Raw genomic sequence first — 57,671 nt, forward strand, 5'->3', positions numbered from 1 at the left:
ACAGAAAACTAAGGCAGGAAAAAACAAAGGTAGAAAAATTCCAAAAAAAAAAGCCTATCATGGGCTGACAGGCAAAGACTACACACAGCAATATATGTATTACTTGGTACACACAGCCTATGGCGTTATAGGCTGTGATAGCAATTCACTGGGAAACATTCGTTTCGATGAAAGGAATATTAATTTAATAAGAGAGTTTATTCTTTAAGAATCCTCTTAATAAATAGAGTCAGGAAAAAGAAATTTTAAGAAAACGACTTTTTTGCAGCAATTTTCAAGAGCGAGTTATTTTTGAGAAGAAATGAATTTATTTTTCCAATAAGAAACAAGAAATGCATTCACTTATTTTATAATTGCGCAAGAAAATAATATTCTCGCGCAGCTATTTGGTTATTTTACATTCTTTTTACTAAAATGTTTTTCGGGGGTGAGTGTAATTTTCTCAGGCTTGGGAACTTCATTCATCCATGCCAGCAGTAAGCTGTAGGAAACTGCCAGAACAACTGGGCCAATAAATAATCCGATAACGCCCAGTGAAAGTATGCCACCGATAACACCTGTGAGAATCAGAATCATGGGCAGGTCAGCACCGAGACGGATCAGGAAAGGCCGCAGCACACCATCCATTGTGGTCAGAATTACACTCCAGACAACCAAAATGGTTCCCCAAGTTGTATCCCCTGTCCAGTAAAGCCAAGCGATAGAGGGAATGAGAACCAACAGAGGCCCAAGTTGGGCAACACAGCAAACAAACATCAGTACTGTCAGTAGCATTGGGTAAGGAATGCCGGCGATGGCCAACCCGACACCGCCAGCAATGGCCTGTACCAGTGCCGTGACAACAATGCCAAGGGCCACAGCACGGATGGATTTCGCTGCCAGCAATACTACGGCATCACCACGTTTATCAGCCAATCGGACAGCAAAATGGCGGATGCTCAACATAACCTGTTCGCCTTTCCAATAGAGCAAGACACTGAATACGACCATCAGTGCTAAATGGAAAAGGAAACGACCTGCATTGACGGCTTGAGTAAGAAACCATGTCGTCGCTTTGCCAATATAAGGCGGGATTTTATTGAGGAGTATGTTACTGCCATCAGCAATCAGGGCTTGCCATTTAAGATATAGATCTTCACCAACGACAGGAACACGGTTTAACCATTCCAGGTGTGGTAATTGAATTGCAGAAGGGGACTTTGCCCATGCAATCAAAGGAGCACTGTTTTCTACCAAACTACCGACCAATAACGCTATAGGAATAACAAATAGTAAGACTAATAATAAAGTCATAATGGTGACAGCTATCCACCGTCTTCCCCATAAGCGTTGCTGTAATTTTTCTAATAGTGGCCAAGTGGCAATGACAACCATTCCTGCCCAAATAAAGCCAAAAATAAAGGGGCTTAAGACCCAAAAACTGGTCGTGATGAGCAATAAAATGAAAAATAATGCAAATAATAGTTTGGGCAAGTCTAGGTGTGATTGCGATTTTTCCATGAAATAATTTCTCGTTTAAATTAAATACACTGTTGGCAGTACCAATGGTAATTAACTATACGTTATTTCCCCAATGGCTCAAAATTGATAAATATGTGATATGGTTTAAAGCCTGCCTGCTCGGAAAGTTGTCTGAGTAACATTATCGAAGATAGTATATAAATAAAGCAATGTGGATACTAATTACAAAAGGGGCAACCTGCCAATGATCCCACGTATATCCCAAGCCCCCCATGTCAGTGAACTGACGCAGGATTATTTGACTGCACTGAAAGAAGCTGGTTTTACTGGAGACACCGCCAGCAGCTATGCCGATAGGCTGACGATGTCAACAGATAACAGTATTTATCAACTATTGCCACAGGCGATTGTGTTTCCTCGTTCCAGCGCTGATGTCGCACTGCTGGCAAGGGTTGCCGGAGAAACGCGTTTCCATGCCTTGAATTTTACTCCACGTGGTGGGGGAACAGGTACAAATGGGCAATCACTCAATAATGGCATTGTGGTGGATATGTCCCGCTACATGAAGCGTATTCTGGAGATCAACCCAGAACAGGGATGGGTTAAGGTTGAAGCGGGTGTTATCAAAGATCAACTCAATCAATATCTAAAACCTTATGGTTATTTCTTCTCTCCTGAACTCTCGACCAGCAATCGTGCCACTCTGGGAGGGATGATCAATACAGATGCTTCCGGTCAGGGTTCTCTGGTTTATGGTAAAACCTCCGATCATGTACTGGGTGTGCGGGCTGTTTTATTGGGCGGGGAAATGTTTGATACCCGCTCGATGGACACAGCATTAGCGGAATCGATTGCCAAAGAAGATACAACGATAGGGCGTGTCTATAAAACGGTATTGGAACGATGCCGTGAACAACGAAAATTAATTATTGAGAAATTCCCTAAGCTCAATCGATTCCTGACCGGGTACGATTTGCGTCATGTGTTTAGCGATGATATGCAATCATTCGATCTGACCAGGATTTTAACCGGCTCTGAAGGCACTTTGGCTTTTATTACGGAAGCGACTTTGGATATTACGCCGCTGCCAAAAGTCAGGAGGCTGGTGAATGTCAAATATGATTCCTTTGATTCAGCTTTACGCAATGCCTCTTTTATGGTGGAAGCCAAGGCACTTTCGGTAGAGACGGTGGATTCTAAGGTTCTCAATCTGGCACGCGAAGATATTATTTGGCATTCAGTGAAAGAATTAATTACGGATGTGCCCGATAAGGATATGCAAGGGTTGAATATTGTCGAATTCAGCGGCAATGATGTACAGCAAATTGATCAGCAGGTACAGCATCTTTGTTTGCGTCTTGATGAATTGATGGAAAAAAATGAAGCGGGGATCATTGGCTATCAAACATGCCATGATTTGGCGGACATTGAACGCATTTATGCCATGCGGAAAAAATCTGTTGGATTACTTGGCAACAGTAAAGGAGCCGCCAAACCTATCCCGTTTGTTGAAGATACCTGTGTTCCGCCACAACACCTTGCCGATTATATAGCGGAGTTCCGCCAGCTCTTGGATAGCTATCAACTTGATTACGGTATGTTTGGGCATGTTGATGCGGGTGTTTTGCATGTACGTCCGGCACTGGATATGTGCGATCCTCAGCAAGAAATTCTGATGAAACAGATTTCTGATGAAATTGTCCGTCTAACAGCCAAATATGGTGGTTTGTTATGGGGTGAACATGGCAAGGGTTTCAGGGCGGAATACAGTTCGGCGTTTTTTGGCGATATTCTCTATAATGAGTTGCGTCGAATAAAAACAGCATTTGATCCCCTTAATCGGTTGAATCCGGGGAAAATCTGTCCACCCATTGGAATTGATGCCCCGATGATGAGAGTCGATGACATCAAGCGTGGAACTTACGATCGCACAATTCCTGTGAATGTAAGAAAAACATTTCGCGGCGCGATGGAATGCAACGGGAATGGCTTGTGCTTCAATTTTGATGTCAAAAGCCCAATGTGCCCATCCATGAAAATCAGCCAACACCGTATTCATTCACCCAAAGGGCGGGCAACTCTTGTCCGGGAATGGCTGCGGCTTCTAACAGAGCAGGGGGTTGAGCCAAAATTATTGGAGTCAGGGCTGGAACAGGAACGCCCCAGCTTGCGAGGGTTGATTGAAAAAACACGCTATAGCTGGCGGGCATGGAAAGGAGAATATGATTTTTCACATGAAGTGAAAGAAGCCATGTCGGGTTGTTTGGCTTGTAAGGCTTGTTCAACCCAATGTCCAATCAAGATTGACGTACCTTCATTCCGTGCACGTTTTCTGGCACTTTATCACAGCCGTTATATGCGTCCATTGCACGATCATATAGTTGCAAATGTTGAACACAGCACACCATTAATGGCAAAGGCTCCGCGGGTATTTAACTTTTTCCTAAAACAGCCGTGGGTGCAAAAAATTAGCCAGGGCACGATTGGCATGGTTGATTTGCCATTGCTTTCTTATCCAACATTGCAACAACAGCTTGTAGGCCACTATGCCGCAAGGACAACGCTGGAGCAGTTGGAAACTTTGCCATCATCCCAGCGCGATCAGCATGTCTTGATTGTGCAAGATCCTTTCACAAGTTACCACGACGCGAAGGTAGTCAGTGATTTTGTGCAGTTAGCTGAAAAATTGGGATATAAGCCGGTTTTACTGCCATTTTCGCCCAATGGGAAAGCCCAGCATGTTAAAGGTTTCCTGAATCGGTTTGCCAAAACAGCCAATAAAACGGCTGAGTTTCTCAATCGGGTTTCGCGGCTGGATATTCCGATGGTCGGTGTTGATCCTGCTTTGGTGCTGTGCTACCGAGATGAATATAAAGAGGCGCTTGGCGAACGGAGGGGGAATTTTAACGTTCAGTTGGTACACGAGTGGCTAATGGATATTTTGCAGGACAAATTTCCCCAAGGAAAACATGCTGATTCAACATCCAGCCATGATTGGTATTTATTGGGGCACTGTACTGAAGTAACGTCACTGCCTAACAGTGGCAAACAATGGGCTGATATTTTTCGTTATTTCGGCCATCAGTTAAACAATATTAATGTGGGATGCTGCGGCATGGCCGGTACATATGGTCATGAAAAGAAAAATCTGAAAAATTCACTCGGCATCTACAAACTTTCATGGGCTCCGGCGTTAGACAATCTCTCTGTGGATAATTGTCTGAGTACGGGATATTCATGCCGCAGTCAGGTGAAACGCATAGAAGGAAAATCAATTAAACACCCATTGCAAGCCTTATTGGAGATAGTGCCGTGATTTGGAAACGTAAGATAGATGTGGATTCACTTAATGGAATGAATCGTAAAAGTATGGTAACGCATGTAGGGATAGAGTTTACCCAGATTGGCGATGATTTTATTGAAGCAACAATGCCTGTTGATGAGCGGACTAAACAACCGTTTGGCATTTTGCATGGTGGGGCATCTGTAGTCTTGGCTGAAACACTTGGTTCGTTTGCTGGGTATCTTTGTTCCGAAGGTGAGCAGAAAGTGGTAGGGGTTGAAATCAATGCTAACCATCTGAAATCTGTCCGTGAAGGTACGGTTAGAGGCCTCTGTAAGCCTATTCATCTTGGCCGCTCACATCAGGTTTGGCAGATTGATATCTATAATGAACAACAACAATTATGCTGCACATCCCGTCTGACAACGGCTATATTATCTTAGTGTTATCCGATTAAGCCGTCTCATTATGTTTTTGTTCCTGCCTTTGGATGGCAGGAACAAACTGGCACCGTTTCCCGCGAATAAGATAGAATAGTCCCGCAAAATAGTCTATTAGTTAACCACAGACATTCAAGTATAATTTCAGGAAGCATGTATGAAGCGATTTTTAACTATTGTCGGCATGTGCTTGATTGGCATGTTATCTTTAAGTGGATTGGCTAATATCGCCCATGCTATCGAGTATCCATTACCACCTGCCAATAGCCGTCTTGTTGGTGAAAACAGTACCTATACTGTGTCCGATGACAACGTCCCGTTGGAATTTATAGCAGCGAAGCACCAGATAGGCTTATTGGCAATGTTGGAAGCCAACCCTGGGGTGGATCCCTATTTACCGAAAACTGGCACTGAGCTGATTATTCCATCACAAATGTTACTTCCAGATGCACCGCGTCAGGGAATTGTCATCAATCTGGCTGAACTTAGGCTCTATTATTATCCTAAAGAGACAAACCATGTCATCGTATATCCTATTGGCATAGGGCAACTTGGGCGTAATACGCCAACGATGACAACATCGGTCAGTCAGTTAATCAAGCATCCAACATGGACTCCGACTGCCAATATTCGCAAAGATTATGCCAGTCGGGGAATTACTCTGCCTACGGTTGTACCCGCTGGGCCAGATAACCCAATGGGAGACTTTGCGTTACGTTTGGCTGCCGGACATGGCGAATATCTGATCCACGGTACAAATGCAAATTTCGGCATTGGCATGCGTGTCAGTTCAGGTTGTATTCGTTTGCGGCCTGATGACATTGAAGATTTGTTCCGTACAGTGCCAAAAGGAACGCGTGTGCAGATCATCAATGAACCGGTAAAATATGCCGTGGAGCCGGATGGCAAACGTTATGTGGAAGTGCATCAGCCACTGTCGAAGACTGAGTCAGATGATCCACAGTTGATGCCAATTACGCGTTCTACGGGGTTGGTTGAGTTTATTGATAACCCTGCCACAGACGAATTTATCGTCGATCAGGCGATTAATCGTCGCTCAGGCATGCCAGTAGAGGTAAATAAAGGCCAAGCTCCAGCCAATCAGAAAGAATTGAACGCTTCAGCACCTGTTAAAACAGGATCTGCTGAAAATAGCGAAGAAGCCACTTCTGAGATTAAGCCAGCAGAAGTGCCGTCATTGCATCAGCCAGAGCCAATCTATCAACCGAACATTTAGCGGTTGTGAGGAAGAACGGGAAACAGTCATTTTTGCTGGAGAACCGGGAGAGATAAATAAAAATGGCGTACAGTGAGTACGCCATTTTTTTATTAGTACAAGCTTATTTCTTGTATGAACGGACTTGGTTATTAAGGCGTTGATTTGCACGAGCTGCTTCGTCTTTAGCTGATTGTACATCAGAACGGATAGAACTGAGGTCATTGCTCAGCTGGTCAACTTTAGAACCCAGAGTTTGAACCTGAGAAGCGAGCTGTTCAACTTTAGTCGCGCTCGAACAACCAGCTAACAGAGTAGAAGCCAGAATTACTGCACCAAATACAACTTTAGTACGATTCATTACAATACCCTCTAGATTAAGTTAATCTCCAAGTAGCTTTCTAAGTATTACACAAACTATTTTAGAAAGAGAATAAATTTTTGCTACAAAAAAAATTTTACCGTTCTATATCTCAGAATAATCCAATAAATTTTGGATAGTGATAATAAAATAGAGATTTTTAGTTTATTTAAAAATTGAGAAAACAATCTAATGTAATCGCCTATATCTCACCAAATTTATTGCAAAAATGACACATAATAGAAAATATAAGAACTTCAAATTTTCTTCTGTTTTATGGATGTTAATATTATGTCACGATTAACGTGCCGCCTAAGATTAGGCAGCACGTTATTTATGATTTCAAAAAATGAATAACAAAGAATTAAAGCACGTGAACAGAAGAGGTATTTGTTGTGCCGCTTGGTACCAGCGCACCGGATACCATTACGACGACTTCACCTTTATGCGCCATACCACTTGCCAGAGCGGCTTCTTTACCAATACGGTAAAAATCATCAGTAGAAGCAATTTCTTTGACGATCTGAGTAGAAACACCTTTAACCAACAACAATTGGCGAGCGGTGATTTCATTTGTGGTCAGAGCCAGAATTGGTGCGTTAGGGAAATATTTACGGATAGATCTTGCAGACTTGCCGCCATAGGTTGCCACAACAATCAATGGGGCTTCCAGTTTTTCTGCGATTTCAACAGCACCACGGCTGACCGCTTCGGTAACACGCAATTTCTGGGTTTTAGTACTTTCAATCCGGCTATTCATAACGCGATCTGTACGTTCACAGATAGTTGCCATGATAGAAACCGCTTCAATAGGATATTTCCCTTTAGCACTTTCACCAGAAAGCATAACCGCATCTGTGCCATCCAAAATGGCATTGGCAACATCGCCGGCTTCAGCGCGGGTAGGGCGTGGGTTTTTAATCATGGAATCCAGCATTTGAGTTGCAGTAATCACAACCTTACGTGCCGCATTACATTTTTCGATCATCATTTTCTGTGCGAAGATAACTTCTTCTACAGGAATTTCGACACCCAGATCACCACGGGCAACCATGATACCGTCTGATGATTCGAGAATTTCATCGAAGTTATTCAAACCTTCCTGGTTTTCAATTTTAGAGATAATTTGGATATGCTCGCCGCCGTGTGCTTTAAGGTGCTCACGGATTTCCAGTACATCGGCACGTTTACGGATGAAAGATGCAGCGATGAAGTCTACGCCTTGTTCGCAACCGAAAATCAGATCTTGTTTATCTTTCTCTGCCAGTGCAGGGAGGTTGATGGAAACATTTGGCAGGTTAACACCTTTATTTTCGCCCAAGTCTCCATTGTTCAATACTTCGCAGATGACTTCAGTTTCAGTGACTTGTTTAACTTTCATGGCGATCAGGCCATCATCAACAAGGACAGTGTTACCTGGAGTCAGATCAGCCGGTAATCCAGCATAAGTCACGGCCACACGTTCTTGATTGCCGATGACAGATTTATCTGTTGTAAAAGTGAAAGTCTGGCCTGCAGTAAGGGATACATCATTGCCGCCTTCCAGTTTCATGGTGCGGATTTCAGGGCCTTTAGTATCCAGTAGGATTGCTGCTTTTTTGCCAGTTTTCGCTGTGACTGCGCGAATATTTTTAATACGCTGACCATGCTCTTCGTAGTCACCGTGAGAAAAATTCAGGCGCATTACGTTCATGCCTGCATTGAGCAGCTCCGTCAATTTCTCTTCGGATTCTGTTTTTGGCCCGATAGTACAAACAATTTTGGTTTTTTTCATGACAATCTATCTACTGGTTTTAATGGATTAAAAGAGTGAATCGCCAACCATTGACATTTATGCCAACAATCGCCTGGTATTGTAAGTTGCGCAACATAATGGAAAAGGATGGCAGAACGCGTCAAATGGTTTTTTAGCGTACAGCCAAACATGCGCAGGTATGCGGACTGGAAGCAATTAATTATCTGTGGTTTTTTCTGAGTTCGGTAAATCAATTGGCTGAAACCATTCAACTTATGATAGGGACGTATTATAGAGACTAATTTCTGTGAAATGAATCAAAAAAATGGTTCTTGAAAAGATTTATACGAGGAAAAGGGACAATAGTTCAGTTCATGTTAAAGAAATCAGAGAGTTGTTGCGCAAACAGAAAGTAGTTGAATTTTTAGTAAAAAATTGGGTTAGAGAACATTTAGTTTAAGGAGATGAGCAGAGAATAGAAACAGTGGCAATGAGAAAACAAGTAAGCAGAAAAAAATAAGAATAAGAGCAGATGTGAATAATATATGGTGCGTCCGAGTGGACTCGAACCACCGACCCCCACCATGTCAAGGTGGTGCTCTAACCAACTGAGCTACGGACGCACATAAAAATTTTGGTTTCAGTCTGAAATTTGGTGCGTCCGAGTGGACTCGAACCACCGACCCCCACCATGTCAAGGTGGTGCTCTAACCAACTGAGCTACGGACGCAATCTAAATTTCTGTGGCTGACAACGGGGACGAATATTAACGGGCACTGCGCATTCTGGCAAGGGAAAAAGTGCAAATTCTTGTTCAACTGCTCGCATTTACATCTTTTAGAACGAATTTACAGCTTTTTCCCTTATTGTTGATAATTTGATGTACTAAATTAACAACAACTGAATTAATGAGAGGAACGATTCAAAACAAACTGAACAGGTTGTTTTTGCGTCCACATAATTCGATAACCCATCATAAATGCTGCTGAAGTTAGACCAATGATGAATCCAATCCAGAATCCCCGCGGCCCCATTGGTTCCGTGACATAATCAGTCAGCGCCAGAATATAGCCACTGGTCAGCCCGAAAAGCCAATAAGAAATCAAGGTGATAAAGAAAATAGAACGAGTATCTTTATAGCCGCGCAATACACCTGATCCGATAACCTGAATAGCATCAGAGAGCTGATAAATTGCTGCAAACAACATTAAGTGAGAGGCAAGAATGACAACTTCTGTATTGTCGTTGTACATAAATGCGATTTTTTCGCGGAACAATACCGTAAAAGTTGCAGTCATGCAGGCAATAATCAAGCCAACGATCAAGCTGGTATAAGCCGCAATTCTAGCACCTTCGGTTGACCCTTTACCCAGGTTATAGCCAACACGGATAGTTGCAGCTATTCCCAATGAAAGAGGGAACATAAACATCATTGAGCTGAAATTGAGGGCTATTTGATGACCCGCAACGGCAACGACGCCAAGCGGAGAAACTAATAATGAAACAACCGCAAACAGGGTAACTTCAAAGAACATCGCAAGGGCGATAGGTAAGCCAAGAAATATAATCCGTTTTTGGGTATACCACTTAGGCGCCGAAAAATTGTTGAATGTTTGGATGTCTTTTTGGCTGGGGGAACATTTGACATAAGCCAAAAGCAGCAAGAACATAACCCAATAAACAGTTGCTGTTGCAACACCACAACCGACGCCACCTAACTCCGGCGCACCGAATTTGCCATAAATGAAAATGTAGTTAACGGGAATATTAACCAATAACCCGGCAATACCGATGACCATTCCTGGTTTAGTTTTCGACAACCCTTCACATTGACTGCGCAACACTTGGAAAAACAAGTAGCCGGGCGCACCCCACATAATGGCGTGAATAAATTCTGTCGCCTTTTGGGCCAAAACAGGATCAATATTATGTTGTGCTTCGATAATGAATCGGCTGTTATACAATATCGCAATAACAAAGATAGAAAGGAAAGTTGCCAGCCAAAAACCTTGCTGAATTTGTCCGGAGACTTTTTTTCTTTGGCCGGAGCCATTCATATGCGCAACTATCGGAGTTAAGGCGAGCAATACACCTTGACCGAACAGGATAGTCGGTAGCCAGATCGATGTGCCTACGGCAACAGCTGACATTTCAATAGCACCGGCTTTACCGGCCATGACTGTATCGACGACCCCCATTGCAGTTTGTGAAAACTGAGCAATGATGACGGGGATCCCCAAAGCGAGCAAACTACGCGCTTCATTTAAATATTTCTGCACGTACTACACCTTTATTTAATTGATAATTAATTGAAAAAACAAGTAATACTTTTGCGAGCAAACGATAGTCGTCGAAATGTATCTCTTATGAGCAAAGGCATTGTATAGGACTCATTTTTATTAATCCAATTGTAGTACGATGCTTATACTCAATAATTGAGGCTTTAACTATTCCTATCCTCATCTACAGTGGTGTTCAAAAGTAATGTAGTGATTATGTGGCATAGTGTTAAAAGTAATGCTGTTTAAAATGATAGCGTTTAAAGTGATAGTGTTTAAAAAAAATGGGTGGGTTAAACTAACTTGCTATGTGAAATGATTAAAGAGGTTCGCATGTTTACAGGTATTGTTCAGGGAAAAGCGCCGATAGTTGCCATTGATGAAAAAACACACTTTCGGATCCATACTGTTAAATTTCCGGCTGAATTATTATCCGGAATTGAAACGGGGGCTTCTGTTTCCCATAATGGTTGCTGTCTGACAGTGACTAAAATTGATGGTGATTTAGTCAGTTTTGATCTCATGAAAGAAACACTGCGGTTAACTAACCTTGGTGAACTTGAAATTGGCGATCTCGTCAATTTGGAAAGGGCAGCCAAATTTGGTGACGAAATTGGCGGACATTTGATGTCTGGTCATATCATTACAACCGCTGAAATTGCAAAGATATTTACTTCTGAAAATAATCATGAAATTTGGTTTCGAGTTCACGATAAGCAGTTGATGAAGTATATCCTGCATAAAGGATTTATAGGCATTGATGGGATCAGCCTGACAATTGGCGATGTTGTAAACAATCGCTTTTGTGTGCATTTAATACCAGAAACGTTAGAACGTACAACGCTGGGTAAAAAGCGCCTTGAGGAAAAAGTCAATATTGAGATCGATCCACAAACTCAGGCAGTTGTAGATACCGTTGAACGAGTTATGGCACAAAAAGAACAAACAAAATTGTTGATTCAAGCGGAAGAACAATAAGAATTTTATTGAATTGCCGTGAATTCAAATCGTCTTGAATTGTAGTAATACAGAATTCAGTAATAAGGGTTGTAATAGCAGTGATGTTGTAGCTATATCATCCCAAAATATAAAAGCTACAGAAACTGTTCTTCTGTAGCTTTTGAGATTTATCCAAGCAAAGTTTCCTACCTAGGAACTCTTAACCCTTTCTCAATACCTCGCGGGCTGAAAATAATCTGCCACAGTTGAATATCTCTGGCACGAAATGCGCCTGCACAGGCATTCAGATAATAACTGAACATGCGTTTAAAACGTGGGCTGTAGTTATCTTCAATTTCATGCCAACTGGCAATAAATCGCTCATACCATGCCATGAGTGTCCGATCATAATCTGCGCCAAAGTTGTGCCAATCTTCCATCACAAATTTTCCAGTACTTGCCTTGGCTATCTTTGATATTGATGGCAAACAACCATTTGGGAAAATATATTTTGTGATCCAAGCATCAGCGCCTAATTTATCACGATTGGAACCAATGGTATGGAGAAGGAATATTCCATCAGGCTTCAGATTTTTTTTCACAATATCAAAATAGTTGGCATAATTTTTGGGGCCAACGTGCTCAAACATGCCGACGGAAACAATGCGATCGAACTGGAGATTTAAATTCCGGTAATCTTCAAGGATAATTTTTACATCCAGATCTTTACAACGCTCTTGGGCAAATTTCTGCTGTTCTGCGGAAATAGTTACACCAGTAACAGAGACGCCGTAGTTTTTCGCAGCATAAGCGGCCAAGCCACCCCATCCACAGCCAATATCCAATAATGTCATACCGGGGGAAAGTTGTAATTTTTCACAAATCAGACGAAGCTTGTGAGTTTGAGCCTCTTCGAGCGTGTCAGAATCTTTCCAGTAACCGCAGGAATATTGCATATAAGGATCAAGCATGCGAGTAAAAAGATCATTGCCTAAATCATAGTGTTCTTCACCTACAATCCAGGCTCTTTTAGGAGACTGTAAATTAAATATGCGAGAAGCAATTATCCTTAAAATATCTTTAGCATTTTTAGGAATACGATGCTCTAAACCAGCCCGCAATATTTTATGAAAGAAAATATCAAGGCGTTCACATTCCCACCAGCCATCCATATAACTTTCACCTAGCCCCAGAGAACCTTCTTTTAATACCCGCTTATAAAAATCAGGGTTTTTTATGCGTATATCGAAAGGGCGTTTGCCGTTGATTTCAATATCAGCTTCCTGAAGTAATTCCTGGGCAATTCGATGCCAAGAGTCAGTTGTTGTGTTTTTACCTTCAACGAAAGATGAACTCATATACTCTCCAACATTTGTGTGGTGGAATTTTGAGGTATCACTTTTTAGCTGATTTTTATTATGGTAAAGCTATGCAAATTTATTTGGAAATAATGAGAAAACTATAAAAAACCGCGTACGGCATTTTCGTCCTGAAATGAAAGGGAGCTTCACTGCCCTGAAAAACCTCAATTTCCAAGTTTTTTAGAATAATGAATCGGTATGAGTATATGAGTGAAACAACATTTAAACAATCGACAAAAGGTCACACATCAGTGTGACCTTTATATAATAATGTTCTTAGATATTATTTTTTAAAAAATAGCATTATTTGCTTAATAACTTTTTTTGGCTTTTCGCTTTTGTAACCAATAACCAAACGTCATCGGCACAATAGTGGAAACCATAACGGTGGTTGTCGATAAGAGAGGATTATTCATAAAAATAGAAACAACCATGCTGGCGAAAAAGCATAAACCCAGTTGCAGAGCATTTTGCAATGCGGCTGCTTTACCGCTGCTCTTTGGATAAACAGAAAGCGCGTTTGCTACAGCAATTGGATAGGATGCGCCGTTCATTGCCGCCATGACACAGAACGGGATCAAAATAGCCATAAATGAAGGTTCGTCTAAAACGGAAAGCAAATAAATAATGAACATGCTCACCGAATAACCGACCAATAGAATTGGAAATACCGTTTCGCTTTTCACTTTTTCCAGCAGGATGCGGCAACCATATCCACCAATCATAAATGCCAGAGTTTGGGGAATATAACTCAATCCGATGTCGGTAGGGTTATAGCCCATATTTTCCAGAATGATTGGCGACCCTGTCAGCCAGGCAAAAAAGCCAGCACTACAAGCAGCATAAATCAATACGTTACCGCTAAAAACAGGTGAACGAAGCAACGTGAAGAAAGAAATGGATTTCTGATTGACATTGGCTTCAGTGCTTTTATCTTCCTTTTTTAAGAAAAATGTTGGTATCAACAATAAAAGTGTCACAATCATTAAAACGAGAAAAATAATTTTCCAGCCAGCGTGCGACAATAACCAAGCGCCTAACAACGGTGCCAGAGCAGGGGAAAGGGCAACTAAAGGCATGATCATTGCAAAAACACGTTTAGCGCGCTCTGCATCGAATCTGTCAATAACCAGCGCCTGCCAAGAAACAGCAGCAGAACAGACACCTACCGCCTGAATAAATCTCAATACAAGTAATTGTGTCGCGTCAGTTATCCAAAGCATGCCTAAACAGCTAATGGAAAACAGAGATAATCCGATAATAAGTACAGGCTTTCTTCCTATGCGATCTGACAATTGCCCCCACAAGAGTTGGGCAAAGGCAAAACCTGCAAGAAAAATACTGAGGCTTGCACTAATGGCATTTTCTGAGGTATCCAAATCTACTTTCATTGCCCCAAAAGCAGGCAGATACATATCGATAGCCAAATAACCGAGCATGCTCAGGCCAGCGAGATAAAACATAAATGGAATTGAATTTTTATTTGTTGGCATGGTGTTCGTAACTTGATGTGGTAATTGATAAAAGAATACCTGACTTATTCTATATGGCATGATTTTTACTTGTGAAACGGTAATATTTGCACCATGCTGTGAAAAAAATTGAAAGGAAGATATATGTGGTCTGAATATTCTCTGGAAGTTATTGATGCTGTTGCCAGAACAGGAAGTTTCAGTGCGGCAGCATCAGAATTGCATCGCGTACCTTCTGCTGTAAGCTACACAGTGAAACAACTTGAAGAATGGCTGGCAGTGCCTCTATTTGAGCGACGTCATCGTGATGTGGACTTGACCGAAGCGGGAGCCATTTTTGTCAAAGAAGCCCGCTCTGTTATCAAAAAAATGCATCACACCCGGCATCAATGCCAGCAAGTCGCCAATGGCTGGCGGGGACAATTTAGCATCGCAGTTGACAGGGTAGTAAAACCTGAGAGAACCCTCCGGCTTATCCTTGATTTTTATCGACATTTTCCCGATATCGAGTTGTTTATTTATCCCGAGGTTTTCAATGGCGTGTGGGATGCACTGGTGAATGAGCGGGTGGATGTTGCGATTGGGGCAACGCGTGCTTCCCCCGTTGGTGAACGATATAACTTCAGAGACATGGGATTTATGCCTTGGTTGTGTGTCGTCAGCCCGGAGCATGAGCTGGCATCAATATCGGGGAAATTAAATGACGATCAACTGCGGCCTTATCCCAGTTTGTGCCTTGAGGATACTTCACGCAGTTTACCTAAAAGAGATACATGGGCGTTGGATAACCAACGGCGGCTGGTTGTTCCTGATTGGGATGCTGGGCTGAATTGCCTGATGGATGGTTTATGTGTTGGAATGGTGCCCAAACATCGTGCATTGCCTCTTATCCGTAAAGGGAAATTGACAGCGCTTGAACTTGAACAACCATTGCCTGATAGCCCATGTTGCTTAGTATGGTCGCAAAAAAGCCATTCACCAGCATTAAGTTGGTTATTTGATTATCTTGGCGATAGTGAAACACTTAATGCTGAATGGTTGCAAGAAAACTAATTGTCAGCGACGGTAATCGATAAACGGCCCATCCGCGACGGAGCGCCGTTCAACAAGGCGCGGGTGGACTTCAATAGTTTGTGCATCTTCACGCTTATTGACGATCCTATCCAGCAGCATAGAGAAAGCCATTTGCCCCAATCGCTCTTTGGGCTGGTGGATGGTTGTCAATGCCGGGGTAAAATAGCGGGCATTTCGGATATTGTCATAACCAATGATGGAAATGTCTTGTGGTACACGCAAGCCTAATTCATCAGCGGCGCAAATTGCCCCCATTGCCATAACATCGCCCCCGCAAAAAACGGCTGTTGGGCGATGTTTCTGGTTTAAAATCTTACACATGGCTTGATAACCGGATTCAGGTTCGAAATCACCTTGCACAATCCACTCATCGCGAATAACAATGTTGGCCTCTTTCAGAGCCTTGAGAAAGCCTTGGTGACGCCCGCCACCGGTATTTCTTGCCAATGGGCCAGGAATGGATGCAATGTCACGGTGCCCACGTTCAATAAGATAGCGTCCAGCCAAATAACCACCATGAAAAGCATTGTCAATGATTGCATCGGTGAAATCCCCTCTGGACTCACCCCAATCCATAACTACCATCGGAATATTGCGATAGTCTTCTAACATGCCTAAAAGCTGTTCAGGATATTCTGAACACATAACCAGCAAACCATCTACGCGCTTTTGTGCCAACATGGCAAGATAAGCTTTTTGTTTATCAAGGTTATTATGGGAATTACATAAAATCAGAGTGTAACCCTTGCTGTAGCAACTATTTTCAACAGATTCTATGATTTCAGCAAAATAAGGGGCTTCGCTGGATGTTGCCAATAGTCCAATGGATTTTGTGTGGTTAACTTTCAAACTACGGGCAACGGCACTGGGGGAATAATTCAGTTCTTTAATAGCAGCCCAAACTGCAGCCTTAGTATCTTCGGCGACGAAACGGGTTTTATTGATAACATGGGATACGGTTGTGGTAGAAACACCAGCGCGTTTGGCCACATCTTTAATCGTTGCCATGATAAAAAGGACTCCTGACCTTATGGTCTAAATTTATATATTCTAACTTTTCAAGTTGCTGATTGATTGGCCGTATCTGTTTGTCGATACGCTTTAACTTGAAATATAGATAATTGTTAATCGTTTACCAACATATTTATATATGAAGTGATGGTTGGCAACAATTTAGCGATAAACATTGAATTTTGTCTGATCTAGCTCAAAAGTGAAAGTGATAATCGATGTTATAAAGAGTACGGATTTAAGATCGAAGTATAATTTATAAACAATGCGGTAAATGACCATCTAAAATTTATGGTGTTGGGTATCTTGCTTTTCACATTGAGGATGTTCTATGGATACAGATTTGAAGTTGGGACTATTGGCTGCCGGTAGCGCATTAATCATGATTGTCTTTCTGGCAAGCCTTTGTCTTATCTAATTGAGAGCTAGGAAATTAATTGACGTATAACACCGTTTGCATTAAGGGTTGGCTTTCTGACATTCATAATCAGAGAATGAAAGAAAACCAACCCTTATTATTTCAAACTGGCATAAGAATCAATCTTATTAAGCCAGGTTTTCTTCAACAAATGCCCAGTTGACCAAAGCCCAGAAATGCTCCAGATATTGTGGGCGAGCATTACGGTAATCGATGTAGTATGCGTGTTCCCAAACATCAACGGTCAGTACTGGTTTATCTTCGCCAGTCAATGGGGTTGCAGCATTAGAAGTGCTAACGATAGCCAAACTTCCGTCAGCTTTTTTGACCAACCATGTCCAACCGGAACCAAAGTTTTTCAGTGCGGCATCAGTAAATTGTTGTTTGAACTCAGCAAAAGAACCGAAGGCATTATTGATGGCATCAGCAACTTTTCCGGTAGGTTCGCCGCCGCCATTTGGTGACAGGCTATGCCAGTAAAAAGTGTGGTTCCAAACCTGTGCAGCATTATTGAAAACACCGCCTTCAGATGTTTTGATGATTTCTTCCAGGGATTTTCCGGCAAATCCAGTATCTTTGATAAGATTGTTCAGGTTTACAACGTAGGCGTTGTGGTGTTTGCCGTAGTGATATTCCAAAGTTTCTGCAGAAATGTGTGGTTCCAGGGCATCTTTGGCATAAGGTAATGCTGGTAATTCAAAAGACATTGCATGCTCCTTTTTAATATCGGGTTTTCAGCTCTGTAGCCATGATTAGTAAGATTAATCATGGCCAGGGCAAATTTAGACTTATTATCTTGTTGCTATTTTGGTAATTATCTTAACAAGTTTTCAGTCAAATGACAGGGAAAAAGATGCTATTTGGCTGAAGTTGGCGTAGATCTAAACTATCCGATGTATTTGATGCAGTTAATGTGATCAGTTGGGATAGAAATATTGAATAATTATTTCCCCCAATTGCCGTTGAGGCACATCATGGCAAGAACTTACCTTAGCAAAAACGTACTGTACTATAGTAAAAATATACTTGGTAAAGCCGTGCCATGACGAAACTTCATGATGAAAATCGGCCCCTGAAAGTTCTCTGTGGAAAAATGAGAGTATAAAGTGGTATTCTAAATCAATCTTTTCTGATGCTGAAAATAGTGCTTGCAGTTTTAAGGAAGCAAAAATGACGACTATTAATACCAATACTAACACCGCTACTGATACAACAACTGAGGCGATCGTTGAGAAAATTGAGCGCCAAATTAAAGAAAACCCAATCCTTCTGTATATGAAAGGTTCTCCGAAATTGCCAAGCTGTGGTTTCTCGGCACAAGCAGTACAGGCTTTGTCTGCTTGTGGTGAACGCTTTGCGTATGTGGATATTTTGCAAAATCCTGACATCCGCGCTGAATTGCCTAAATATGCAAACTGGCCGACTTTTCCTCAACTTTGGGTTGACGGTGAACTGGTAGGTGGCTGCGACATTCTGATTGCAATGTATCAGAATGGTGAATTACAGACTCTGATCAAAGACACTGCTGATAAATATCGTGAGCAGGATGCAGAATAATCTGCTGAAATGATAAGCCAGACCCCATGCCTGTAATAAACATGGGGTCTGATTCTTCAGGAATTGTTTTCTGTGGACGCGTCGGACGGTAATGGCCAACCACCGAGTCGTTTCCAGCGATTAACGAGTTCGCAAAACAGCAGGGCAGTGCGATCAGTATCATAAAGTGCACTATGTGCTTGGGTACTATCAAACGGAATTTCCGCGGTGATACAGGCCTTGGCCAGAATTGTCTGACCAAGAACCAATCCACTGAGTGCAGCGGTATCAAAAGTCGCGAACGGATGGAATGGATTTCGTTTCAAACTAGAGCGTTCAGCGGCGGCCATAACAAAACCGTGATCAAAACTAGCATTATGGGCAACCATAATTGCACGGTTACAATTCGTATCTTTCATACCCTTGCGGATCATTTTGAATATAGCATGCAGAGCAGTGTATTCACTGACCGCACCCCGTAAGGGATTTGTGGGATCAATGCCGGTGAATGCCAGTGCAGCAGGATCAAGGTTGGCTCCTTCAAAAGGGTCAATATGAAAATGCAGCGTATCAGCAGGCATTAACCAACCTTCTTCATCCATCTTTAAAGTAATTGCAGCGATTTCAAGTAAAGCATCTGTACGTGCATTAAACCCGCCGGTTTCGACATCAATGATAACGGGGTAATAGCCACGAAAGCGTCCACTTAGCATGTTTTGATCGTTTTTATTAGACATCTGGTTTTCAGTTCTTAATAACTTCAGGATTTTGTTTTTGACTCTGGAATAGCAGGTATTATGACAAAATTTGCTGCATCTTGCAGGAGTAATGCTTACCTAATTAAAAAGGGCAAGAAAACATGCCCTTTTTAATCTCGTTTGTAGACGGCAAGTTACATGCTGAAATCGATTGGGGATTGAAGAGAATAAATAATCAATTTCCTAATGCGTTACTTGCACTGCTGTTCTCAATGAGTTCTATTTTATAGCCATCAGGATCTTCAACAAATGCAATGACAGTTGTTCCACCTTTGACTGGCCCAGCTTCACGAGTTACTTTTCCACCAGCAAGTTTGATGCGCTCACAAGTTGCTGCGACATCATCAACACCCAAGGCAATATGCCCAAATGCGGTTCCCATTTCGTAATCTTCAACACCCCAATTGTAAGTCAGCTCAATAACTGCGCCTTCACTTTCGTCGCTATAGCCAACAAACGCGAGAGAATATTTATACTCAGGGTTTTCACTGGTACGAAGTAAACGCATACCCATTACTTGAGTATAGAAATCAATCGAGCGTTGTAAGTTGCCAACACGGATCATAGTATGGAGTAAACGCATGATTACCTCTTGATCTTTATTAGTTTTATTGCAAAACATTGCTTATTGTACAGCATGGCTTTATTGCCAATGTAGTCTAAAATATGTACTAACTGCTAAAATTTTACACATTAAGCCTAGCTGCTTACGTCTGATTAACTATAACTTGTCTGGATAAAATAATTCAATTTGTCCTTCCGTTTATTTGATTTCGTTTCGTTATTATTTTGTTTTTAATTGTTATCATGTGGTCATATACTGACCATATAGTGTTTTCCATATGTAAAAGGTTGATGAATCTGGGTGCAGGAGGATCAAATGGCTGAACAATTAGAATTTTTTGCGATTCCAAATCCGTGCCGGGGAATTTGTGAATCTGATTCTCGTGGTTTTTGCCGAGGGTGTTATCGGAGCAGAGAAGAACGGTTTGCCTGGATGAAGTTATCGGATAGTGAAAAAAGAAGAATATTGCGGTTATGTCATCAGAGATATCTAAAAAAATTAAAAATAAAAAGAGAGAATGGAGATATTATTCCGACTCAGTCTGATTTATTTTAATTTTATTCTGAATTGATCAAAAAGTGTCAATTAGGTGAATAATAATTTAGGATTGCCTGAAAAATAAAAAATGTTACCAGTAATAAATGATGTAATACGTGTATTATATTTCTTTAATTTGACTTAAGTTAAGTTTAGATATCGCTATTGCTGACCTATTTCAGTATTTAAGTAAAAATTTCTTATTAAAGAATTATTTATTGTTCGATAAAAGAGCTGTTTTTTTATCTTATTGTTTTATATATTATTTATAATAAAATGGACGTTCTCTGTAAGAGAAAAATGATATTAATGTAAAAATATATAGATTAGTATTTGGATGGCGGTTATTCTTATAGAACTTTAACCGAGTGGAAATGTATATATTTTGAGGGTTTGTATTTTTTTTGTTGATATTTAAAATTAGAATAGTTTAGTTGGAGGATTATTTTATACAGTTTATATCGTTGGTGGATTAATGCGCGAATTTATTCGGTGCGCCATAGAACTTCGCTCTTTAGGGCGACGAAGATGTCAACTTTAAGTAACAAGCCAACGCGACACACTAATTAAGTAATTAGCGAAATATCTGACTCTGCTAAATGTATAAGCATGATATAGAGTGCGTATCCATTATTCATATGAATAAACTGATTGGATAATTCATTGATGTTATATGAGTCTCTAATTATAAGGAGGGGTAATTGGAATTGACATTGGGATCAGACCTAGCACGTTTAGTCCGTGTTTGGCGCGCTTTAATTGATCATCGTTTGAAACCGTTGAAATTAACTCAAACACATTGGGTTACTTTATACAATATTAGTCAGCTACCACCAGAGCAATCACAGATACAGCTCGCGAAAGCTATTGGTATTGAACAACCATCTCTGGTAAGAACTCTTGATCAATTAGAAGAAAAGAAACTGATTACACGTCATACATGTGCCAATGACCGACGAGCGAAAAGAATCAAATTAACCGGGGAATCGGAAACTTTTATCCAAGAAGTGGATAGTGTTATTGATTCGACAAGGAAAGAAATCTTGGAGGGAATTACTCACGATGAGTTAATCCTACTTGCTTCTGTAATAAAAAAAATTGAAAAAAACATCAGCCAATTACATAAACAGGTAATATAAAAATTAACCTATAATAAAATCGCGGTCCAGATCCTGGTCAGCCGCGATTTCTTGGTTTTGTATTCTCTGAATATTTCAGAGAGGTGATACAGTGAGAGAACCTCCGCTATCAGCAATTTTGACGCGTTGGCCTCTGCTAAATGGAACTCTATCTAATTTCTGTACCACAATGATATTTCTTCCGCTATCCGTACGAACCTCTAGTTCAACACCTTTCGTTTGGTCTATATATCCTTCAATCCCTTGACCTGCCATACCACCAGCAATGGCGCCGGCAGCTGTAGCGAGTCTTTGGCCTGAACCACCACCGACTGTATTACCTAATAGCCCGCCTAAAACAGCCCCACCAATGAGACCTAACATATTAGGATCTCCAGCTTGATTGCCTTTAATGGTGACGGGACGTACAGACAGAATAGTACCATAGGTTACTGCTTGAGCTTGTTTGGCTTGACCAATAGAATAAGTATCACTAGAAAGTGCTCCCATGTCTGCACAACCTGACAATGTTGTTACTACAACTGCACCAACCAGGAAACGTTTGAACATAGTCACTCCTAATTTTAATGCCCGATAGGGAAGCTTGATAATAAACTGACTATCAAGCATGCGCTACTGTTAGCAGAAAACTCTCAGTAGAGAACTTATTGTTAGCAGAAAATTAATAAATCTGCTAACCATTGATACGATATATTTGCATATAACCAATGCGTATAGCGTACTCCTAAAGGAATAATTCCTAACCAAAAGTTTAGCATGTTTTGTGAAGAGCTTTCCAAAACTCAGATTTTATCCCCGCTATTAATCAGTAAACATATATAGTCCAAATAGATGTGTTTTATAGTTTACTCGAGATTAGAAGTATCAATTTGCTAAATGTAATCCATTCTTTAAATAGGAGAGTATTCATGAAATCAGGACGTTATATTGGTGTTATGTCTGGCACTAGCATGGATGGCGTTGATGTTATTTTGGCAGAGATTAGTGATAAAGTTGTTATCCAACAAGAAAGTTATAATCATCCTTTCCCGCAAGAACTTAAACAGCAATTGCTTTCTATCTGTCAAGGGCAGCAAACAACTTTATCAATGGTTGGTCGATTTGATTATGAACTCGGCACACTTTTTGCCGAAGCAGTACTGGGACTATTGAATAAAACAGGCCTGAATGCCAGTGATATTACTGCCATTGGATGCCATGGCCAGACAGTTTGGCATGAACCTGATGGCGAAAAACCTTTTACTATGCAAATTGGTGATAATAACCGCGTTGCGGCACTTACCAATATTACAACTGTGGGTGATTTCAGGCGGCGTGATATGGCTTATGGCGGTCAGGGAGCACCATTGGTACCGGCATTCCACATGGCTGTACTGGGGCATCCTACAGAAAAGCGTGTCATTCTTAATATAGGTGGAATTGCAAATATTTCTGCATTGCTGCCTAATTCTGCGGTAAAAGGGTATGATACTGGGCCTGGTAATATGTTGATGGATGCCTGGACATGGCGGCACAAGCAACTGCCTTATGATAAAGATGCATTATGGGCTAACGAAGGCACTGTGGTTGAACCTTTACTGCAAAAAATGCTATCCGATCCTTATTTCGCACGAACTGCACCAAAAAGCACAGGTCGAGAATACTTTAATATGGCATGGTTGGAAAAACAGCTAGCCGATTTTCCTGATGTTATGCCAGTAGATGTTCAGGCAACATTAGCTGAATTAACGGCTGTGAGTATTGTTCAACAAGTTATATTAAATGGTGGATGTGAGCGTCTTTTAGTCTGTGGTGGCGGTGCACGGAATCCACGTGTCATGAGCAGGATGTCAGAATTGTTGCCGGATACCGAAGTGACTACGACAGATAACTATGGATTGAGTGGTGATGATATGGAAGCCTTGGCATTTGCTTGGCTGGCATTCAGAACAATGTCTGGGTTGTCTGGTAATCTGCCATCAGTAACAGGTGCGGATAGGGAGACAATTTTAGGTGCAATTTATCCCGTAGTTAAATAACTTATTGAGCAATTAGCAGTTAGTTGCAAATGATTGTTAATTGCAAATAGCGGTTGATTGTAAATAACAGTTAGTTACAAATAGCAGCTAACTGCAAATAGCACTTATTTGCAAATAATAATTAGTTGTAAATAATAGTGATATGCTAATACCCATAAATAATCGAGAGCTAAAAATGTCAGAATATAATGAAATGGCTATCGCAGAATTGCGTCGCGAATATATACGTGGTGGGTTAAGGCGCAAAGATCTAACGGAAGAACCGATAGAACTTTTTGAACATTGGTTGAAGCAGGCCTGTGACGCTAAACTCAGTGATCCAACAGCGATGTGCATTGCTACGGTAGATGAACATGGCCAACCTTACCAGCGTATCGTTTTACTAAAACATTTTGACGCCCGCAGCCTAGTTTTTTATACCAACCTTGGTAGCCGCAAGGCAAAACACTTAGCTCAGAATAATCGAATCAGCCTTCATTTCCCTTGGTATCAATTGGAGCGGCAGGTTAGTTTTCTTGGTAAGGCGGAGCGTTTATCTCCTACTGAAGTCATAAAATATTTTCATAGCCGCCCAAGAGACAGCCAAATTGCAGCATGGGCTTCTCAACAATCTTCACGGATCTCTGCCCGAGGCATTCTGGAAGGAAAGTTTTTGGAGTTGAAACAAAAATTCAAAAATGGCGAAGTGCCGTTGCCCAGCTTTTGGGGGGGATTCAAAGTCGAATTTGATTCGGTAGAATTCTGGCAGGGAGGCGCCAACCGTTTACATGACCGTTTTCTGTACCAACGAGAAGATAATGGATGGCATATTGACCGTTTAGCTCCTTAACAAAGAGCTAACTTACGTCGAAATGCCCGGTAGTATGCAATAGCTTTCAGATTACAGCCTATAAAATAGGGGCTTGATAATTTGAGTGGATAATTACTGTTTTTAATACTGGCACTTATATTACTGGCGTTTTATGCTATAGCACGTGATTTATAACGAGATGCTTATATAGATATATAGGTAAAATATACAAACCGATGGAGTCATTGATGTCTAGCAATAACCTGATTAAACAACTGCAAGAGCGGGGCCTTGTTGCCCAGGTAACGGATGAGGAAGCGTTAGCTGAGAGACTGGCGCAAGGTCCGGTTTCTCTCTATTGTGGCTTCGATCCTACCGCTGACAGCTTGCATTTGGGCCATCTGGTTCCTTTGCTGTGTTTAAAACGATTCCAACTTGCTGGGCATAAGCCTATTGCATTGGTTGGCGGCGCGACAGGTTTGATTGGCGATCCAAGTTTTAAAGCAACAGAACGCAAATTGAACACAGAAGACACTGTCCAAGAGTGGGTTGAGAAAATTCGCAAGCAGGTTTCACCATTCCTCAGTTTTGAAGGTGAGAGTGGCGCAGAGTTAGCCAATAACTATGAATGGTTTGGTGAAATGGATGTGCTGACTTTCTTGCGTGATATTGGTAAGCATTTTTCTGTTAACCAAATGATTAACAAAGAAGCGGTAAAACAGCGCTTGAACCGTGACGATGTTGGTATTTCATATACTGAATTTTCTTACAATCTATTGCAGTCATATGACTTTGCAAACCTGAATGGTAAATATGGTGTTGAATTGCAGATTGGGGGTTCAGACCAATGGGGCAACATTACATCAGGTATTGATTTGACTCGTCGCTTACACCAAAAACAAGTGTTTGGTATGACAGTACCGCTGATCACCAAGTCAGATGGAACCAAATTCGGTAAAACAGAAGGCGGGGCAGTTTGGCTGGATCCTAAGAAAACCAGTCCATATAAATTTTACCAGTTCTGGATTAATACGGCAGACGCAGATGTTTATCGTTTCCTGAAATTCTTTACATTTATGAACATTGAAGAAATCAATGCACTTGAAGAAGAAGATAAGAACAGCGGTAAAGCGCCACGCGCTCAATATGTATTGGCTGAACAAGTTACAGGCATGGTACATGGTGACGCTGGGCTGACTGCGGCAAAGCGTATTACTGAAAGTTTGTTCTCTGGGAATGTTGCTGATTTAACCGAAGATGACTTTGCTCAATTGGCTCAAGATGGCATGCCTGCGATTGAACTTGAAAAAGGGGCTGATTTGCAACAAGCATTGGTCAGCGCTGAATTTGTTCCTTCTCGCGGACAGGCTCGCACCATGATCAGCTCTAACGCGGTTTCCATCAATGGTGAAAAGCAGTCTGAACCAATGTATGTCTTTGCGGACTCTGATCGTCTATTTGGACGCTATACCTTACTGCGTCGCGGCAAAAAACATTATTGCCTGATTAACTGGAAATAATTCACACAAGTAAAAGTTTTTATTAAGGGCAACAGTAATGTTGCCCTTAAAGTATAACGATATCTTAATAAGCCATCTGTGAATCAAAAAATAATAAACTAGGCCTTATCATGAAAAATATTCTTTCAATTCAGTCTCACGTTGTTTTTGGTCATGCAGGAAATAGTGCTGCTGTTTTTCCAATGTACCGTATGGGAGTGAACGTATGGCCATTAAATACAGTTCAATTTTCTAACCACACACAATATCCTCAATGGCGTGGTTGTGTGATGCCACCAGAGCATCTGACTGAAATAGCGCAAGGCATCGGTGAAATTAATAAACTCGCTTCCTGTAATGCGGTATTGAGTGGTTATATTGGCTCTGCAGAGCAGGGAGATCGTATTCTCGATATCGTGAAACAGGTTAAGCAAGCTAATCCCGAGGCTTGGTATTTTTGTGATCCGGTTATGGGACACCCAGAAAAAGGTTGTATTGTTGCTCCAGGAGTGGCGGAATTTCACTGTGAAAAATCATTGCCTGCCAGTGACATTATTGCGCCTAATTTATTAGAGCTTGAAATATTATCTGAACGAAAAATTGAAAATGTGGAACAAGCAATATCTGCGGCACGTGCATTATGTGAAAAAGGTCCGAAGATTGTGCTGGTGAAACATCTTAGTCGTGCAGGATATAAAACAGATTGTTTTGAAATGCTGTTGGTAACCAAAGAGCATAGTTGGCATATTAGCCGCCCATTGATTGATACAGGAGCGCGTCAACCTGTTGGTGTTGGCGATTTAACCAGCGGCTTATTCTTAGTGAATTTATTAAAAAGCCCATCTTTGGGGAATACAGAATTACAAGCTGCGTTAGAGCATGTAGCAGCCGCTGTTTATGAAGTGATGCTGGAAACGCAAAGAAGCGGAGAATTCGAATTACAATTAGTCGCTGCACAGGACAAAATGGTTGTACCAACATATCATTTCAGCGCACTACAAATTGACTGACATATCCCTGTTACTTGTCACTTTCAAGTCGCGGCTTGAAATCTATTATATCCATTGGGATAGGTAGCCAGTCTAATTAAGCTTCCGGTACGGCTGTACCGGAAGCAAGCAATATTGAAAGAATATCTACCTGAAATCACCCATAATTAATTTAAATCAAGCCTTCTGCCATTAGAGCATCATGAACATTGGGACGTTGCTTAATTTTATCCCTATAAGCGTTTAAATATACCAATTCAGAAATATCTAATTTTGTGGTGGGTGCCCACAGAATAATGACGAATAGATAAGAATCTACGACGGTAAAATGATCCCCAGCGATATAAGGCTGTTTTGCTAAGATGCCATCAATATAAGCAAAGTGAAATTTTAGCTTTTTTATCGCAATATCGATAGCGGCTTGGGGAGCTGCCATAATCGGAAACAGAGGCGAAAAATTTTGATGCAATTCACTGGATATGTAACTTAACCATTCTATTTGATGGTAATGCTCCATTGTGCCTGTCGGTGCGAGTAGGTTTTTATCAGGTTTTTGGTCGGCAATATATTTAAGAATGGCAGTCGCTTCCGTGAGTATTTGGCCATTATCAAGCAGAATTGTAGGTACTTTTCCTTTGGGATTGATAGCACGAAAATCAGCACCACTTTCAGTTTTTTTATTTATTAAATCCACTTTTACCATACTGAAATCCAAACCTGTTTCACGAAGAATGATATGGGGGGAGAGTGAGCAAGCTCCCGGTGTATAGTATAGTTTCATAACTTGTTCCTTAATTAAGCCTTTAATTTTGTGGGTATGTTAATTTTGGATACAATAAAACAAAAAACAGTAGTCGTTTTTTATTTAAAAGTCAATATGTTAAGCAGGGAGCAAAGGGGAGGAATAAGCCCAGTGTAATAAAAATAACCGGGCTTATTGAGTAGGTCAATTATCTAGCGTTCTTATTTCAGTTCTAGCTCATTCATTGCAGCGATGCTAAAGCCACCATCTACATGCAGGATCTCACCCGTAACGCCACCAGCCAGATCAGAACACAGGAATGCAGCCGCATTACCCACATCTTCTGTCGTGACAGTACGACGGATAGGTGTCACTGCTTCGCAGTGTGCCAGCATTTTACGGAAGTCTTTAATACCAGAAGCCGCCAAAGTACGAATTGGGCCAGCTGAAATGCCGTTAACGCGAATGCCTTCAACGCCCATTGCATTTGCCATATAACGAACGTTTGCTTCCAGAGACGCTTTTGCCAGACCCATTACGTTATAGTTAGGGATAGCACGTTCTGCACCCAGATAGCTCAGGGTAAGCAGGGCAGAATTAGGATTCAGCATGCTGCGGCATGTTTTTGCCATCGCAACAAAGCTGTATGCACTGATGTCATGTGCAATTTTGAAACCTTCACGGGTAACAGCATTAACATAATCACCATCAAGTTGATCAGCAGGTGCATATCCGATGGAGTGAACGAAACCATCGAATTTAGGCCATACTTTACCCAATTCAACAAACAATGCGTCGATGCTTTCATCTTCAGCAACATCACATGGCAGAACGATATTAGAATTCAGTGATGCAGCGAACTCTTCGACACGAGGTTTCAGCTTGTCATTTTGATAGGTAAAAGCCAGCTCTGCTCCTTGATCGTGCATTGCTTTAGCAATCCCATAAGCGATAGACAGTTTGCTGGCGACGCCAGTAATGAGAATGCGCTTGCCGGTCATGAAACCCATAGCAGTATCCTTATTGTTCTTTGTGAGCAAACACCAATAGTCACGGAGTTAAAATAATATCCATAATATGACCAAGGTGTTTATTGTTAATAAACGGGGACGATTCTACCATGCCGGAGAGAAATGTGGTGAGTTTCCTACTCTGTTCCGATCAGTGAATAAAATACGTCCGGTTAACATTAAAAATCAGGTGATATCTTGCCGCCAAGCATCGGCGGATAGCGCTTCACCAAAATGACTGGCTATCAATTTGCGTGTAATGTCATGCAACGGGGAAGCCAGCACCTCCGCTGTATTACCACGTTCAACAACTTCCCCTTCATGCATCACCAGCATTTGATCACTGATATGCTTCATCATACCGAGATGCTGGGTTACATAGATGTATGAAATCCCATGTTGTTCCTGTAATTCCAGCATTAAGTTGATGATTTGGGAACGCATTGACATATCAAGGGAAGCCAATGCTTCATCAGCAACAATAATTTGTGGCTGCAATATTAATGCCCGTGCCAGAGCGACACGCTGCTTTTGCCCGGAGGCGAGCATGTGCGGATAATAATTGGCATGATCTGACCGTAATCCGACTTGGCGTAATGTCTGATTGATCCGTTTCTCGCGTTCAGCCGGGGATAATTCGGTATTCAGGATTAACGGCATATCCAGAATTTGCCCGATACGCTGGCGAGGATTCAACGAAGTACTGGGATCTTGAAAAATCATGCGTATGCGTTGGCTGCGATAACTGTAATCCCCGTAAGTCAGTTTATGGCCGTCGATCAGAATTTCGCCGGAAGTCGGTTCAATAACCCCTGACAGCATTCTTGCCAGTGTGGACTTGCCGGAACCATTCGCGCCAATGATGGCCAGCGTTTTTTTCGGTTGCAAAGTAAAGCTCACCGGTTTTACGGCGTCGAGGTGCAGTCGGCGAAATAATCCCGTTTGATAGCGGAATGTTTTAGTCAGATTTTTGACTTCCAGTAATGTATCAACCAATTACGGCTCCTCCATATTCAAAGGGAAATGGCAGGCGAATGCATGGCTTTTAACCACTCGTAGCCGTGGGGTCTCAATGCAAGTTTTCTGGGCATAGGGACAACGTGGCCCTAAACGGCATCCCACCGGCAGGTGTTCCAGAGAGGGAATGCCTCCCGGCAGTGTATTCAGCCGGCTTTTATGTGGAAGCGGGCTGCCAAAGTCAGGAATTGAACGGATAAGCGCCTGTGTATAAGGATGGTGAGGCGTTACCAGTAATTCATCTGGGGTGGCGCTTTCCACGGTTTGGCCGCAATACAGCACATTGATCCGTTTGACCAGTTTGCTCATCATTTGCAAATCATGACTAATCAATAAGATCGTCATGTTGTTGTTTTGATTCAAACTCGATAGCAAACGGAAAATTTGGGCCTGTGTTGTTGGCTCCATGGCATTGGTTGGTTCATCTGCAATCAGCAATCTGGGTTGATTGGCAAGGGCAATGGCAATCATGACTTTCTGGCACTCACCTTCTGTTAATTCATAAGGGTAACTGTGCATGATGTCGTTATGATCTTTAATGCCAACGCGGTGCAATAGCTCGATTGCACGGCGCTTTCGCCAATTAAATCTTTGCCACCAGCGGCCTTTATACGTCCAGCTGGGGATGGCTTGAATGAGTTGCTTGCCAATATTTTCAGATGGATCGAGACATGACTGTGGCTCCTGAAAAATCATTGAAATATTGTGGCCTATCACTTTGCGGCGTTGCCGTGGTGTCAGGCGCAATAAATCAATATCGTTGAAACGAAAACGATCAGCAGTAACATTGAGGTTATCTTTTGTGACGCCACAAATCGCTTTGGCAATCAGACTCTTCCCTGATCCAGACTCGCCAGCCAGACCGAGGATTTCACCTTCTGTCAGTGAAATACTGAATCTATCAACGGCTTTAACGGGGCCTTCAGCGGTCATAAACTCAATGGTGAGGTTTCGAATATCAAGTAATGGCATTATTCGACTCCTGCATTAATGGCTCGATGGAGACCGTCGCCCAGTAAATTGACCAACAGGACACTGAGCATAATTGCGGCTCCGGGCAGCATAACGGTCCAAGGTGCAGCATAAAGTAATTCCAGCGAATCCCCCAACATGGCACCCCATTCAGGTGACGGTAATTGCGCTCCGAGATCGAGAAATCCCAGGGCTGCGATATCAAGGATAGCGATAGAAAGGGCCCGGGTTAATTCACTGACAATCACGGCGGTAATATTGGGGAAAATGGCGTAGCGTAAAATATGGTAATTTGAAGCACCATCCAGGCGTGCGGCAGTAATATATTCTTTATCCAGCTCGTCATGTACTGCGGTATAAACGGTGCGGACTATTCTTGGCAACAATGCCAGACAAACCGCTATCATGGCATGATGCAGGCTGGCTCCGACAAATGCAACGACAATAATCGCCAGCAACAGCGAAGGAATCGAGAGCAAAGTATCAAGGATATGATTCAGGACTGCTGATTTCAATCCATGACTCATGCCCGCAAGACTCCCGATAACTAAGCCGACAATAGCAGCGATCGCAGTGACAATCAGCGCAGTTCCAAATGTGGATGATGTCCCAATCAACAGACGGCTAAAAATATCGCGTCCAAGATCGTCAGTTCCGAGGAAAAAAGCGACGTTGCCGTGATGTGACCATGAAGGAGGCATAAGCTGTTCTACAAATTGCTGGTCAAGCCGATATGGGGCGATATAGTCCCCCAATAAACTTAACGCAATTAAAATCAGCACCCCATAAAAACCCATCATTGCCAGCAGGTCAGAATAGAAGAATCGCCAGATAACTTTTAATGGCGAAGGCATTTTCTTTTCCTGATAAAAGTTATCTAAAGGCATACCATTCCTTATGCTTCAGAGGATTAGCCATCGCTCCAATAATATCTGTCAGTATATTGACTGAAATAACCAAGGTTCCTACTACCATAACACCCGCTGAAATTGCTGAATAATCTTGCTGGCGAACAGCACTGATAAGCCAACGCCCAAGGCCGGGCCAGTTAAATACCTGCTCTGTCACCATAGCCAATGTAAGCATGGTTGAAAATTGTAACCCCAATTTGGGAATAATGGGGGGCAATGCATTATGCAACAAGTGACGACGGATAATTGTCAATCTTGACAAGCCGCGTGTTGCCGCTGATTTAATATAGTTTGCAGTTGAGATTTCCTCCGCACTGTTGCGCATCAAACGAATGACTTCCGTCATGGGCGCTACCGCCAATGTGAGAACCGGCAGGATCATATGCTGAATGACGCTCATGATCATATCATTGCGATAAGGCGATTTTGACAGCCAAGCATCAATTAATGCGGAGCCTGTCACCGGCTCCATCCGGTAGAGCAAATCAAATCGCCCTGAAACAGGCAGCCATCCCAGATGGAGAGAAAAAAGGAGAATGAGCAGCAGGGCCAGCCAGAATACAGGGATAGAAAAGCCACATAACGCAAATGTACTGATAATGATGTCTGCTTTTTTATTGCGCCAAACACCCGCGACAATCCCCAGAGGGATCCCGATGAGTAATGCGATGGAGAAAGAGAGAATACAAAGCTCCATAGTCGCCGGGAGCACTTCATACAACTGCGTGATAATTCGCTCACCATTAATGCTGGAAATGCCAAAATCCCATTGCAGCAGGCTACGGAAGTAAAATAGATAAGCATCCACCAATGAAGCACCGCTCAAAGGACCATGCGGCGTGAAATACATCAGGCTGAAGCTGATAAATGAAAGAAAAAATAGCGTCACAACCAGCAGCACCAAACGACGCAGGATATAAATAATCATTCGCTTCCCTTTTTATTTTCAGCAGGAACAGGGGTGCTTTGCTCACGGTAAACTTTACCAAAGGAGCTGTTGCCAAACGGACTCAGAACCAATCCTTTAATGTTATAACGAAAGATTTGTAAGCGCATTGAATAAGCTAATGGTAGTACAGGTAATTGTTGAGCGAGAATTTCTTGTGCAACATGATAATTGTTGATGCGTTCTGCAAGTTGTTGATTCAATAATGCTTGATGAAGAGCATCATCAAAATCCGCATTACACCAGCGGCTCAAGTTGGTTTGGGACGCAATGGCGGCACAACTCAATAATGGGCGGAAAAAACTGTCAGGGTCGTTGCTATCGGTAGACCAACCCGCCAGAGTCATATCGTGGGTTTTATCCATCAACTGATTTTCCTGAAAACGGCCTTCGACGGGGCGAATGGACATTTTAATGCCGACATGTGCCAAATCGGCCTGAATGAGTTCAGCCATCTTCAGGGGGCTTGGGTTGTAAGACTGCGATGCAGTTGGCACCCATAACGTCAATTCCAGACCATTTAATCCCAGTTTATTTAACATCTTCCGGGATTTTTCAGGATTATATTCGGTGATTTCAGCACGATTATCATACGCCCAAGATGCGCGGGGCAAAATAGATGCCGCTGTTTCTGCCGTGCCATAATAAATTGATTTCATCAACCGTTGGTTATTGATGGCATAAGCAATTGCCTGACGGACTTTCAATTGATCCAATGGCGGTTTACTGGTATTGAATGCCAGATAAGCGATATTCATTCCTGAGCGCAGTGTTTGTCGCAGGTTTGGATCATCATGCAAGATATTCCATTGGTTGGCATCGGGGTATGCCAAGACATCACATTCACCGGTAAGGAGCTTGGAGATTCGGCCAGTACCGCCAGCCCCTGTATCCACAACGACCTGTTCCATTTGGGGCTTGCCATTCCAGTATTTGTCATGGCGAACAAGGCGGATAAATTGCTCCACTTGATAATCTTCCAGCATGAAAGGCCCCGTGCCTACAGGTTTCCAGTCTATCTGCTCTTGCCGGTTCATTTGGTGGAGCTTCTGGGCATATTCTTGGGACAAAATAGGAGCATAGTGGGTTGCTAAATGCCAAATAAAGGAAGCGTCAGGCGCATTAAGTTGAAATTCAACGGTATATTTGTCGATTTTACGGATATCCTTGACTGCATCACCAAACTGCAAGCTATCAAAATAAGGATAATTGCCGCCATTGACGTAATGGTAATAGTGCGTTTTATCAAAGAGGCGGCGGAAACTGAACACGACATCATCCGCATTCATTGTGCGGGTTGGCGTAAACCATTCGGTCGATTGAAAAGCAACATTGCGGCGCAGATAAAAACGATAGGTTGCGCCGTTATCCCGTATTTCCCAATGAGTGGCCAGTTCCGGAGCCAAGCGGTAGGTTAGGGGATCAACGCCCAGCAGACGGTTGTAAATCTGTGCGGCAAGCGTATCCACGGTTAATCCACTGATGGATTTCTGTGGATTAAATGTATTCAGGTTGCCGTTGACACAATAAATAAACCCACTCTGCCTTAAGTCAGTTGAAGCGTGAGATAGACTTTCCGTAGTATCGTGAATTCTGGATCTGGGAATAAGTGTGGTAGTTGTTGTTTTTATAGTCTTTTCTGTCACAGGTTCTGGAATAGCATTATTGGCCGCCGGGGCGGGGAAAGAAAATAATAATATGATCCAGTAAATCAAATATCGCATATAAAACGTCAGCCATAAAAAAGAATCTGGCCATTGTACTTAATTAACGCTTTTTGCTCAAAAACAACGGTCAGATCACGATAGTGAGAAGTATTCTCAATTAAATGCTTTACAAATAGAATTGAGAAGTATTATCATTTGCATGTGCTTTAGGGAAACACGCTTGTAACTTCAAGTTGGGAGTTCCAAATAAAGCGCGACATTGCTCACATTGCTTCCAGTATTTTATTAGCCGGCTCGGGTGCCGGCTATTTTTTTATCTGCTTCATACCGATTTTCAACTACTGATTTTTACCGACTGACCTTCAACTACTCACTAACCTGAATGCTGATGTGGTGTTTCTTGATTAACCCACGTAGCTGATGGTAAGTCAGATTGAGTTTATTAGCCGCTTTTTTCTGATTGAATTGGCTTTCAGTCAACGCCTGCATAATTAAACGCTTTTCACTGTCATTTTGCCATTGCCTTAAATCGAGTGGTAATTTCGGGAGGAAATAATCGATAGAATCATTATCTGTTGATAGGGGAGCCGGAGATTGTGAGGTCAATTGCTGTGACGCTGAAAAGGGATTAATAATAATGGAATTTAATTCACTTTCATTGTTACCGTGTCGGTAAATTGAGCGCTCTATCACATTTTTTAATTCACGCACATTACCGGGCCAATGATAAGAAAGGAGTTGTTGCTTGGCCTCGTCGGTAAAACCGGGGAAAAAAGGCAGATTGAGTTCCTGGCACATATGGATGGCAAAATGTTGTGCCAATAACATGATATCGGGGTGTCGTTGGCGCAATGGGGGGATTTGTACGACATCGAACGCGAGCCTATCAAGCAAATCAGCCCTGAATTTTCCCTGAACAGCCATAGCAGGCAGGTCTTCATTGGTTGCGCAAATCAAGCGTACATCAACCTGCAATGACTGATTGCCGCCAACACGTTCCAAATAACCATATTCAATTACCCGCAGTAATTTTTCCTGCACCTGCATGGGTGCGGTAGCCAATTCATCAAGAAATAATGTTCCTCCGTCTGCCCGTTCGAAACGTCCTTGGTGTTTTGCTCGGGCACCGGTAAATGAACCGGCTTCATGACCAAATAGCTCTGAATCAAGCAAGTTTTCATTGAGTGCTGCACAATTGAGCGAGATGAACGGCCCCTGCCAACGTGGAGAAAGATAATGCAGGCGGCGTGCGATCAGTTCCTTACCCGTTCCTCGTTCCCCTAAAACTAAAACGGGTTTATTCAATTTTGCCAGTGCAGAGACTTGCTCCAAAATTTCAATAAAACAGTTTGCTTCACCTAATAGGTTATCAATGAACTGAGGCATGGTATTTTTCGCCAATAGTTAGTCAATTTAACTTCGTTAAATGATAGTGGTAAAAAGTTAAAGATAAATTATTTAAGTAATTTCAACCAGATAATTAAACTAAAAAAGTTGGCATGCATTTTGTATTAGATTGAGAGCCTTATCGTGTAGCTTGTATTCATCTTTAACAAGACACCAACATAACATGTACCATACTAATGAAAGAGGTTTATAACTATGGGTATTTTTTCTCGTTTTGCTGATATCGTAAACGCTAATATTTCTTCTCTGTTAGATAAAGCGGAAGATCCGCAGAAAATGATCCGCTTGATGATTCAGGAAATGGAAGACACGCTGGTGGAAATCCGCTCAACGTCAGCCCGCACGCTGGCAGAAAAAAAACAGCTTCTGCGCCGCATCAGCATGGGTGAAAGCCAGATTGATGGCTGGCAGGAAAAAGCGGAACTAGCACTGAGCAAAGATAAAGAAGATCTGGCTCGTGCAGCATTGATTGAAAAACAAAAAGTCAGCAGCTTGGTTGCAACTCTGACAAATGAGCTGTCTCTCTTGGACGAAACACTTGAGCGCATCAAGGGAGAAGTCACAGAGCTGGAAAATAAATTGACAGAAGCGAGAGCAAGACAACAATCATTATCTTTGCGTCATCAAGCTGCCGCATCTTCCCGTGAAGTACGTCGTCAATTGGATAGCGGTAAAATTGATGAAGCAATGGCGCGCTTTGAGCAATTTGAACGTCGAATCGACCATTTGGAAGCGGAAGCTGAAACTGTCGGGCTGGGTAAACAGAAATCACTCGACCAGCAATTTGCAGAATTAAAGGCAGATGATGAAATCAGTGCGCAACTCGCGGCCCTGAAAGCTAAAATGAGTACCAAAGACTCACAATAATGACATAAGCCATGCATGGCTTATGTCATGCACAACTTATTGTTTGCACAACTAAGGAAAGATAATGGGCTATATATTTCTTGGGATCCCGCTGATCATCTTTGTACTTTTTGTCTTACCTATCTGGCTGTGGTTGCATTACAGCAGTCAGAACAACAGAGGTCAGTTAGGGAGCAACGAAATCCAGCGTTTAGAGCAACTGACAGAGAATGCCCGGCATATGCAGGAACGGATCAAAACGCTGGAAGACATCCTCGATGCAGAGCATCCAAACTGGAGGCAGTCATAATGTCGAATAGGTACAACCGGAAATTTTACCGCCTGCCTGAGCAAGGAATGGTTAAAGGGGTTTGTGCCGGGGTGGCAAACTATTTTGACGTTCCCGTTCCACTTATCCGCACCATCACGGTACTATCGTTGTTCTTCGGGCTGTTTGGTATAACGGTATTGGCTTATATTATTTTGTCCATTGTTATGGAGCCGGCACCTGCGGGATACCGGGCTGATGAAAAAGAGGCAGGGCCATCGGCGCAGAAAATGTTGGATGAAGTTGATTACCAATTGAGGGCAGGCGAAGCTCGCTTGCGCCAAATGGAGCGCTACATTACATCTGACACTTACAGCGTACGCAGCCGTTTTCGCCAGCTTTAGGTCATGGATAAAATTGAGCCATAGACTTCATTAATTGAAAGACGACAAATCTATCTAATTGGTCTAATTAGTTTATATAGTGAGTTTATGTCGTTAATAGAAAAAATATATGCGATCTGGCCGTAACAGCGGAATGACTGGGCATGAAATCAAATACCGGTGTTACGGGCTAGGTTAAACCGAACTACGGTATTCCATTGGGAGAAACATGAAACGGTTGCAAAACGAATTAACAGCTCTTGTGAATCGTGGAATGGACCGCCACTTGCGGTTGGCGGTAACAGGATTAAGTCGCAGTGGAAAGACCGCATTCATCACATCTTTGGTAAACCAGTTACTTCATATTCATAGCGGTGCCAGATTGCCGTTATTTTCAGCAGTACGCGATGGACGACTGCTTGGTGTCAAGCGAGTTCCACAGCGGGATTTGGGTGTTCCCCGCTTTGCTTATGATGAAAATATTGCAGCGTTGCATGAAACACCGCCTTACTGGCCGATCCCGACACGTGGCGTGAGTGAAATTCGCTTGGCGCTGCGTTACCGCTCTGAAGATTCTCTATTTCGTTACCTTAAGGAAACCTCAACCCTTTATCTGGAAATCGTCGATTATCCGGGAGAATGGTTATTGGATTTGCCCATGCTAGAGCAAAACTATCTGGCATGGTCGCGGCATATGAGTGGATTGCTGAAAGGGGAAAGAAAGGAGTGGACCAAGCCGTGGCTAGAATTATGCAATCAATGCGATCCATTGGCTCCTGCCGATGAAAACTTACTGGCCAAAATCGCTCAGGCCTATACCGATTACTTGCATCAGTGTAAACAGCAGGGATTGCACTTCATCCAACCCGGTCGTTTCGTATTGCCGGGAGATCTGGCCGGAGCGCCAGCCCTGCAATTCTTTCCGTGGCCGGATATTGACAAAATTGGCGAACCTCAATTAGCAAAAGCGGATAAACACACCAACATCGGCATGTTGAGGGAACGTTTTGCCTACTACTGTGACCATGTCGTCAAAGGGTTCTACAAAGAGCATTTTCTCCGTTTTGACCGACAGATTGTTTTGGTGGATTGTTTGCAGCCATTGAATAGTGGCCCGCAAGCATTCAATGACATGCGGCTTGCGTTGACGCAGCTTATGCAGAGTTTCCACTATGGCAAGCGAACACTGTTCCGGCGTCTGTTTTCACCCTGCATTGACAAATTAATGTTTGCTGCCAGCAAAGCCGATCATATTACCCCCGATCAACACGCAAACCTTGTTTCCCTGTTGCAGCAATTGGTTCAGGAAGCCTGGCAAAATGCTGCATTTGAAGGGATCAGCATGGATTGTGCGGGGCTGGCATCTGTTCAGGCAACAGAAAGTGGCATAGTGGCCCATGATGGTGAAAAATTCCCGGCCATTAAGGGAAACCGTCTGTCAGATGATAAACTAATGACATTTTTTCCGGGAGAAGTGCCACAACGTTTGCCGAACAACGATTTTTGGCAAAAGCAAGGGTTTAATTTCGAATCATTCCGGCCAAGACAAGTCAATGTCGATACACCGTTACCCCATATTCGCATGGATAGTGCGATGGAGTTTTTATTGGGAGATAAACTAACATGACAGAGCCTCTGAAACCGAGAATGGATTTCAGCGATCAGGCGTCAACGTCGCAAGAGCCATCACTGAAATCGAAAAAGGAATTTGATAATCAGGAAAATGAATTCTATCCAGCGATGCCAGAATTGGCCGCAGAGGAGCAAGAAGGAGAGTTCGAAGGTGCAGTAAATGCGGCTTTGCGGCCCAAACGTAGCTTTTGGCGAAAAATCTTTACCTGCGCCATCTTGTTGCTGGGTGTCAGCGTAGTCGCTCAATTTATCCAGTGGATATATCAATCATGGCAACAACATGACTGGATAGCATTGGGCATTGCCGCTGCGGGTAGCATGATTATGCTGGCTGGAATAGGCAGTGTAATAAAAGAATGGCGTCGTCTTTATCACCTGCGCCAACGTACGGAAGAGCGGGATAACGCAAAAGCCCTGTTGCAAAGCCATGGTGTCGGCAAAGGGCGTCAATTTTGCGAGAAATTGGCCGCACAAGCCGGGATTGAACCACAGCATCCGGCATTGCAGCGCTGGCAAGCGGCCATGCATGAAACACACAATGATCGTGAAATTGTCATGCTGTACAGCAAGCTGGTACAGCCGGTTCTGGATGCGCAAGCCAAGAAAGAAATTAGCCGTTCTGCTGCAGAATCTGCATTAATGATTGCCGTCAGTCCGTTGGCGATAGTCGATATGGCCTTTATTGCGTGGAGAAATATTCGCCTGATTAACCGGATTGCGGCACTTTACGGAATCGAATTAGGTTATTTCAGCCGCATTCGCTTGTTTCGGTTGGTTTTGTTGAACATTGCTTTTGCGGGAGCATCAGAGCTGGTCAGGGAAGTCGGAATGGATTGGTTATCACAGGATATCGCAGCGCGCCTTTCTGCGCGAGCCGCACAAGGTATTGGCGCGGGGCTGCTTACGGCCCGTCTGGGAATCAAGGCGATGGAGTTATGCCGTCCTTTGCCGTGGATTGATGGGGATAAACCAAAGCTGGGGGATTTCCGTCACCAATTGCTTGCCCAGATTAAAGGGACATTGCCGGCGAAAAAAAATACATTCACGAAAGCCAAAAACGTACTCAAAGAAACAGAAAACAGCACAGTGGATAAACGATAGCTACTGTTATTTTAGGTTGACATCTGACTTTATTGTAAACTTTTACTGACAAGGGCTTCATCTATTGCATAGTAACGGGTAACATTTCAGTCGGTTATGAGCATCGTGTAAATAAGGTCAGAATAATGCGATTGGAAGTTACTTGTCAGGATCGAATTGGGTTAACCCGAGAGTTGCTTGATTTACTGGTTCTACGAAATATTGACCTGAAAGGAATTGAAATTTCTCCTGCTCGTCGTATTTACCTTAACTTTACCCAAATTGATTTCAACACATTTCGTTTATTAATGGCGGAGATCCGTCGGATCAGTGGTGTGATTGATGTCAGGACGGTTGCTTTCATGCCGTCAGAGAAAGAACACCGGGCAATGTGGACGTTACTGGAATCAGTTCCTGAGCCTATATTTTCAATTGATATGAAAGGCAACATAGAACTGGCCAATCCGGCCTCCCTGTCACTGTTTGATCTCGACAAAGAGAAGGTCGATCAAAAGAATATCGCCAACCTAATCAGCAACTACAACTTTAGCCGCTGGCTCGAAAGTGAGCACCACCAACCAAATACCACACAACTATCCATCAAAGGCCGGGATTACATGATGGATATTATTCCCATGCAGTTAACTGATGAGAATCAGGTTGTCAGGTGTGTTGGGGCAGTGATTATATTGCGCTCAGCAGTATCTCATTTATCAACGCAAGTTGAGTCATTACGCAAAAAATTAACTGTAAATGATGATACCGCTTTTGGGCAGCTTATTGCTGTCAGTCCCAAAATGGTTCATGTGGTCGAACAAGCCCGCAAAATGGCAATGCTTGACGCTCCCTTACTGCTGATTGGGGAAACAGGAACAGGAAAAGATGAATTCGCCAAAGCCTGTCATTTGCGGAGCGCCAGAGGAAATCAACCTTTTCTGGGGCTGAATTGTGCCTCCATGCCAGATGATGTTGTTGAGAGCGAGCTGTTTGGTTATGCCGCAGGAGCCTATCCGAATGCGGTGGAAGGTAAAAAAGGGTTCTTTGAACAGGCTAATGGCGGCACGGTTTTATTGGATGAAATCGGCGAAATGTCGCCGCAAATGCAGATTAAATTACTGCGTTTTTTGAATGATGGAACATTCCGCCGTGTCGGTGAAGACAACGAAGTTAATGTTGATGTCCGGATTATCTGTGCCACCCAGAAAAACCTCCTTGAATTAGTACAACAAGGGGAATTTCGGGAAGATCTCTACTATCGGCTGAATGTATTAACAATCACATTGCCTCCTTTAAGGGAGCGTCAGGCAGATATCATGCCACTGACGGATTATTTTGTGACACGTTTTGCAAAAGAGCAGGGTTTAGCCAAACCCAAGTACTCCCATGATTTGGAACAATTTCTGAGTGGTTATCATTGGCCGGGGAATGTCAGGCAACTACGCAATGCGATCTACCATGCATTGACTCAATCTGAGGGTAACAAATTATGCCCGCAAGATATTCAGTTACCTGGATTGGATGCTGACATGGCATTTAATGAAGATATGCTGGAAGGGTCTTTGGATGAGATCAGCAAGCGTTTTGAACGTTCTATATTGACGCGCCTTTATCGCCATTATCCCAGCACGCGCAAACTGGCAAAACGGCTTGGTGTTTCTCACACCGCCATTGCCAATAAATTGCGCGAATATGGATTGAGTGGTAAAAAACACACCCCTGAACAGGCAGATGATGACGAATAATCACGCTTTCTTGGCTCTTAAGATTCTGTGTTCTTAAAATGAGTGTGTGATCTTAAAACAATAGCTTGAATTTAAAACAGCCAGCCAGAGATTTCTGGCTGACTGTTTCCATTTCCCTTCATGCGACGACAAAATTTTTAGAAGGCAACATATTGCCAAGTAAAGATCGCTGTTCTAAGAGAACGCTATTCAATGTTTGAACTTATTGAAGGGGTATCGGTTCTGAGTACATCAGATAATTTTATCGGCTTGGATAATGAGAGGAATTGAGATGATTCGCTGACAGATGATTTTATCATTGCAGCTAAGTCCGATGTGTTCCTTGGGCGCTCTGAAGGTTCAACAGATAAAGCCTGATCAATGAGTTGCAAGAATGAATGTGAATATCCGGCAAGGTTACGTTTGACCAAAGGCTGATAATTATCCTCAAGATTGCGTACAATGCTGACCGGCGGCGGCGAACCTATAATCAGGGTATGAAGCAAGGCGCCGATTGCATAGATATCTGACCAAGGGCCTTGCTGACCTTCATCATTGGCGGTGTATTGTTCAATCGGGGTAAAACCCGGCCTTATCGACACCTCAGATTCATCAGACAATCGTTCAGTCATTTTCCGCGCGGAGCCTAAATCGAGCAAAATGGGGTCACCATTTTCTTGAATCAGGATATTATCCAAACAAATATCACAGTGTAGATAACCCGCTTGATGGAGTGTGTTAATGGCATCAAGCAAAGGTAATAAAATACGGCAAAGCCAGCGCTGGTTGATGCTATTGGGTTGTGTTGCCAGCAATACCTTCAATGTCACGCCATTGTAAAATGGGGTGACAATATAGGCAGTTTGGTTTTTTTGCCAGAAACGAAGAAAAACCGGTAAGCATTTATGTTTGAACTTAGTCATTAAATGCGCTTCATGCACAAAATTTGTCAACCCAATTTGATATCTCTTTTGGAAATTTTGCCTGCGCAGCTTCAACTCTAAATCTTGACTGCGGGTCACCAGAGAAAAGGGCATATATTCTTTGATAGCAACCGCACACTTCTGTTGATGATCCCATGCTCGGTATACAATGCCGAATCCTCCCTTGCCAATGACTTTCTCTATTTCCAGTTCGTTAAAACAGTATCCAACGGGCAGTGAACAGGAAGATAATGGATTACCTATATTGCAATTAATTGACATGATGGACGCTCTCCTAGATCCCACAGTTATTCCATGAACTGGAACTGAAATTCACCTTGTTCGAGAGAGACACGTAGCTGATGATATTGCTGTCCATTAGCACTGGCAGAAAGCAAATGCTGGCTGATTTGCGGCAGCAAGGTATTGGTTAAAATGGCATCAACCATACGGCCCCCCGATTCGATTTCTGTACATCGGCTAACGATATGTTTAATCATGACGTCATCGAATATGGCTGTAATAGCATGATTTTCCAATAATCGTTTCTTTATTCTTTCTAATTGTAAATGAACAATTTCTGTCATCACCTCATCGCTCAATGGATAGTAGGGAATAACCAACAATCGTCCCAATAGCGCGGCGGGAAACACATTCAACAAAGGTTTCCGCAGTGCGGTAGTGAGCGTTTCAGGCTCCGGAACAGGATTTTGTTGCATACACAGTGAATTGATTAAATCGGTACCGACATTGGATGTCAGGATAATAATGGTGTTGCGAAAATCAATATGCCGGCCTTCTCCATCCTCCATCCAGCCTTTATCGAAGACCTGAAAAAATATTTCATGAACATCAGGATGGGCTTTTTCAATTTCATCCAGCAATACGACGCTGTAAGGGCGGCGGCGAACGGCCTCGGTCAGAACACCGCCCTCCCCATAACCGACATAACCCGGCGGGGCACCTTTTAATGTTGATACAGTATGAGCTTCCTGAAATTCACTCATGTTGATGGTAATCAGATTTTGCTCCCCGCCATACAATGTTTCTGCCAGTGCCAGCGCTGTTTCAGTTTTACCCACACCAGAGGGGCCACATAGCATGAAGACACCAACCGGCTTATTGGGATCATCTAATCTGGCCCGTGAAGTGCGCACCCGTTTTGCAATTAATTCCAGTGCATGATACTGCCCAATGACACGTTGATTAAGCGTATCCGCCAACCGCAATACCGCATCAATCTCGTCTTTTACCATACGATTGAGCGGAATGCCTGTCCAATCGGAAACCACGGCGGAGATAACATTACTGTCTACAGAAGCAAAAATCAGCGGGGTATCTTCTTGCAGGGTTTTTAATTGCTGATGCAGTTCCGTCAATTCATTGTGGGATCGGTGAATATCATGGGGCGAATCAATTTCGTCATGCGGTGGTTTATCGCTTTGTCGGTCATGGGATGAATGTTGGTGAAGTTGGGTTCTCAGTTGAATGATTTTGTTGATCAAAGCAAGTTCTTGTTGCCAACGATGCTCCAGTTCGGCTCGTTCTTCTTCCAGCAGCGATAATTGGGTAAGAATATCTTCCGAGCGCTGGCCATCGGCCACACCTATTTTAGATTCCCGTTCAACAATATCTAATTCAATCTTCAAGGCTTCAATTTGGTGACGGCAATTTTCCAATTGGGGTGGCTCGGCATGTTGGCTGATCGCTACTCTGGCGCAAGCTGTATCCAGTAAAGCCACGGCTTTGTCCGGTAATTGGCGGGCCGGAATATAGCGATGGGAAAGACGGACAGCCGTTTCTACAGCTTCATCCAACAACAGAACATGGTGATGATTTTCCAGTGAATTGACTAAGCTACGCAGCATCAATAATGCTTTTACTTCATCAGGCTCATGAACTTGGACAACTTGAAAACGGCGGGTGAGGGCAGGATCTTTTTCAATGTATTTCTTGTACTCAGACCAAGTGGTGGCACCCAGTGTCCGTAAGTGGCCCCGCGCCAATGCCGGTTTTAATAAATTGGCGGCATCACCTGTTCCTTGTTGTCCGCCTGCGCCAATCAGGGTATGAATTTCGTCAATAAACAAAATAATCGGAATAGGGCTGGATTGTACTTCATCAATAACCTTACGTAAGCGGGATTCAAATTCACCCCGGACTCCCGCCCCGGCTTGTAACATGCCAATATCCAGCAACCAGAGTTGAACGTTTTTCAGCGGCGGAGGAACTTCATCCGCCACAATCCGCAAAGCCAGCCCCTCGATGACGGCTGTCTTACCGACGCCTGCCTCACCTGTCAGCAACGGGTTATTTTGACGGCGGCGCATCAAGATATCGATAATCTGGCGGATCTCTTCATCACGCCCTGTCACAGGGTCAATTTCACCGTTACGGGCGCGGGCAGTCAGCTCTTGCCCATATTTCCGCAAGGCGCTGTCTGTTGTTTGTTGCGTTGCTGCCTGAGTGGCATCATGGGTTGCTGAATCAGCATCAATGGCCGCTTGTGCTTCTGTACTGCTTCCGCAGATAGCATTAAAATTATCTACCAGTGTATCTGCATTTATCTTATCGAATTGTGGTGAAATGGCCTTCAATGTATTACGCAAGTTGAACGTCTTTAACATGCCAATCAGCCAATGCGCGCTGCGGATTTGATTAACCCCGAATTTCAGTGAGCCATATACCCACGCTCTTTCCACTGCGCTGTCAATGTGTTCTGACAGGTCAGAAATGGTGCTGGCGCCACGTGGCAAGCGATCAAGCGTTGCGATGATATCTTTTCTTAAGCTGGCCTCATCCAAGGCAAAATAACGAATGATTAACTGTAGGTCATTATCTTGCTGTTGCATGAGCTGGTGCAGCCAATGTACGAGTTCGACGTAGGGATTAGCGCGTAGTTTACAAAATGCAGTCGCATTTTCCAGTGAAGAGAATAAGACACGGTTAAGTTTACCAAAAAGCACAGAACGGCTGATTTCTGACATAAGTATGATCCGCAATAATTATGTTTATGGGAAAGGGTGTTTACGGAAAAATTGTTTTTATGAAAAAGCGGGTTTATGAAAAAATGGTCAGTCCGATGGAAAAAATTAACCGGAGGCGCATCGCGCCGAATTTATGTCGGCAGTTTCTGGGCTGTAGATTAAATCATCATAATGTCTCGGTCTGGTAACGTGTCCCAGCCAGCTATTCAGACCCAATTTTACGCTTTCTGACAGGTGCATTTCGGTTATTGTTGCTTCATTAAGTATCAGCTTTATATCCCATGTATATTCAATTCCCAGATATTGATAAACCCATTCACGCAGTTGTTGGGATTTAGGTTGTTCTGGCAAAAACAAGTCATATTCTGCCCGTGTCAAGGGGCCAATCTCTATACGGAATTTATGCTGTGTATCGTATATGGCCGTGCCTAGAAATGCAGATTCCCCCAAGCGGGGGATATGGCGGCCTGCGGCTAACCTCACCTGATCTTGTGTGTCAAGTTCTAGCCACTGGGGAATATTCTGGACAACTTTTACGGGCACGTTGAAATAAACGAATAAGATTTTTTCCAGCCCCTCTGCACTGTGTCCCTGACGGGAAATATGCCCTGCCAAGGCATAACGCGCGTGACTGTTGATGATATTGTTTGTGTCAGCATCACTCGCCTTACCGGTGTATTTTTTATTGAAGCTTTGCTGGGCAGGCAACCCCATTCCGATTAGGCTGGCCAGATAATGACAAAATTGTTGATCGTCTGGTCTATCCAATGATGATGTGGGCTGCGCATTGGCCCATGCCCGGTAGAAAAGCAGTATCAGTCGATGGTGGAAGACATTGGCAAAGGCCCCCAAAGTAGAATCATGATAATTATATTCTCGCGTATAGGCATACTCAGTCAGAAAGAGGGGCATAGGCCCATTGGGGCCAAACAATCCGAAGCTGTAAATCAGTATTTCATGTAACTTTGAATTTTCCAGCTTGCGAACTTTTGAAATTGCAGAAGGGGCGAATATCATCGAAGCATGTTGCCCCAAGCGCACGGATTCATAGCGCGGCAATGGTGCCGTCCCTAATCGGTAATACTCTCCTGATTGAGCATCAATGCGGCGTAGGGTCTGAAATAAATCAAATTGCCAAGGCGCTTGGGTGAGTTGTTGCCAGAAATATTCTGATAAACGACATGCCCGATGAATGGCAATGACATCTGTATTCATATTCGCATGCCTCTCTTATATTAATTTCTTGCTTCCCATGCGGGCAGACCAGAAACCGATCTGCCCTCGTTGATAGCTATAGAGTGACATTTCAATAAAGGAATTCATGGTGACAAGGCGTGAGAATAATTTCTCCAGTACACTGCCTAAAATCCACGGGCTGCTGCCGGCGAATTCTTGTTCATTCACTTCAAGTTTAATACTGACACCGCGGGCAAAAACGATGGGGCCAGGCTTGGGTACTCTGCGATGGATTTCCTTTAATGAACAATGACGTATTCCATTAATCTGACGGGCCACTGCAGGTTCTGCGAGGTTGGCATAAAGACTGAGCAATTGCCGTAAAGCCTGAGTGCCTTCTTGCTCATCTTTATCCATAAAATTTGTATAGTTCAGTTGCAGTTGGCTAATTAAAACCCATGCAACAGCGCCTTCTGCCAGTGCCGGATGCGGAATGGTCGGTTTTTTAAGAAACAGGATTTGCTCAATGGGGATGGAATCCAGCATGGCAAAACTATTGATGTCTTGTTGCCGTAACATGGCGGGTAAATCGCGGTTGGTGCACATGACATCGGCACTCAAATACTTTAATGCATTGGGCCACGGAGAGTGCTGTTCATCAACAATCGAAATGAATGTTTCTGTTCCGATATAACTGGTGCGCGTTCCATAATGCTGGGCATGATCAGATAAAACACGGGGTTCACGGCGCAATGAAAAGTAGGCACCATAATTGCCTTTATCATCGCTGTTAGTTGACCAAAAGGGGCGGAATACTTGTTCTTCTTTATGTTGTTGATCCGTGCCATGAAGGCGTTGTACCGAAAAAATTTCATAATCCAGCGGACGGATATTATCCGCGACCAGATGATATTCATTGGTGCTGTCATCGACAGTGACTCGCTCGGTGATTTTAGGGAATAAATTAATCACAGGCGTGCAATTCAGTGCCAAATAGGAAGCATCAACTAAATTTTCCAAGGCATTGTCAATCTTGTCCAAAAGTACGATCAGTTCAAACTCATTTTCTTTTTCTGTCTGCTCCAGCAAGGATTGCATGCCATGAATACTGAAAAAACGGAAACGTGCAGGAAACGCAAAATACTCTTGGATCTGGCGATAGCCACTGAAATTGCGGGGATCATTGGGCAAAAGTGCCTGATCGTCTTCAAACCCTTCATGATAGGGGGCAATATCGGGCAAAACGTGATATTTCGGAGTCTCACCCACAGTCTGGCATACCATGCCGACGGAGTGTTCCATCATCAGTTCCAGCAATCTTTGGGACTGGATATCTGGGCCTGAAAGAAAAAAAGTCAGTTTATTCAAATCCAGATCATTCAGATAAAATTTACCTTTACATTTCAGGTTAATCCGCAGCGCACTGACAGCCCCATAATGATGTAAACTCAATCCCATAAGCGGTAAATTAGCGGGGATTTTGCCGAGCACAACTCTTTGTATATTTAATGGTTGCAGAATGACATCTTGAGTGGTGGCATATTTAAACGTTATCCCTTCTTTCTTCAACGACTGGCAAAACATGATGGTATTGCGGGGAACTAAAAACCCGTGACTGATATCCCCCTTGCTCATATCAGGCTGGAGTTCAGTGATTGCCATTGAAGGCGTTGGTGCCAAATAGTTGGGGTACAGCATTTCCAATAAGTGTTGGGAAAAGTGTTGGAATTCAGCATTCATTTTTAATTGAATGCGGGAAGTCAGGAAAGCAAACCCTTCCATTAGGCGTTCAACATAGGGGTCAGCAATATCAATTCCGTGCATACCCAAACGGCTGGCTATTTTAGGATAACGTTCCGCAAATTCTTTTCCCATCTCGCGCAAGTACATCAGCTCTTGGTTATAATATTCCAGCAACTTGCTATCCATGAAACTCTCCTGTGTTTTTATCCTGCTTGTTTCATCGTGATATAACCATTTTCCAGATCGATATCACTGCGGAACAGAAATTCAATCGGCCAAGGAATACACCACATAAATCCTTTTATTTCTATCGATAATACATTGTACAGAGACAAGGAACAGATATCGGAAATGCACCTCACGTGAAGTTCATCGGGAATAATGCGGGGTTCAAAAATTTGAATGGCATGGGTGATTTTATTTTTAATATCATCCCATTCGATATCAGATATACATTTTCCGGCTAATGGAGATATGCCAAAGTTGTAAACAGAATTCACGAGCTGTGGGAAAAATGAGAAATCTTGGTGAGGTTCTCTATTGATGGTGTTAAGTAGCCACTGTAAATCCCGCAATAAGTTTTGTCGTAATTTTTTATGTGACAGTAGATAGTGACTGGCAGTTTCTTTTATTTCTGAAGGCTCATTGTCTGTCAGCCTGTCTAATAAAGAGGGCTGCATTCTATCTCTGGCTGTTATGCGTGGCGGTTTTCTGGAATGATAACCACCATGTAATAAAGTGATATTATCCTTCATTAATCACCTATTGAATATTATTATATCTGTCCTATTTCAAGTGGCGGTTTTGTTGTCTGCCCCTTGAAATTAAATAGATATAGAATGGATAAATGTTGATTGAAATGCTTAAAAAGCGTCAAGAAAAATAATTGTAATAAAATCGTCAGACTCTTTAATTTCTTTTCTTATCTTGTGATTTTTTATATCGGTTGATTTCTGCTTCATAGGATTGTAGGAAATTTTCACCAAACGAAATATTATTTTTTTCCATGTCATGGATCATTCCGGCAATGATGCCTAATTGATGGGCTTGCAGCTCAATTAAAATATCTCTTGTTGATTCTTCTGGTGACATAAAGCCGGGCATATGGTCACCAAACATTTGAACCAATACCGCCTGACCGGAAGGCAATAGCTGGAATGGATTATTGGCATCTGGCTTAATTTGAGTTACGTCAGAATTTGTATGACTTTTTAGCAATATACGGTTTTTTAGTGACAGGCGCGATGCATTGAGTGCCATGATTCCTTGAGACAGCAGGCTGAGTAATTTCCCCAGTTGATACATCACATGCTCATCAAATTGTGGCTTTTTAATATGGCCAATTCCCATGCCATCCAATAAAGCCGTCAGGAGTTTACCTTCTAACTGTATTTCATCTGACTGAGAGGAATAGGAAATAGCGACTTGAGCCTCAATGGGGTCAATATTAAGGCGTTCATTGGCCTTATTATCATAGAGATGATAATTATCATCTTGATCGGCACTATTTTCACAATGTACTGAGTTATCTGCTGTGAAAAGAGGAGGAGGGGGCGATGATAATATTTTAGCAAATGATGGTACATTATCCTGATCCTGATGGCGTATTGCTGGTGGATCAGGTGGTTCTGTTTTATCGGAAGATGCCAGTGGTTCAGCATTATCCAGTATCAGGCTCAAGGGATTATTGTTTTTGATATTTTTGCGAGTGTGCTTATCAAAACCGTATTTATCCGAAGCGGACTTATCAGTAAATAGCACCAGAGGATCAACTTCCTGCCTGTCACTGTGATTACCAGAAAAATTGCTTTGGTGTGCCAATGTACTGGGAGATGGATTATTCAGGATATTTTCTTGTTGAAGGTTTCCATTCGGGTTAAACATCGCAACCGGCTCCGTCGCGTGGGATTGCAGGCTATCGAGGTTAATTTTGGTTTCCATTTTTTCAAGTGGGTCAATGGGATTACGCTCCTCCTGTTGTCCGGTATTTATCAATGGATTATTGTCATACGATTCATTGGAAATAGGGTGTTTTTCTTGATTTAGTGTTGGATTGAAAGGCGTGAAAATATTTTCCAGACCTTCCCAAACTTCATTGGGAATATCTTCTGAATGAGTACGAGAAGGCTGCATACTGTTTATTCCCAATGAAGTTTGGGAAGACATATTCTGAGATTTATTTTTGGAGAGGGTATCAAGGGGCTTAGCATCAACCATTCGGGTTTCGGCCACAGGGGGTAGGCTTTGATTAATACTGGCCACTTGAATTTGGTAATCGCCAATATTCAACATATCACCATCATGAATTTCAATTTGGCGATCTGGTGTCATGGGAATTGTATTCAGCAAAATCTCAGAGGATGCGCTGCGATTGGTTATACAGCATCTACCAGTGGCATCAGTCGATACAATGATCTGCAAAGGCGCTATAGATTGCCCTTGAACGGGTAAAACCCAGTGATTGTCCGTGCTATTGCCGATAGTGCCACCGGGAGGAATAAAATCATAACTGAGTTGTGGCGGCCGATTTGTACCGGTATTTTTAACAATGGTGAATCGCATAATTATGGATACCTATTGTTTGTTAGTCGTCATGCTTTAGACAATACCCCCTGTTAGGGGGTATTGTAGTTTTACAGATATCATCTAAACTCAGGCAGCTGGTGCCGTCTGCGTTTTGGCGGGAATCCACTTGTATTGAATCTCAGCACCTTTAGCGCCTTTGTTATCTTGAGGAATGTAAGCTTCTTTGTATGCTTTGAATTTAATGAAAACCAGAGCAAAGAAGTATCCATCGCCATAGGAAATTTTGGACTCAGAAATCACAGCATTATCCATTTCTAAGGAGTACCAGGGCACTTGTGTTCCGCCCTGACGACGTACTTTCAGCTTAGTTGAATCAATGTGTGTTCCTTGAACAAGATATTGGCGTAAGGTGATACACGCTTTGTCAAATACAAGTTCGACTTGTAAATCACCAACGGAGACAGTACCAGCACCGAGCCCAGGAGTTGATGTGTCATAACAAAGTGTGTTAGATAGAGCAAATGCAAATGTTCTGACGGCTGTCCATTCTTTATATTCGTGATCTTCTGATTCGCCTTTGACATTAGAAAAATTGATATATGCATCAGTACTTATAGACATAATTTTTCCCCTCAAATAGAGTTAAATTAATTGAGTTAAATAGATATATAATGGTGGCATTAAATAAGATTTCATAATATCCAGAGTTTGTATTTATATTGAAAAGGCATTTAGCTAAAATGCCCAAATTAATGATGAGATATTTATTTAATATAATGAATTGCACAAAAGTATTAAGCTCCTTTTAATGAAGGGAGTTTTGACACTAAGCGTAAAGAAACCGTAAGCCCTTCTAATTGATAATGAGGGCGTAAGAAAAATTTCGCATGATAATAACCCGGATTGCCTTCAACTTCCTCTACTTGAACTTCTGCAGCGGCTAGAGGTTTTTCCGCTTTGATAATTTGTAAAGAGTTAATAGGATCACCATCAACATAATTTATGATCCATTGATTAAGCCAACGTTCCATATCGCTGCGCTCTTGAAACGTTCCTATTTTGTCGCGCACGATACATTTCAAATAATGGGCAAAACGGCAGCAGGCAAATAAATAAGGTAGACGAGCCGACAGATTGGCGTTGGCCGTCGCGTCAGGATCGTAATATTCAGCCGGTTTTTGTAGTGATTGTGCACCAATAAATGCCGCCATATCAGTATTTTTGCGATGCAATAACGGAATAAAACCATTCTTGGCTAATTCAGCCTCACGGCGATCGCTAATGGCGATCTCAGTGGGGCATTTCATATCTACACCACCATCATCGGTTGGGAATGTGTAGCAAGGCAGATTTTCCACAGTCCCGCCCGATTCCACGCCACGGATAGATGTACACCAACCATACAGTTTAAATGAACGATTGATATTAACGGCCATGGCATAAGCAGAATTAGCCCAAGTGTAATTATTGTGCGTAGGGCCTTCGGTATTTTCTTCAAAATTAAATGCATCTACGGGATTGGTTTTGTTGCCGTAAGGCAGGCGGGAAAGAAAGCGTGGTAGTGCTAAACCCAGATAACGCGAATCTTCAGATTCCCGCAGGCTGCGCCAAGGCGCGTATTCCGTATTTTGGAAGATTTTTGTGAGATCCCGTGGGTTGGCTAATTCCTGCCAGGACTCCATTTGCATTACGCTGGGTGCTGCGCCAGCAATAAATGGGCAATGGGCTGCCGCACTGATTTGTGCCATTTCGCGCAGGAGTTCAACATCAGGGGCAGTATGATCGAAATAGTAATCACCTATCAGACAACCGAATGGTTCCCCGCCAAATTGGCCATACTCTGCTTCATAGAGTTTTTTAAATATCGGGCTTTGATCCCAACTGACTCCTTTGAAACGTTTTAGAGTGCTGCTCAATTCTTTCTTCGAAAGACACATGACCCGAATTTTCAACATCTCATCGGTTTCAGTATGATTGATCAGGTGATGCAGGCCGCGCCAAGCACCTTCCAGAGTTTGAAACTCATCATTGTGCAAGATCTGATTGATTTGCAGGGACAGCTTATTATCGATTTCAGCAATCAGGGATTGAATAGTGCGGTAAGTATCGTCGGAGATTGTAACCGCATTCTCCAGCGCTTGCTGCGCGAGAATGGTGACTGCATTTTCAACCGCACTGCTGGCCTGTTCGCTTTGTGGACGAAACTCTTTTTTCAGCAATACACTTAATTCATCAGGGGTGTACTCTTTCGATGCCGGTTCTTGCTGAAGTTCGGTTTCTTGTTCTGTATCTGTTGTGCTCATGGATTATTCCTTATTTTCCGTTCCTTCTTCGGTGGAACTTTCTGCTTCAGTAGAACCTTCAGCGGGTTTCGGGGCTTCGGCGAGTGATTTCATCAGTGCAGGGTTTTGCAGAATCTCGGCAATAAGCTGTTCTGCCCCGCTTTTGCCGTCCATATAAGATAATAAATTTGCCAGTTGGGTACGCGCATCCAGTAAGTGAGCCAGTGGCTCCACGTTTTTTGCAATGGCATCAGGTTGAAAATCTTCCATTTTTTCAAAGGATAAAGTCACATTCAGTTTGCCATCACCGGTCAATGTATTATCAACTTGAAAAGCCAGACGGGGACTGATTGATTTCATGCGCTCATCAAAATTATCGACATCAATTTCCAGAAAACTGCGCTCACTGACTTCAGGTAATGGTTCTGTTGGTTTCCCCGCCAAATCAGCCATGACTCCCATAACAAACGGTAACTGAATTTTCTGTTCTGAACCGTAAAGTTCGACATCATATTCAATATGTACTCGTGGTGGCCGATTTCGGGCGATAAATTTTTGTCCACTGGATTTCATTATAAATTCTCCATTACTGGCTGATTAGCTGGATGGGTTAGGCAAATATAATTTGCTGTTAAGGCGAATGAATTAAAATAAATGACGATTAATCTGTGTCCAAACGATCTGGACGACCAAAAATAATCTCGAGCTGATTTAACCCATCGGGGGCAAGGTCATAAACAATGTCTATAAAATCACGATCAATTAATCGTTGAATACGCGCGATCATGATGGGTGCAGGATGACTTGGCTCATGCATGACAAAATAATTTTTGGCTTTTTCCAGTAACATCCGGGCTTCATCACGGTTGATGGCTTCAAATGCGTGCCAGTCAATGGCGGCGTCATTGGTTGCATGTATTGATGATGATGCTTCCCGTGTTCTTTCTTTAGGTACTCTTTCTGGAGGTACTTTTTCTTGCGGTAATATAGAATTGACTTGTTCCGGCTCGGTTGTTTTTTCTGGGATATTGATTTCCGATTGGGAATAAGGACTAGATTGGATCACATTATTTATATTTTTTAAAAACCGGGTTAATTCGGGGACATTACTTTCCGACATTTTTTGACGAATAATATCGAGGATATCGATAAGCAAAGAATGCAGTTTTTTTATTGCCGCCATTTCAGGGGTATTAACTTGTTTTTTTAAATCATCCAGTAATCGAGTACGCCCGCCGGTATAACCGCTAATTTCAGTGACTGTGCCATCCAGTAATGAACAAACTTCCTGTAAGGTTAATTCTTTCGATGTACATTTCAATAGTATGCAACACATTGCTTGAAATGTAAGTGGAGAGTTATCTTCAATGGAGGCCAGGATATTAAGGCGAAATAAAGGATCATATTCACCTTCAAATTCCATCCTTGGCCAAACGTCTTTCCAATAAAATTCCAATGTTTTTTTAAGTAAATAGATACCATCGGTATAACCGCACAACCCTCGCATTTCTAACCATGATTGTGTCAGTATGATGATAATACGCAAATCTTTGGTTCGGATAAACAGATTGAGGGCTCTTGTTTCAACCTCCACCCAGTTGGGATGTTCAGCAGGAATAGTCACATCACCAAATTGCTGCTCTGCTTTTCCGAACATGGCATTTTCTAATTCTATAAATTCGATATCATATTCCAAATCCTCTCCACAAGGAGATTCAACACTGATTGGTTCGAGTAAGGCATCAATGTTCATAGTGATTTCCGGCTCATTTTGCTAATTGAATACGCTACCGATTTTTAGAAGCCAATTTTTTATAAACCAATAAAATTGGGGCAAGTGAAATTGGGCAGCTGGAAAGGGCTATAAATACTGTTTGGTGTGAATTCCAACGAGGCAGAGTGCCCATTGATATTGAACGTTGCTTGCAGGCTCGTCTCATCGTCGGCGTTTTGATTCGGTTTGTGATATTTCGCACGATCCAGAAAACGGTTGAGCGCCCATGGTCCCGAGGTGGTTAAGCTGGCTGTTGTGCCGTCATCCAAGTTTAATTGGATGCGGACTTGATTTGTTCCGCTGGGGCCGGGCCAGTTAAGCAGTTGTGAAACTTGTGGGCCATGGCTGTATTGCAATCGTTGACCATCGACGTCCAATATCATGCTTAATATGTCATTATCCATATCAATGGTGCGGACGATAACACGGAATGAAGGCGATGCTGTACCACGGGTAAAAAACGTATCACGGATGATTTGAGCTTGTTTAAAAGGCCTGAGCATGTCAGAGCTTCCCGGTAATGTTTTCCCATCCACTCCCGATATAAGCCGCCATTCAGGCTGAGTGGTATCCGTTTTTTCCATCAGATTTTTTTGAAAGAAAACATCCATGGCACCGGTTCCAGGGGCAAACATTTTGGTCATGTCATCGGGTTTTATATCGTTGCTGGTTCCCTTTGTCAGCGGATAGCGGTTGGCGATTGCCCGATTGCAAAAGCTGTTGACCTCGGCGTTGAGTTTTTTACTGATATTTTTTATATCACTGGATTGAGTATCGCTGCTGGCACCCATTGCCAGTGAAGAAATCATGCCACTAAAGGGGATCGGGAGATGTTCAGCCGTTGTTTGTAGTTGCATGATCACTTTATTCGGTGGGGCTGGCATACCCAGATTGGCCGCAGTCTGCACAGAATTTAAATATTCATATAATTGCTTGATTTGTTTAAGTATGCTGTCAAAAGGAATGGTTTTTTTCTGTTTATCGGAACTTGCTGCCAGCGCAATGAGTTGCGCAAAATGTTCTTTCAGTATCTGTTCTGGTGTGAGCTGATTATTGTTCAGTTGTGGTTGGTTGGTCACTAATTTTGCCAATGGGCTGGCTTTGCCTTTTGTCAATGATGCGGAATTATTGCTGACTAGCCCGCTGAGTGTACTCGATTTATTACTGATTGAGCCTTCATCCAGAATAAGATTCTTGCTGATATTGATTAACAGAGTACGCAATGGAGAATTATTTGAAGCCAACAGGCGAGCCATATTGGCGCGCTGTTCCAGACTGTCGATATGATTCAAGTGAATATCAGACAGGAATCTGTCCCACTGATAAATATAATCATTGATATAAAATTGTCGTACTAAAAGGGCTATATCTTTAGGTGGCTGCTTTCTTGAATAAATGCCAAGCACCCAATTATCCTGATTATACAGCGAATCAATAAGGGCATTTAATTCCTTGCCCACATTGGCTTGATAACCGGCAGGTGTGAACATTGCCGGAATACCAAAATTTATTGATATGCCACTGATACGCGAGAAAACCAATTCAGCTTGTGGGCCTGCGAGTGTAATGAGATTTATTGAAGGAACAGCCTGATTAGCCAACGAATTATGCTTCAAATGTGTATAAATGATTTGCGCCAGTGGAATACTACTCAATATCAATTGTTTTTTTTTCACTAGCTGCTCATCACGAAGATAAGGCGAAGTCACAGGGTTATTGTCCAATAATTGACTGAGGTGCCAATCGATTTCTTCTAACGCCTCTTGAGAGAGATTACCTTGGGAAATCCCATTTTGAGCCACATTGTTTGCTGTATCTATGTCTAAATAGGGTGTTTCTGAATAAGGTGTTTCTAAATCCTGTTGTTGTAAACTCTGTTCTTGTAAATTCTGAGTTTGTAAATATTGTGCCTGCAAATAGTGCATAACCCAGTGGCGCAAAAACTTACCATCATAATGCTTGGGCTGGTATAACATTTGGTAAGCTTTCAATGCATTGTAAGCATCATTTCTATTATCGTTATTGCCTTGTTCATAGTTATTGCCTTGATCAAAATTATAATCTTGATGAATTTGAAAGGTAATTAATCTTGCCACTCGTGGCAATAGCCATGCGTGCAGTGCTTTTATATACAGTGACCTGCTTGCATCATCAATCTTCTCACCACTATACAATCCCATTTGGTAGGTCAGGGGAGGTTCATTCAGCGAAAAGTATTTACTTTTGCCTAACTCTGCCAGGCTGTTCAGAATAGGCAGCAAAGCATAAATATCCATGTCATTGGCGCTGTTCTTTAATTCTGTTTCTTGGTGCAGAATTAAAGGAACTTTAGCCTGTACTTCCATCAGGTAATTTTTATTATTTTTGTAGCTGGTGAATAACAGAGTAACAATGAAGCCTAATATCACCACAAATACGGTATAAATTAACCCGTTCAGCAAGCGATTACGGTATACCCACCAACGGTTGTAACTGGCTAAACTGGCTTCTTGGAATATATTTCCCAATAAGCTTTTCAGAAAATAAACTTGATGCGAGGGAGATTGGTGCAAAAAATTTTTATTGTTCTCCCTTGCCAGTGAAGCACTGTCATTATCCGTCGGTAATTGAAGATCATGGTTAAATTTCTCCATGACTCTATCGAAAGGAAATCCTTCCTGTGTACTGCTGGTGAAAAACAGCCCACGCGGTGAATACGGAATTTCAAATCCGGATTGTGCAAATGCTATGCCAATATATTGTGCGATCAATGGACGTAAGACTATAAATTCTTGTGG

48 protein-coding genes and 2 tRNA genes (1 of these 50 cut by a window edge) are annotated in these 57,671 nt (G+C 42.6%); 18 read left to right on the forward strand and 32 right to left on the reverse strand.

Going from position 1 to position 57,671, the window contains the following annotated elements; genetic code table 11:
* Positions 1 to 390 precede the first annotated feature (390 nt).
* On the reverse strand, positions 391 to 1,500 hold the full coding sequence (gene ydiK / locus BM100_RS07255; RefSeq protein WP_092509398.1) for an AI-2E family transporter YdiK: 1,110 nt from the start codon (positions 1,498 to 1,500) through the stop codon (positions 391 to 393).
* Between the two features lie 205 nt (positions 1,501 to 1,705).
* On the opposite strand from ydiK, the gene ydiJ reads away from it, so the two are divergent.
* From ydiJ to BM100_RS07270, 3 genes are all read left to right on the forward strand, one after another.
* Positions 1,706 to 4,777 (forward strand): D-2-hydroxyglutarate dehydrogenase YdiJ, encoded by a 3,072-nt coding sequence (gene ydiJ, locus BM100_RS07260; RefSeq protein ID WP_092509400.1) that lies wholly within the window; start codon positions 1,706 to 1,708, stop codon positions 4,775 to 4,777.
* The gene (menI, locus tag BM100_RS07265) at positions 4,774 to 5,187 is read left to right on the forward strand and encodes a 1,4-dihydroxy-2-naphthoyl-CoA hydrolase (protein ID WP_092509402.1); all 414 of its coding nucleotides are present in this window, start codon (positions 4,774 to 4,776) and stop codon (positions 5,185 to 5,187) included. Before ydiJ ends, menI begins: the two co-directional genes overlap by 4 nt.
* A 154-nt stretch (positions 5,188 to 5,341) precedes the next feature.
* On the forward strand, positions 5,342 to 6,421 hold the full coding sequence (locus BM100_RS07270) for a L,D-transpeptidase family protein (RefSeq protein WP_092509404.1): 1,080 nt from the start codon (positions 5,342 to 5,344) through the stop codon (positions 6,419 to 6,421).
* A 103-nt stretch (positions 6,422 to 6,524) separates the two neighbouring features.
* Here the strand turns inward: BM100_RS07270 and BM100_RS07275 are convergent, their stop codons facing one another.
* The 5 genes from BM100_RS07275 to BM100_RS07295 all read right to left on the reverse strand — a co-directional run bounded on the left by BM100_RS07275 (position 6,525) and on the right by BM100_RS07295 (position 10,775).
* A complete protein-coding gene (locus BM100_RS07275) occupies positions 6,525 to 6,761 on the reverse strand; it encodes a major outer membrane lipoprotein (RefSeq protein WP_092509406.1) in 237 nt (78 codons plus the stop codon).
* A 364-nt stretch (positions 6,762 to 7,125) separates the two neighbouring features.
* Positions 7,126 to 8,535, reverse strand: a complete 1,410-nt coding sequence (pykF, locus tag BM100_RS07280; RefSeq protein WP_092509408.1) for a pyruvate kinase PykF — start codon at positions 8,533 to 8,535, stop codon at positions 7,126 to 7,128.
* Positions 8,536 to 9,042: 507 nt separating this feature from the next.
* Positions 9,043 to 9,119, reverse strand: a tRNA-Val gene (locus BM100_RS07285).
* A 30-nt stretch (positions 9,120 to 9,149) separates the two neighbouring features.
* A tRNA-Val gene (locus tag BM100_RS07290) sits at positions 9,150 to 9,226 on the reverse strand.
* Between the two features lie 175 nt (positions 9,227 to 9,401).
* The gene (locus BM100_RS07295; RefSeq protein ID WP_092509410.1) at positions 9,402 to 10,775 is read right to left on the reverse strand and encodes an MATE family efflux transporter; all 1,374 of its coding nucleotides are present in this window, start codon (positions 10,773 to 10,775) and stop codon (positions 9,402 to 9,404) included.
* Between the two features lie 333 nt (positions 10,776 to 11,108).
* Here BM100_RS07295 and BM100_RS07300 point away from each other — a divergent pair, with 333 nt between their 5' ends.
* Positions 11,109 to 11,753: a riboflavin synthase subunit alpha gene (locus BM100_RS07300; RefSeq protein WP_092509412.1), complete on the forward strand. Its 645-nt coding sequence runs from the start codon at positions 11,109 to 11,111 to the stop codon at positions 11,751 to 11,753.
* Between the two features lie 167 nt (positions 11,754 to 11,920).
* Here the strand turns inward: BM100_RS07300 and cfa are convergent, their stop codons facing one another.
* Positions 11,921 to 13,072, reverse strand: coding sequence for a cyclopropane fatty acyl phospholipid synthase (gene cfa, locus BM100_RS07305; protein WP_092509414.1), 1,152 nt, complete (start codon positions 13,070 to 13,072; stop codon positions 11,921 to 11,923).
* A 314-nt stretch (positions 13,073 to 13,386) separates the two neighbouring features.
* Positions 13,387 to 14,568: a purine nucleoside transporter PunC gene (gene punC / locus BM100_RS07310; RefSeq protein WP_092509416.1), complete on the reverse strand. Its 1,182-nt coding sequence runs from the start codon at positions 14,566 to 14,568 to the stop codon at positions 13,387 to 13,389.
* A 123-nt stretch (positions 14,569 to 14,691) separates the two neighbouring features.
* On the opposite strand from punC, the gene punR reads away from it, so the two are divergent.
* Positions 14,692 to 15,600, forward strand: coding sequence for a DNA-binding transcriptional activator PunR (gene punR / locus BM100_RS07315; RefSeq protein WP_092509418.1), 909 nt, complete (start codon positions 14,692 to 14,694; stop codon positions 15,598 to 15,600).
* 3 nt (positions 15,601 to 15,603) lie between these two features.
* On the opposite strand, the gene purR is transcribed toward punR, so the two are convergent.
* Together purR and sodB are read right to left on the reverse strand one after the other, a co-directional pair.
* On the reverse strand, positions 15,604 to 16,629 hold the full coding sequence (gene purR, locus BM100_RS07320) for an HTH-type transcriptional repressor PurR (RefSeq protein ID WP_092509420.1): 1,026 nt from the start codon (positions 16,627 to 16,629) through the stop codon (positions 15,604 to 15,606).
* A 549-nt stretch (positions 16,630 to 17,178) separates the two neighbouring features.
* Positions 17,179 to 17,757 carry a superoxide dismutase [Fe] gene (sodB, locus tag BM100_RS07325; RefSeq protein WP_092509422.1) on the reverse strand — a complete coding sequence of 193 codons (579 nt, stop codon included), beginning with the start codon at positions 17,755 to 17,757 and terminating at the stop codon, positions 17,179 to 17,181.
* A gap of 463 nt (positions 17,758 to 18,220) precedes the next feature.
* On the opposite strand from sodB, the gene BM100_RS07330 reads away from it, so the two are divergent.
* Positions 18,221 to 18,607, forward strand: coding sequence for a Grx4 family monothiol glutaredoxin (locus BM100_RS07330; protein WP_092509424.1), 387 nt, complete (start codon positions 18,221 to 18,223; stop codon positions 18,605 to 18,607).
* A gap of 56 nt (positions 18,608 to 18,663) precedes the next feature.
* Here BM100_RS07330 and rnt read toward each other — a convergent pair whose 3' ends face one another.
* A complete protein-coding gene (gene rnt / locus BM100_RS07335) occupies positions 18,664 to 19,323 on the reverse strand; it encodes a ribonuclease T (RefSeq protein ID WP_092509426.1) in 660 nt (219 codons plus the stop codon).
* A 196-nt stretch (positions 19,324 to 19,519) separates the two neighbouring features.
* A complete protein-coding gene (gene gloA / locus BM100_RS07340; protein WP_092509428.1) occupies positions 19,520 to 19,927 on the reverse strand; it encodes a lactoylglutathione lyase in 408 nt (135 codons plus the stop codon).
* 297 nt (positions 19,928 to 20,224) lie between these two features.
* Between gloA and BM100_RS07345 the strand changes: the two genes are divergently transcribed.
* Both BM100_RS07345 and slyA read left to right on the forward strand, forming a co-directional pair.
* On the forward strand, positions 20,225 to 20,464 hold the full coding sequence (locus tag BM100_RS07345; RefSeq protein WP_092509430.1) for a DUF1289 domain-containing protein: 240 nt from the start codon (positions 20,225 to 20,227) through the stop codon (positions 20,462 to 20,464).
* A 683-nt stretch (positions 20,465 to 21,147) separates the two neighbouring features.
* Complete coding sequence (gene slyA / locus BM100_RS07350; protein ID WP_092509432.1) at positions 21,148 to 21,585, forward strand: transcriptional regulator SlyA; 438 nt, start codon at positions 21,148 to 21,150, stop codon at positions 21,583 to 21,585.
* 75 nt (positions 21,586 to 21,660) lie between these two features.
* Here the strand turns inward: slyA and BM100_RS07355 are convergent, their stop codons facing one another.
* Positions 21,661 to 22,134, reverse strand: coding sequence for an outer membrane lipoprotein (locus BM100_RS07355; RefSeq protein WP_092509434.1), 474 nt, complete (start codon positions 22,132 to 22,134; stop codon positions 21,661 to 21,663).
* Positions 22,135 to 22,493: 359 nt separating this feature from the next.
* Here BM100_RS07355 and anmK point away from each other — a divergent pair, with 359 nt between their 5' ends.
* From anmK to pdxY, 4 genes are all read left to right on the forward strand, one after another.
* A complete protein-coding gene (gene anmK / locus BM100_RS07360) occupies positions 22,494 to 23,603 on the forward strand; it encodes an anhydro-N-acetylmuramic acid kinase (RefSeq protein WP_092509436.1) in 1,110 nt (369 codons plus the stop codon).
* Positions 23,604 to 23,778: 175 nt separating this feature from the next.
* Positions 23,779 to 24,432 carry a pyridoxamine 5'-phosphate oxidase gene (gene pdxH / locus BM100_RS07365; RefSeq protein ID WP_092509438.1) on the forward strand — a complete coding sequence of 218 codons (654 nt, stop codon included), beginning with the start codon at positions 23,779 to 23,781 and terminating at the stop codon, positions 24,430 to 24,432.
* A gap of 209 nt (positions 24,433 to 24,641) precedes the next feature.
* The gene (gene tyrS / locus BM100_RS07370; RefSeq protein ID WP_092509440.1) at positions 24,642 to 25,913 is read left to right on the forward strand and encodes a tyrosine--tRNA ligase; all 1,272 of its coding nucleotides are present in this window, start codon (positions 24,642 to 24,644) and stop codon (positions 25,911 to 25,913) included.
* Between the two features lie 110 nt (positions 25,914 to 26,023).
* Positions 26,024 to 26,902 (forward strand): pyridoxal kinase PdxY, encoded by an 879-nt coding sequence (pdxY, locus tag BM100_RS07375; RefSeq protein ID WP_092509442.1) that lies wholly within the window; start codon positions 26,024 to 26,026, stop codon positions 26,900 to 26,902.
* A 151-nt stretch (positions 26,903 to 27,053) separates the two neighbouring features.
* Here the strand turns inward: pdxY and gstA are convergent, their stop codons facing one another.
* From gstA to pspF, 8 genes are all read right to left on the reverse strand, one after another.
* Positions 27,054 to 27,662, reverse strand: coding sequence for a glutathione transferase GstA (gene gstA, locus BM100_RS07380; protein WP_092509444.1), 609 nt, complete (start codon positions 27,660 to 27,662; stop codon positions 27,054 to 27,056).
* Between the two features lie 182 nt (positions 27,663 to 27,844).
* A complete protein-coding gene (gene fabI / locus BM100_RS07385; protein ID WP_092509446.1) occupies positions 27,845 to 28,633 on the reverse strand; it encodes an enoyl-ACP reductase FabI in 789 nt (262 codons plus the stop codon).
* A 186-nt stretch (positions 28,634 to 28,819) separates the two neighbouring features.
* Positions 28,820 to 29,629 carry a putrescine export ABC transporter ATP-binding protein SapF gene (gene sapF / locus BM100_RS07390; RefSeq protein ID WP_092509448.1) on the reverse strand — a complete coding sequence of 270 codons (810 nt, stop codon included), beginning with the start codon at positions 29,627 to 29,629 and terminating at the stop codon, positions 28,820 to 28,822.
* Positions 29,630 to 30,622 (reverse strand): putrescine export ABC transporter ATP-binding protein SapD, encoded by a 993-nt coding sequence (gene sapD / locus BM100_RS07395; RefSeq protein ID WP_092509450.1) that lies wholly within the window; start codon positions 30,620 to 30,622, stop codon positions 29,630 to 29,632. It abuts the gene before it with no gap.
* The gene (sapC, locus tag BM100_RS07400) at positions 30,622 to 31,509 is read right to left on the reverse strand and encodes a putrescine export ABC transporter permease SapC (protein WP_092509452.1); all 888 of its coding nucleotides are present in this window, start codon (positions 31,507 to 31,509) and stop codon (positions 30,622 to 30,624) included. The genes sapD and sapC overlap by 1 nt, the downstream gene beginning before the upstream one ends.
* Positions 31,496 to 32,461 carry a putrescine export ABC transporter permease SapB gene (gene sapB, locus BM100_RS07405; RefSeq protein ID WP_092509454.1) on the reverse strand — a complete coding sequence of 322 codons (966 nt, stop codon included), beginning with the start codon at positions 32,459 to 32,461 and terminating at the stop codon, positions 31,496 to 31,498. Before sapB ends, sapC begins: the two co-directional genes overlap by 14 nt.
* Positions 32,458 to 34,203 carry an ABC transporter substrate-binding protein SapA gene (sapA, locus tag BM100_RS07410; protein ID WP_092509456.1) on the reverse strand — a complete coding sequence of 582 codons (1,746 nt, stop codon included), beginning with the start codon at positions 34,201 to 34,203 and terminating at the stop codon, positions 32,458 to 32,460. Before sapA ends, sapB begins: the two co-directional genes overlap by 4 nt.
* 309 nt (positions 34,204 to 34,512) lie before the next feature.
* Positions 34,513 to 35,532 (reverse strand): phage shock protein operon transcriptional activator, encoded by a 1,020-nt coding sequence (gene pspF / locus BM100_RS07415; protein WP_092509458.1) that lies wholly within the window; start codon positions 35,530 to 35,532, stop codon positions 34,513 to 34,515.
* 216 nt (positions 35,533 to 35,748) lie between these two features.
* Between pspF and pspA the strand changes: the two genes are divergently transcribed.
* The 6 genes from pspA (at position 35,749) to tyrR (ending at position 41,504) form a co-directional block, all read left to right on the forward strand.
* The gene (gene pspA, locus BM100_RS07420) at positions 35,749 to 36,420 is read left to right on the forward strand and encodes a phage shock protein PspA (protein ID WP_092509460.1); all 672 of its coding nucleotides are present in this window, start codon (positions 35,749 to 35,751) and stop codon (positions 36,418 to 36,420) included.
* 64 nt (positions 36,421 to 36,484) lie between these two features.
* Positions 36,485 to 36,709: an envelope stress response membrane protein PspB gene (gene pspB, locus BM100_RS07425; protein WP_092509462.1), complete on the forward strand. Its 225-nt coding sequence runs from the start codon at positions 36,485 to 36,487 to the stop codon at positions 36,707 to 36,709.
* The gene (pspC, locus tag BM100_RS07430; RefSeq protein WP_092509464.1) at positions 36,709 to 37,071 is read left to right on the forward strand and encodes an envelope stress response membrane protein PspC; all 363 of its coding nucleotides are present in this window, start codon (positions 36,709 to 36,711) and stop codon (positions 37,069 to 37,071) included. Before pspB ends, pspC begins: the two co-directional genes overlap by 1 nt.
* A gap of 208 nt (positions 37,072 to 37,279) precedes the next feature.
* Positions 37,280 to 38,677, forward strand: coding sequence for a YcjX family GTP-binding protein (locus BM100_RS07435; protein ID WP_092509466.1), 1,398 nt, complete (start codon positions 37,280 to 37,282; stop codon positions 38,675 to 38,677).
* Positions 38,674 to 39,783 carry a YcjF family protein gene (locus tag BM100_RS07440; protein WP_092509468.1) on the forward strand — a complete coding sequence of 370 codons (1,110 nt, stop codon included), beginning with the start codon at positions 38,674 to 38,676 and terminating at the stop codon, positions 39,781 to 39,783. The genes BM100_RS07435 and BM100_RS07440 overlap by 4 nt, the downstream gene beginning before the upstream one ends.
* Before the next feature lie 125 nt (positions 39,784 to 39,908).
* Positions 39,909 to 41,504 (forward strand): transcriptional regulator TyrR, encoded by a 1,596-nt coding sequence (gene tyrR, locus BM100_RS07445; RefSeq protein ID WP_092509470.1) that lies wholly within the window; start codon positions 39,909 to 39,911, stop codon positions 41,502 to 41,504.
* 185 nt (positions 41,505 to 41,689) lie between these two features.
* On the opposite strand, the gene BM100_RS07450 is transcribed toward tyrR, so the two are convergent.
* From BM100_RS07450 to tssM, 11 genes are all read right to left on the reverse strand, one after another.
* The gene (locus BM100_RS07450; protein WP_092509472.1) at positions 41,690 to 42,688 is read right to left on the reverse strand and encodes a serine/threonine protein kinase; all 999 of its coding nucleotides are present in this window, start codon (positions 42,686 to 42,688) and stop codon (positions 41,690 to 41,692) included.
* Positions 42,689 to 42,714: 26 nt separating this feature from the next.
* The gene (tssH, locus tag BM100_RS07455) at positions 42,715 to 45,393 is read right to left on the reverse strand and encodes a type VI secretion system ATPase TssH (RefSeq protein ID WP_092509474.1); all 2,679 of its coding nucleotides are present in this window, start codon (positions 45,391 to 45,393) and stop codon (positions 42,715 to 42,717) included.
* Positions 45,394 to 45,498: 105 nt separating this feature from the next.
* Positions 45,499 to 46,608 (reverse strand): type VI secretion system baseplate subunit TssG, encoded by a 1,110-nt coding sequence (gene tssG / locus BM100_RS07460; protein ID WP_092509476.1) that lies wholly within the window; start codon positions 46,606 to 46,608, stop codon positions 45,499 to 45,501.
* Positions 46,609 to 46,623: 15 nt separating this feature from the next.
* Positions 46,624 to 48,498 (reverse strand): type VI secretion system baseplate subunit TssF, encoded by a 1,875-nt coding sequence (tssF, locus tag BM100_RS07465; RefSeq protein ID WP_092509478.1) that lies wholly within the window; start codon positions 48,496 to 48,498, stop codon positions 46,624 to 46,626.
* 17 nt (positions 48,499 to 48,515) lie between these two features.
* A complete protein-coding gene (locus tag BM100_RS07470) occupies positions 48,516 to 49,067 on the reverse strand; it encodes a type VI secretion system baseplate subunit TssE (protein WP_092509480.1) in 552 nt (183 codons plus the stop codon).
* Between the two features lie 154 nt (positions 49,068 to 49,221).
* A complete protein-coding gene (locus BM100_RS07475) occupies positions 49,222 to 50,874 on the reverse strand; it encodes a type VI secretion system-associated FHA domain protein (protein ID WP_092509482.1) in 1,653 nt (550 codons plus the stop codon).
* Positions 50,875 to 50,964: 90 nt separating this feature from the next.
* Positions 50,965 to 51,459 (reverse strand): Hcp family type VI secretion system effector, encoded by a 495-nt coding sequence (locus BM100_RS07480; protein WP_092509484.1) that lies wholly within the window; start codon positions 51,457 to 51,459, stop codon positions 50,965 to 50,967.
* A gap of 173 nt (positions 51,460 to 51,632) precedes the next feature.
* On the reverse strand, positions 51,633 to 53,141 hold the full coding sequence (tssC, locus tag BM100_RS07485) for a type VI secretion system contractile sheath large subunit (RefSeq protein ID WP_092509486.1): 1,509 nt from the start codon (positions 53,139 to 53,141) through the stop codon (positions 51,633 to 51,635).
* Positions 53,142 to 53,144: 3 nt separating this feature from the next.
* Entirely contained in the window at positions 53,145 to 53,693 is a 549-nt protein-coding gene (tssB, locus tag BM100_RS07490; RefSeq protein WP_092509488.1) for a type VI secretion system contractile sheath small subunit, read from the reverse strand.
* Between the two features lie 88 nt (positions 53,694 to 53,781).
* Positions 53,782 to 54,873, reverse strand: a complete 1,092-nt coding sequence (gene tssA, locus BM100_RS07495; RefSeq protein WP_092509490.1) for a type VI secretion system protein TssA — start codon at positions 54,871 to 54,873, stop codon at positions 53,782 to 53,784.
* A 59-nt stretch (positions 54,874 to 54,932) separates the two neighbouring features.
* A protein-coding gene (gene tssM, locus BM100_RS07500; protein ID WP_092509492.1) for a type VI secretion system membrane subunit TssM crosses the window boundary here: on the reverse strand, positions 54,933 to 57,671 show its 3' portion. 1,062 nt of this gene lie beyond the right edge of the window; the window shows 2,739 of its 3,801 coding nt (coding positions 1,063-3,801); its start codon lies beyond the right edge, outside the window — the gene reads right to left on this strand; it ends in the stop codon at positions 54,933 to 54,935.

The sequence above is a fragment of the Xenorhabdus mauleonii genome (assembly GCF_900113945.1).
Taxonomy (GTDB): Bacteria; Pseudomonadota; Gammaproteobacteria; order Enterobacterales; family Enterobacteriaceae; genus Xenorhabdus; species Xenorhabdus mauleonii.

Excerpts from the sequence above, each read along its gene's own strand:
- BM100_RS07450 (WP_092509472.1), bottom strand. The coding sequence starts at position 42,688 with ATGTCAATTAATTGCAATATAGGTAATCCATTATCTTCCTGTTCACTG.
- BM100_RS07480 (WP_092509484.1), bottom strand. The coding sequence starts at position 51,459 with ATGTCTATAAGTACTGATGCATATATCAATTTTTCTAATGTCAAAGGC.
- BM100_RS07355 (WP_092509434.1), bottom strand. The coding sequence starts at position 22,134 with ATGTTCAAACGTTTCCTGGTTGGTGCAGTTGTAGTAACAACATTGTCA.
- pspF (WP_092509458.1), bottom strand. The coding sequence starts at position 35,532 with ATGCCTCAGTTCATTGATAACCTATTAGGTGAAGCAAACTGTTTTATT.
- ydiK (WP_092509398.1), bottom strand. The coding sequence starts at position 1,500 with ATGGAAAAATCGCAATCACACCTAGACTTGCCCAAACTATTATTTGCA.
- sapD (WP_092509450.1), bottom strand. The coding sequence starts at position 30,622 with ATGCCATTACTTGATATTCGAAACCTCACCATTGAGTTTATGACCGCT.
- BM100_RS07435 (WP_092509466.1), top strand. The coding sequence starts at position 37,280 with ATGAAACGGTTGCAAAACGAATTAACAGCTCTTGTGAATCGTGGAATG.
- BM100_RS07470 (WP_092509480.1), bottom strand. The coding sequence starts at position 49,067 with ATGAAGGATAATATCACTTTATTACATGGTGGTTATCATTCCAGAAAA.
- rnt (WP_092509426.1), bottom strand. The coding sequence starts at position 19,323 with ATGTCTAATAAAAACGATCAAAACATGCTAAGTGGACGCTTTCGTGGC.
- BM100_RS07300 (WP_092509412.1), top strand. The coding sequence starts at position 11,109 with ATGTTTACAGGTATTGTTCAGGGAAAAGCGCCGATAGTTGCCATTGAT.
- tssB (WP_092509488.1), bottom strand. The coding sequence starts at position 53,693 with ATGAAATCCAGTGGACAAAAATTTATCGCCCGAAATCGGCCACCACGA.
- pdxY (WP_092509442.1), top strand. The coding sequence starts at position 26,024 with ATGAAAAATATTCTTTCAATTCAGTCTCACGTTGTTTTTGGTCATGCA.
- BM100_RS07440 (WP_092509468.1), top strand. The coding sequence starts at position 38,674 with ATGACAGAGCCTCTGAAACCGAGAATGGATTTCAGCGATCAGGCGTCA.
- pspC (WP_092509464.1), top strand. The coding sequence starts at position 36,709 with ATGTCGAATAGGTACAACCGGAAATTTTACCGCCTGCCTGAGCAAGGA.
- tssG (WP_092509476.1), bottom strand. The coding sequence starts at position 46,608 with ATGAATACAGATGTCATTGCCATTCATCGGGCATGTCGTTTATCAGAA.
- BM100_RS07270 (WP_092509404.1), top strand. The coding sequence starts at position 5,342 with ATGAAGCGATTTTTAACTATTGTCGGCATGTGCTTGATTGGCATGTTA.
- punC (WP_092509416.1), bottom strand. The coding sequence starts at position 14,568 with ATGCCAACAAATAAAAATTCAATTCCATTTATGTTTTATCTCGCTGGC.
- tssF (WP_092509478.1), bottom strand. The coding sequence starts at position 48,498 with ATGGATAGCAAGTTGCTGGAATATTATAACCAAGAGCTGATGTACTTG.
- tssA (WP_092509490.1), bottom strand. The coding sequence starts at position 54,873 with ATGAACATTGATGCCTTACTCGAACCAATCAGTGTTGAATCTCCTTGT.
- tssH (WP_092509474.1), bottom strand. The coding sequence starts at position 45,393 with ATGTCAGAAATCAGCCGTTCTGTGCTTTTTGGTAAACTTAACCGTGTC.
- gloA (WP_092509428.1), bottom strand. The coding sequence starts at position 19,927 with ATGCGTTTACTCCATACTATGATCCGTGTTGGCAACTTACAACGCTCG.
- gstA (WP_092509444.1), bottom strand. The coding sequence starts at position 27,662 with ATGAAACTATACTATACACCGGGAGCTTGCTCACTCTCCCCCCATATC.
- BM100_RS07345 (WP_092509430.1), top strand. The coding sequence starts at position 20,225 with ATGGCTGAACAATTAGAATTTTTTGCGATTCCAAATCCGTGCCGGGGA.
- sapA (WP_092509456.1), bottom strand. The coding sequence starts at position 34,203 with ATGCGATATTTGATTTACTGGATCATATTATTATTTTCTTTCCCCGCC.
- tyrR (WP_092509470.1), top strand. The coding sequence starts at position 39,909 with ATGCGATTGGAAGTTACTTGTCAGGATCGAATTGGGTTAACCCGAGAG.
- ydiJ (WP_092509400.1), top strand. The coding sequence starts at position 1,706 with ATGATCCCACGTATATCCCAAGCCCCCCATGTCAGTGAACTGACGCAG.
- BM100_RS07330 (WP_092509424.1), top strand. The coding sequence starts at position 18,221 with ATGACGACTATTAATACCAATACTAACACCGCTACTGATACAACAACT.
- tyrS (WP_092509440.1), top strand. The coding sequence starts at position 24,642 with ATGTCTAGCAATAACCTGATTAAACAACTGCAAGAGCGGGGCCTTGTT.
- sapB (WP_092509454.1), bottom strand. The coding sequence starts at position 32,461 with ATGATTATTTATATCCTGCGTCGTTTGGTGCTGCTGGTTGTGACGCTA.
- anmK (WP_092509436.1), top strand. The coding sequence starts at position 22,494 with ATGAAATCAGGACGTTATATTGGTGTTATGTCTGGCACTAGCATGGAT.
- fabI (WP_092509446.1), bottom strand. The coding sequence starts at position 28,633 with ATGGGTTTCATGACCGGCAAGCGCATTCTCATTACTGGCGTCGCCAGC.
- pspB (WP_092509462.1), top strand. The coding sequence starts at position 36,485 with ATGGGCTATATATTTCTTGGGATCCCGCTGATCATCTTTGTACTTTTT.
- sapC (WP_092509452.1), bottom strand. The coding sequence starts at position 31,509 with ATGCCTTTAGATAACTTTTATCAGGAAAAGAAAATGCCTTCGCCATTA.
- BM100_RS07475 (WP_092509482.1), bottom strand. The coding sequence starts at position 50,874 with ATGCGATTCACCATTGTTAAAAATACCGGTACAAATCGGCCGCCACAA.
- pdxH (WP_092509438.1), top strand. The coding sequence starts at position 23,779 with ATGTCAGAATATAATGAAATGGCTATCGCAGAATTGCGTCGCGAATAT.
- punR (WP_092509418.1), top strand. The coding sequence starts at position 14,692 with ATGTGGTCTGAATATTCTCTGGAAGTTATTGATGCTGTTGCCAGAACA.
- tssC (WP_092509486.1), bottom strand. The coding sequence starts at position 53,141 with ATGAGCACAACAGATACAGAACAAGAAACCGAACTTCAGCAAGAACCG.
- cfa (WP_092509414.1), bottom strand. The coding sequence starts at position 13,072 with ATGAGTTCATCTTTCGTTGAAGGTAAAAACACAACAACTGACTCTTGG.
- purR (WP_092509420.1), bottom strand. The coding sequence starts at position 16,629 with ATGGCAACGATTAAAGATGTGGCCAAACGCGCTGGTGTTTCTACCACA.
- pykF (WP_092509408.1), bottom strand. The coding sequence starts at position 8,535 with ATGAAAAAAACCAAAATTGTTTGTACTATCGGGCCAAAAACAGAATCC.
- pspA (WP_092509460.1), top strand. The coding sequence starts at position 35,749 with ATGGGTATTTTTTCTCGTTTTGCTGATATCGTAAACGCTAATATTTCT.
- sodB (WP_092509422.1), bottom strand. The coding sequence starts at position 17,757 with ATGTCTTTTGAATTACCAGCATTACCTTATGCCAAAGATGCCCTGGAA.
- BM100_RS07275 (WP_092509406.1), bottom strand. The coding sequence starts at position 6,761 with ATGAATCGTACTAAAGTTGTATTTGGTGCAGTAATTCTGGCTTCTACT.